Origin of the sequence: Collinsella sp. HCP3S3_D1, from assembly GCF_052064015.1 — a bacterium.
In the GTDB taxonomy this organism is placed as follows: Bacteria; Actinomycetota; Coriobacteriia; order Coriobacteriales; family Coriobacteriaceae; genus Collinsella.
The window spans coordinates 1-50093 of the sequence record NZ_JBQHWK010000018.1 but is presented as its reverse complement, the minus strand read 5'-3'; the positions used below and the strand labels follow the sequence as shown (position 1 = coordinate 50093).

General features: G+C 60.6%; 43 protein-coding genes, 2 tRNA genes and 1 riboswitch. Of the genes, 6 read left to right on the top strand and 39 right to left on the bottom strand.

Annotation, left to right across the window (positions count from 1 at the left end; translation table 11 throughout):
- Positions 1–196: 196 nt before the first annotated feature.
- Entirely contained in the window at positions 197–781 is a 585-nt protein-coding gene (locus ACTNDJ_RS07135; RefSeq protein WP_441083495.1) for a manganese efflux pump MntP, read from the top strand.
- Positions 782–861: 80 nt separating this feature from the next.
- Here the strand turns inward: ACTNDJ_RS07135 and ACTNDJ_RS07130 are convergent, their stop codons facing one another.
- The 16 genes from ACTNDJ_RS07130 to ACTNDJ_RS07055 form a co-directional block, all read right to left on the bottom strand.
- Entirely contained in the window at positions 862–2319 is a 1458-nt protein-coding gene (locus ACTNDJ_RS07130) for an aminoacyl-histidine dipeptidase (protein WP_441063627.1), read from the bottom strand.
- Positions 2320–2642: 323 nt separating this feature from the next.
- On the bottom strand, positions 2643–5285 hold the full coding sequence (locus tag ACTNDJ_RS07125) for an ATP-dependent Clp protease ATP-binding subunit (RefSeq protein ID WP_441063629.1): 2643 nt from the start codon (positions 5283–5285) through the stop codon (positions 2643–2645).
- Positions 5286–5456: 171 nt separating this feature from the next.
- A complete protein-coding gene (locus tag ACTNDJ_RS07120; RefSeq protein ID WP_441063630.1) occupies positions 5457–5849 on the bottom strand; it encodes a hypothetical protein in 393 nt (130 codons plus the stop codon).
- Between the two features lie 312 nt (positions 5850–6161).
- Positions 6162–7730 carry a threonine/serine ThrE exporter family protein gene (locus ACTNDJ_RS07115; protein ID WP_441063631.1) on the bottom strand — a complete coding sequence of 523 codons (1569 nt, stop codon included), beginning with the start codon at positions 7728–7730 and terminating at the stop codon, positions 6162–6164.
- A 341-nt stretch (positions 7731–8071) separates the two neighbouring features.
- Complete coding sequence (gene lysS, locus ACTNDJ_RS07110) at positions 8072–10036, bottom strand: lysine--tRNA ligase (RefSeq protein ID WP_154514782.1); 1965 nt, start codon at positions 10034–10036, stop codon at positions 8072–8074.
- A 79-nt stretch (positions 10037–10115) separates the two neighbouring features.
- Positions 10116–10586 carry a transcription elongation factor GreA gene (gene greA, locus ACTNDJ_RS07105; RefSeq protein WP_006234960.1) on the bottom strand — a complete coding sequence of 157 codons (471 nt, stop codon included), beginning with the start codon at positions 10584–10586 and terminating at the stop codon, positions 10116–10118.
- A 106-nt stretch (positions 10587–10692) separates the two neighbouring features.
- Positions 10693–10968 carry a twin-arginine translocase TatA/TatE family subunit gene (tatA, locus tag ACTNDJ_RS07100; protein WP_195838497.1) on the bottom strand — a complete coding sequence of 92 codons (276 nt, stop codon included), beginning with the start codon at positions 10966–10968 and terminating at the stop codon, positions 10693–10695.
- A gap of 112 nt (positions 10969–11080) precedes the next feature.
- Positions 11081–11157: transfer RNA gene (locus tag ACTNDJ_RS07095), tRNA-Pro, on the bottom strand.
- A gap of 49 nt (positions 11158–11206) precedes the next feature.
- Complete coding sequence (gene ispE, locus ACTNDJ_RS07090) at positions 11207–12103, bottom strand: 4-(cytidine 5'-diphospho)-2-C-methyl-D-erythritol kinase (RefSeq protein ID WP_441083494.1); 897 nt, start codon at positions 12101–12103, stop codon at positions 11207–11209.
- Between the two features lie 2 nt (positions 12104–12105).
- The gene (locus ACTNDJ_RS07085) at positions 12106–12402 is read right to left on the bottom strand and encodes a Veg family protein (RefSeq protein ID WP_118206416.1); all 297 of its coding nucleotides are present in this window, start codon (positions 12400–12402) and stop codon (positions 12106–12108) included.
- A gap of 114 nt (positions 12403–12516) precedes the next feature.
- Positions 12517–12963 (bottom strand): D-aminoacyl-tRNA deacylase, encoded by a 447-nt coding sequence (gene dtd, locus ACTNDJ_RS07080; protein ID WP_117797049.1) that lies wholly within the window; start codon positions 12961–12963, stop codon positions 12517–12519.
- A gap of 3 nt (positions 12964–12966) precedes the next feature.
- A complete protein-coding gene (gene rdgB, locus ACTNDJ_RS07075; protein ID WP_118206636.1) occupies positions 12967–13608 on the bottom strand; it encodes an RdgB/HAM1 family non-canonical purine NTP pyrophosphatase in 642 nt (213 codons plus the stop codon).
- A gap of 142 nt (positions 13609–13750) precedes the next feature.
- Positions 13751–14476 carry a ribonuclease PH gene (gene rph / locus ACTNDJ_RS07070; RefSeq protein WP_441039003.1) on the bottom strand — a complete coding sequence of 242 codons (726 nt, stop codon included), beginning with the start codon at positions 14474–14476 and terminating at the stop codon, positions 13751–13753.
- Between the two features lie 52 nt (positions 14477–14528).
- Positions 14529–15413 carry a glutamate racemase gene (murI, locus tag ACTNDJ_RS07065; RefSeq protein ID WP_441063635.1) on the bottom strand — a complete coding sequence of 295 codons (885 nt, stop codon included), beginning with the start codon at positions 15411–15413 and terminating at the stop codon, positions 14529–14531.
- A gap of 53 nt (positions 15414–15466) precedes the next feature.
- A complete protein-coding gene (locus ACTNDJ_RS07060; RefSeq protein ID WP_427793596.1) occupies positions 15467–16378 on the bottom strand; it encodes an HAD family hydrolase in 912 nt (303 codons plus the stop codon).
- 130 nt (positions 16379–16508) lie between these two features.
- Positions 16509–18026: a Mur ligase family protein gene (locus ACTNDJ_RS07055; protein ID WP_441063636.1), complete on the bottom strand. Its 1518-nt coding sequence runs from the start codon at positions 18024–18026 to the stop codon at positions 16509–16511.
- A 202-nt stretch (positions 18027–18228) separates the two neighbouring features.
- Here ACTNDJ_RS07055 and ACTNDJ_RS07050 point away from each other — a divergent pair, with 202 nt between their 5' ends.
- The 3 genes from ACTNDJ_RS07050 (at position 18229) to ACTNDJ_RS07040 (ending at position 20649) form a co-directional block, all read left to right on the top strand.
- Positions 18229–18444: a hypothetical protein gene (locus ACTNDJ_RS07050; protein WP_441063638.1), complete on the top strand. Its 216-nt coding sequence runs from the start codon at positions 18229–18231 to the stop codon at positions 18442–18444.
- A gap of 203 nt (positions 18445–18647) precedes the next feature.
- The gene (gene asnB, locus ACTNDJ_RS07045; RefSeq protein WP_441042422.1) at positions 18648–20516 is read left to right on the top strand and encodes an asparagine synthase (glutamine-hydrolyzing); all 1869 of its coding nucleotides are present in this window, start codon (positions 18648–18650) and stop codon (positions 20514–20516) included.
- Between the two features lie 57 nt (positions 20517–20573).
- Positions 20574–20649 (top strand) — tRNA-Val (locus ACTNDJ_RS07040).
- Between the two features lie 348 nt (positions 20650–20997).
- Here ACTNDJ_RS07040 and ACTNDJ_RS07035 read toward each other — a convergent pair.
- The 12 genes from ACTNDJ_RS07035 to ACTNDJ_RS06980 all read right to left on the bottom strand — a co-directional run bounded on the left by ACTNDJ_RS07035 (position 20998) and on the right by ACTNDJ_RS06980 (position 35544).
- Positions 20998–22281, bottom strand: a complete 1284-nt coding sequence (locus tag ACTNDJ_RS07035; protein ID WP_441063639.1) for an aminotransferase class III-fold pyridoxal phosphate-dependent enzyme — start codon at positions 22279–22281, stop codon at positions 20998–21000.
- A 68-nt stretch (positions 22282–22349) separates the two neighbouring features.
- Positions 22350–23330 carry an acetylglutamate kinase gene (gene argB, locus ACTNDJ_RS07030; protein ID WP_441054886.1) on the bottom strand — a complete coding sequence of 327 codons (981 nt, stop codon included), beginning with the start codon at positions 23328–23330 and terminating at the stop codon, positions 22350–22352.
- Positions 23331–23411: 81 nt separating this feature from the next.
- Positions 23412–24680: a bifunctional glutamate N-acetyltransferase/amino-acid acetyltransferase ArgJ gene (argJ, locus tag ACTNDJ_RS07025; protein ID WP_441083493.1), complete on the bottom strand. Its 1269-nt coding sequence runs from the start codon at positions 24678–24680 to the stop codon at positions 23412–23414.
- A 134-nt stretch (positions 24681–24814) separates the two neighbouring features.
- The gene (gene argC / locus ACTNDJ_RS07020) at positions 24815–25885 is read right to left on the bottom strand and encodes an N-acetyl-gamma-glutamyl-phosphate reductase (protein ID WP_427795080.1); all 1071 of its coding nucleotides are present in this window, start codon (positions 25883–25885) and stop codon (positions 24815–24817) included.
- A 263-nt stretch (positions 25886–26148) separates the two neighbouring features.
- Positions 26149–26559, bottom strand: coding sequence for a pyridoxamine 5'-phosphate oxidase family protein (locus ACTNDJ_RS07015; RefSeq protein ID WP_427718303.1), 411 nt, complete (start codon positions 26557–26559; stop codon positions 26149–26151).
- A gap of 54 nt (positions 26560–26613) precedes the next feature.
- Positions 26614–27060, bottom strand: a complete 447-nt coding sequence (locus tag ACTNDJ_RS07010; protein WP_427726998.1) for a pyridoxamine 5'-phosphate oxidase family protein — start codon at positions 27058–27060, stop codon at positions 26614–26616.
- 30 nt (positions 27061–27090) lie between these two features.
- Positions 27091–27891, bottom strand: a complete 801-nt coding sequence (locus tag ACTNDJ_RS07005; RefSeq protein ID WP_441083492.1) for an energy-coupling factor transporter transmembrane component T family protein — start codon at positions 27889–27891, stop codon at positions 27091–27093.
- Positions 27891–29795, bottom strand: coding sequence for an energy-coupling factor transporter ATPase (locus ACTNDJ_RS07000; RefSeq protein ID WP_441083491.1), 1905 nt, complete (start codon positions 29793–29795; stop codon positions 27891–27893). The genes ACTNDJ_RS07005 and ACTNDJ_RS07000 overlap by 1 nt, the downstream gene beginning before the upstream one ends.
- Positions 29792–30382, bottom strand: coding sequence for an ECF transporter S component (locus tag ACTNDJ_RS06995; protein ID WP_441083490.1), 591 nt, complete (start codon positions 30380–30382; stop codon positions 29792–29794). The genes ACTNDJ_RS07000 and ACTNDJ_RS06995 overlap by 4 nt, the downstream gene beginning before the upstream one ends.
- A 5-nt stretch (positions 30383–30387) precedes the next feature.
- A riboswitch (FMN riboswitch) is annotated at positions 30388–30580 on the bottom strand.
- Between the two features lie 371 nt (positions 30581–30951).
- On the bottom strand, positions 30952–32589 hold the full coding sequence (gene groL / locus ACTNDJ_RS06990; RefSeq protein ID WP_154514811.1) for a chaperonin GroEL: 1638 nt from the start codon (positions 32587–32589) through the stop codon (positions 30952–30954).
- 96 nt (positions 32590–32685) lie between these two features.
- Positions 32686–32979 carry a co-chaperone GroES gene (groES, locus tag ACTNDJ_RS06985; RefSeq protein WP_154514813.1) on the bottom strand — a complete coding sequence of 98 codons (294 nt, stop codon included), beginning with the start codon at positions 32977–32979 and terminating at the stop codon, positions 32686–32688.
- A gap of 921 nt (positions 32980–33900) precedes the next feature.
- Positions 33901–35544: an amidohydrolase gene (locus tag ACTNDJ_RS06980; protein ID WP_441083489.1), complete on the bottom strand. Its 1644-nt coding sequence runs from the start codon at positions 35542–35544 to the stop codon at positions 33901–33903.
- Between the two features lie 304 nt (positions 35545–35848).
- Here ACTNDJ_RS06980 and ACTNDJ_RS06975 point away from each other — a divergent pair, with 304 nt between their 5' ends.
- A complete protein-coding gene (locus ACTNDJ_RS06975) occupies positions 35849–37312 on the top strand; it encodes a M20 family metallopeptidase (RefSeq protein WP_427747675.1) in 1464 nt (487 codons plus the stop codon).
- A gap of 140 nt (positions 37313–37452) precedes the next feature.
- Here the strand turns inward: ACTNDJ_RS06975 and ACTNDJ_RS06970 are convergent, their stop codons facing one another.
- The 11 genes from ACTNDJ_RS06970 to ACTNDJ_RS06920 form a co-directional block, all read right to left on the bottom strand.
- Entirely contained in the window at positions 37453–38685 is a 1233-nt protein-coding gene (locus ACTNDJ_RS06970; protein ID WP_441083488.1) for a zinc-ribbon domain-containing protein, read from the bottom strand.
- Positions 38686–38835: 150 nt separating this feature from the next.
- Positions 38836–39858, bottom strand: a complete 1023-nt coding sequence (locus ACTNDJ_RS06965; RefSeq protein WP_427718279.1) for a YitT family protein — start codon at positions 39856–39858, stop codon at positions 38836–38838.
- A 207-nt stretch (positions 39859–40065) separates the two neighbouring features.
- The gene (locus ACTNDJ_RS06960) at positions 40066–40587 is read right to left on the bottom strand and encodes an Asp23/Gls24 family envelope stress response protein (RefSeq protein ID WP_154514821.1); all 522 of its coding nucleotides are present in this window, start codon (positions 40585–40587) and stop codon (positions 40066–40068) included.
- A 44-nt stretch (positions 40588–40631) separates the two neighbouring features.
- Entirely contained in the window at positions 40632–41009 is a 378-nt protein-coding gene (locus tag ACTNDJ_RS06955) for a DUF2273 domain-containing protein (RefSeq protein ID WP_441063648.1), read from the bottom strand.
- The gene (locus ACTNDJ_RS06950) at positions 41002–41547 is read right to left on the bottom strand and encodes a hypothetical protein (RefSeq protein WP_195838499.1); all 546 of its coding nucleotides are present in this window, start codon (positions 41545–41547) and stop codon (positions 41002–41004) included. The genes ACTNDJ_RS06955 and ACTNDJ_RS06950 overlap by 8 nt, the downstream gene beginning before the upstream one ends.
- A gap of 165 nt (positions 41548–41712) precedes the next feature.
- The gene (locus ACTNDJ_RS06945; RefSeq protein ID WP_441063650.1) at positions 41713–42519 is read right to left on the bottom strand and encodes a YebC/PmpR family DNA-binding transcriptional regulator; all 807 of its coding nucleotides are present in this window, start codon (positions 42517–42519) and stop codon (positions 41713–41715) included.
- Positions 42520–42686: 167 nt separating this feature from the next.
- Positions 42687–44870, bottom strand: coding sequence for a DUF6020 family protein (locus tag ACTNDJ_RS06940; protein ID WP_441083487.1), 2184 nt, complete (start codon positions 44868–44870; stop codon positions 42687–42689).
- A gap of 146 nt (positions 44871–45016) precedes the next feature.
- Positions 45017–45838 (bottom strand): prolipoprotein diacylglyceryl transferase, encoded by an 822-nt coding sequence (lgt, locus tag ACTNDJ_RS06935; protein WP_441083486.1) that lies wholly within the window; start codon positions 45836–45838, stop codon positions 45017–45019.
- Positions 45839–45947: 109 nt separating this feature from the next.
- The gene (locus tag ACTNDJ_RS06930; protein ID WP_370450539.1) at positions 45948–46226 is read right to left on the bottom strand and encodes a NifU family protein; all 279 of its coding nucleotides are present in this window, start codon (positions 46224–46226) and stop codon (positions 45948–45950) included.
- Between the two features lie 188 nt (positions 46227–46414).
- Entirely contained in the window at positions 46415–46939 is a 525-nt protein-coding gene (locus tag ACTNDJ_RS06925) for a deoxycytidylate deaminase (RefSeq protein ID WP_154514829.1), read from the bottom strand.
- Positions 46940–47027: 88 nt separating this feature from the next.
- Positions 47028–47879, bottom strand: a complete 852-nt coding sequence (locus tag ACTNDJ_RS06920; RefSeq protein ID WP_154514831.1) for a type III pantothenate kinase — start codon at positions 47877–47879, stop codon at positions 47028–47030.
- 306 nt (positions 47880–48185) lie between these two features.
- Here ACTNDJ_RS06920 and ACTNDJ_RS06915 point away from each other — a divergent pair, with 306 nt between their 5' ends.
- On the top strand, positions 48186–49889 hold the full coding sequence (locus tag ACTNDJ_RS06915) for an OPT/YSL family transporter (RefSeq protein ID WP_441083485.1): 1704 nt from the start codon (positions 48186–48188) through the stop codon (positions 49887–49889).
- Positions 49890–50093: the final 204 nt, after the last annotated feature.

The following is a 50093-nucleotide window of genomic DNA, read 5'->3' as shown; positions in this document are numbered from 1 at the left end:
AACTGAAGGGACTGACCCCGGAGGAGTTCCGGAGACAGTCCCTTGCGGCGTAGTTCTTATTTAAGCCGTCCAAGTTTTGGGGTGCAGTTCAATTTGGGACGGGGCTCTTTTGGCTGCTCATGTGGTAGCATCGGGTCTCATATAAATGAGGGAGTGGTCGTGTAATCGGGTTCGCCCGCAGAGAGGGGGCCAGACTATGGGACTCGCAGAGCTCGTGTTGCTCGCCGTTGGCCTTTCGATGGACGCCTTTGCCGTTTCCATCTGCAAGGGTCTCGGCATGAAAAAGATCAACCTTAAAGTCGCCGTTGTGCTCGGCCTGTTCTTTGGCGGCTTTCAGGCCGGCATGCCCGCAATCGGTTGGGCACTCGGCAGCCAGTTCATGGGCATCATCGGTCCCATCGACCATTGGATCGCCTTTATCCTTTTGGCCTTTATCGGCGGCAAGATGCTGTGGGAAACCTTTACCGAAGACGAGGATGAGGACGAAGGCGACGGCAAGGATGCCGAAAAGATCGACCTGGGCGAGTACCTAATCCTTGCCATCGCCACCTCGATTGACGCGCTCGCCGTGGGCATCTCGTTTGCCGCGCTCTCGGTCGATATCGTGCCCTCTGTATCACTTATCGGCGTCACAACGTTTATCTTCTCCGTCGCCGGCGTAGCGATCGGACACACCTTTGGCGCGCGCTACGAAAAACCCGCCACCATCGTGGGTGGCGTCGTACTCGTCCTCATCGGGCTTAAGATCCTGCTTGAGCACCTTGGGATCCTCGCACTGTGACGAATAACGGCCGCCCGGCATTACGCCAGGCGGCCGTTTTCATAGCCAGCCGTTTTAGAGCGGCTTAACCAAGGCGACCTTTACGCGGCAAGGCGCTTGAGGACGTCGATGAGCAGCTCGTAGAAGCGCTCGGCAGAAGCGAGCTCCATGCTCTCGTCCGGGGTGTGGACATCGGAGAGCGTCGGGCCCACGGCGATGGCGTCCAGGCCGTGCAGGGCCTCGGCAAACAGGCCGCACTCAAGGCCGGCGTGAATGGACTCGATGCGCAGCTCGGAGCCAAAGAGCTCGCGATAGCTCTCGACAAAGACGTCGCGGACCGGTGAATGCTCGGCATAGCTCCAGCCGGGATACTCGAACTCAAACTTGGCGTCGAAGCCCAGGACATCGGCCAGCGTCTGCAGGCGGTCCTTGAACTCGTTCTGCAGCGAGGTGATCGAGGAACGCGGGGACAGCATGATCTTGACCTCGTCGTCAGAAGTGGCAACCACACCGATGTTGGAGGAAACCTCGACGGAGCCGTCGGTAGCAACGTTGCGGCGGATCACGCCATTGGGGGCAAGACGCAGGGCGCGGATGAGGGCAAGCGCGGACTTCTCGTCCATGGCCTCGACCTCGGCGTCGTCGGCAATCTCGATAGTGCAGGTAAAGCCGGGGTCGAAGACCTCGAGCTCGGCAGTGACGTCGGCGATAATGCCCTTTGCGATCTGGGCCGCGGCCTCGGCGGCAGCGTGGTCGGCGTAGACCAGAACAGCCTTGCACTCACGGTTGATGGCGTTGTCCTTGGTGCCGCCGTTAAAGCTAACGATGGCGGGCTCGCCGGCAACCATCAGGCGGTCGATGATGCGGGCCATGATGAGGTTGCCGTTGCCGCGCTCCAGGTGGATATCGCTGCCGGAGTGACCGCCTAGCAGGCCGGAGATGTCGAACGTGAGGGTACTACCGGTCTTGTGCTCGCGCGCGATCGGGCAGGTGTAGGTAACGACGACGCCGCCGGCGCAGCTGACGGTGGCAACGCCCTCTTCCTCGGAGTCAAGGTTGATCATGGTGCGGGCGCTAATCTGGGACTTGTCGAGCGTCTCGGCGCCGACCAGGCCAGTCTCCTCATCGGTGGTGAATACGCACTCCAGGGCGGGGTGAACAATCGAATCGTCATCGAGAACAGTGAGCATCAGAGCAACGGCGATACCGTTGTCGGCGCCCAGCGTGGTGCCGTTAGCGGTGAGAACGCCGTCCTTGACGAGCAGGTCGATACCATCGGTCGTAAAGTCGTGCTCAACGGAGCCCAATTTGTCGCACACCATATCGATGTGGCCCTGAAGCATTACGGTCGGGGCATTCTCGGCACCGGCAGATGCGGGCTTGCGAATGATGACGTTGTAGACCTCGTCCTGGTACACATCGAGGCCGCGCTCCTTGGCAAACGCAACCAGGAAATCGCTGATGCCCTTCTCGTTGCCAGACCCACGGGGGATCGCGCTGACCTCCTCAAAGAAATGGAACAGCTGGGCGGGCTCATAGCCGGTGATCTTGTAGTCCATGGTGCCTCCTTGGCGCAACTGGTTAGACAATAAGACATGCGCCTTGTATATTCCCAGACTTCGTTTGCATAAACCAGTCGAAAACGCCGAGCGCTCTCGCATCATCGGCTAACGGCGGAGAAACGCCACTTTATTAAGATAAAGCAGGTAGACGGACCGCGCCGAAGGGACGTTGGACCCTTCAACCAACTTCAACGCTTGATCAACGCTTATGCATACACCGTTGGTATGTTTAATGAGATTTACTTTGAACGAGGGCCTTTCCAACAGAAAAAAGGGCGCTCCTTTGGAACGCCCTCGTGGACACAAGGTTTTGTCACGCCCTACAGCGCGCCGGAACCGGCTTGCATCATGCCGCCGGGGCCCGAGCTTACGCCACTGCTCACAGGCGCGGCGTTTCCGGTGTGCGGCGCTTCCGGAGCGGTATCGCCCCCAAGCGCACCTGCCGGACGCGGCGCTGGAATCTCGCCCGTACCGTGGCTAAAGACGAACTTGCCGTCGGCCACGTCGCATAGGACGGTATCGCCGCTGCCCCACTCGCCGGCCAGCAGCTCCTCGGACAGCGGATCCTCGATGAGCTTTTGGATGGCGCGGCGCAGCGGACGTGCGCCGTTGGTGAGGTCGGTACCCTCGGCTACGATCTTGTCGTAGGCCGCATCGGTGAGTTTGATGTTCATGCCGTTGGCAATCAGGCGCTGACGCAAGTCGTCCACCAGCAGGTGAGCGATCTTGGTCAGGTTCTCGCCCGAAAGCTTCTGAAACACCACGATGTCATCGATACGGTTGAGCAGCTCGGGGCGGAACAGGCGCTTGAGTTCGCCCATCGCACGGCCCTTAATCTCGCTCGAGGTAAGACCCTGCTCACCGGTGGTGCCAAAGCCAACGCTCGCATCCTGCGCAATCTCGCGGGCGCCCACGTTGGACGTCATGATGATCACGGTGTTGCGGAAATCGACCGTCTTGCCCTGGCTATCGGTCAGGCGACCCTCCTCAAGCACCTGCAGCAAGATGTTGAAGATATCGGGGTGCGCCTTCTCGATCTCGTCGAACAGCACGACCGAGTACGGGTGACGGCGAACGGCCTTGGTGAGCTGACCGCCCTCGTCGTGGCCCACGTAGCCCGGGGGGCTACCGATAAGCTTGGAGACCTCGAACTCGCTGCCAAACTCCGACATGTCGAAGCTGATGAGCGCGTCCTTGCTGCCAAAGAGGTACTCGGCGAGCGTCTTGGCGAGCTCGGTCTTGCCTGTGCCGGTAGGACCCAAGAAGATGAAGCTGCCGCCGGGACGACGCGGGTCCTTGAGCGGCGAGCGGCTGCGGCGCACTGCCTTGGCCACGGCCTCGACAGCTTCATCCTGGCCGATAATGCGGGTCTTGAGCACGCTTTCGGTCTGCAACAGACGACGGCTTTCGCTCTCGGTGAGCGAAGACACCGGCACGCCCGAGGTCACGGACACGATGTCGGCAACCTGGGCGACATCGATGGTGAGCGGGCTGGCGTCGAGCTCGGCCGTCCAAGCTGCCTTGGCCTCGGCGAGCTCAATCTCGGCAGCCTTCTGCTGCTCGGTAATCTCGGCGGCCTTGTTCATGTCGTCGCCCTCGGTGGCCTCCTGCGCGGCAGCCTTGAGCTCCTCCACGCGATGCTCGGCCTCGCGCACCGGCTCAGGCGCACGGTTGGCGGCAATGCGGGCGCGGGCGCCGGCCTCGTCGATGAGGTCGATGGCCTTATCGGGCAGGAAGCGATCCTGGATGTAGCGGTTGGAGAGGTTCGCGGCAGCCTCGATGGCACCCTGCGTATAGCGCACGTGGTGGTGCTCCTCGTAGCGCGGCTTGAGCGCGGTCAGGATCTTGACCGTGTCCTCGACGCTTGGCTCCTCAACATCGATGGTCTGGAAGCGGCGCTCGAAGGCCGGGTCCTTGGTGAGGTACTTGCGGAACTCCTCGGCCGTGGTGGCACCGATGATCTGGAAAGCGCCGCGCGCGAGCACGGGCTTGAGCATGGAGCTTGCATCGATGGATCCCTCGGCAGAACCGGCACCGATGATGGTGTGCATCTCGTCGATAAACAGGATGACGTCGTCGGCTTCGGTTGCCTCCTGGATCACGTTCTTGAGACGCTCCTCAAACTCACCGCGATACTTGGCGCCCGCGACAAGACCCGGCAGGTCGAGCGTCCAGATGTTCTGGTTCATAAGGTTCTCGGGCACGTTGCCGGCAGCGATCTGCTGCGCCAGGCCCTCGACGATGGCCGTCTTGCCCACGCCGGGGTCACCCAAGATAAGCGGGTTGTTCTTGGTGCGGCGCGAAAGGATCTCCATCATGCGCTGGACTTCCTTTTCGCGACCGATCACCGGGTCGAGCTCGCCGTCGCGCGCCTTCTGCGTAAGGTTGGTGGCGAACTGCTTGAGCGTGTCGGTGCCGTCCCCCTTTTGCTGTGAGGCGTCCGAGCCGCTAAAGAACGGCAGGCCTGCACCGGGACGCCCGGCACCGGCACCGGCGAGCGGGCGCTTCTTGTCTTGATCCTTGGCGGTAAGCTTCTCGATGGCTTTTTTAATGGAAGCGGACGAAACACCCAGGCGCATGAGAATGTCCATGGCCATGCCGTTGCCCTCTTCGACGATACCGATGAGCAGGTGCTCGGTCGACACATAGGTCTGGTTGTTCTCGCGCGCCACGCGGAAGGAACGCTCCATCACGCTGATGACGAGCGGCGTAAAAGCGAGCTTAGCTGCCTCGGTCTCCTCGCTGGGCTCGGGAACGGTGGTCTGGACCTCCTTGAGCGTGTCCATGATGTCATCGTAGGAGATATCGAGTGAGCGCAGTGCCTCGGCGGCAATGCCTTCGTCCTCCTTGGCGAGCGCGAGCAGCAGATGCTCGGTACCCACCTTATTTGAGTGAAGATCGAGCGCCTCCTGCTTGGCCATGGACATGACCTTGCGCGCGCGATCGGTAAAACGGTCCAACATGCTAGTTCCTCTTAGACGAGCTAGTTTTTCAAACGCAAAGCGCCACTCGTGGCGGCGCTTTGGTCTCTTTACCCATATGGAGTATATGTTAACCGCTGTGGCCTTTTCCGCGTGCAGCCATACGACAACGTCTACAAAAAAGGAATCGCCGGGTGCGGCGGGCGCTCTAGGTTAGAGGCTCTTGCCTAGAGGCGGGCTCGGCGTCCATGCTCTCGGCATCGTCATCGTCGACATCGGCAGCGGGAGCGCCCGGCATACGTACGAGCTCCATATGCTGCTCTTCAAAGACGGTTCCCATGGGGAAGGCGCGTCGGAAGACAAAGCGAGCAACCCCGGCGTGACCAGGAATTTAAAAGCGAAACCCTTGGCAAGGGGGCTGGCAACAAACCAGTCGCAGCACATGGCAAAAATGTAGGCAACGGGGAAGCCGAGCCACGCGGCGGCAATGACCTCGCCGTTGATGGCCCTATGCTGCAAGGCAACGTTGTAGATGCTCATCCAGAGCACCATGCAAAAGCACATGATAAAGGTAAACAGCAGGCTCTCTCGTTTATTGATAGGCATAAAGGGCATGGTCCTTTCTGTGTTGCGCCGCGGCGCCGCCAACAAAAACGGGCGGGCGAGATGGAGTTACTGGGACTTCATCTCGCCCGCCCGTGGTACGTGCGTCTGCGACTACTTATGTGGTGGAACTACCCTAACACGAACAGCAAACGCTTCGTAAGCGTTGAGTTTATGAAGATGCAGGGCACCGATAATCCCCCGACCCCATAAGTTGCAGTGGAATACGGACTGTTTTGACCCTTTAAGCAGCAATTCAGTCCCTATTTCACCGCAACTCATTTGGTGCAAAGTAACCTGTCCCCCTTGTACCAATTAGCTGGTGTAGCGCCAGCGAGGGTCGGTGAGCGTACGCGCCACACCCAGCCCAACGGGCAGAAACGCTACGATGAGCACTGCGCGCACAAACCAGCCGAGCATATTGACTGTGTCGAAGGTGCACATGTAATACATAGAGCGATAGAGATACAGACCGGGCACCATAATGACAATCGAAGGCACCGTGAGGGCGATGCGCGGGTAGGTGAGCTTGACTTCGGCCAAGCTTGCCAGCAGACCCGATACCAGCGCGCCGATAAACGCTGCTGCCTCGAGAGGCATTCCCGTGCTGAGGCCCAGGAAGGGAATCATCGTCGGCGCATCGACAAGGGTCAGACGCAGGGTATTGGACACGGCGCCGATCAACCCAGCTGCCGCGGCCATCTTTACCGGGCTGTTGAACATCACCGAGAAGCCGAATACGCCAACGAAGCTCATCACCACGCGCAGGAGCGTAAGGGCAAGCGGCGAAAGGCCCAATGGGGCAAAGTCGTCCGGCGCCAGTCCCACACACTCGGCAACCATCCAACCTACGAGGGTCGCCATCACAATAATCGACACAGCATACGAAAGACGCTCGATACCGCTTCGCATGTCGAGCTTAGCGATGTCGAGACCTGCCGTAATAAGCGGAAAGCCAGGAATCACAAAGAGCATGGCGCCGATATAGCCTTCTTGGTGCGACATTGCACCCGGAACAACCTGGGCGAGGCCGAGCAATGCCAGCAAATATGAGATACAGGCCAGTGCGACACCGAGCGTCAAAGCGCTGAACTGACCAAGGCCTTGCTTGAGAATATGGGAGCGGGCAAAGTTGCCGACGCCCGCGCCCACGAACGCGCATGCCATCTCAATGGGACCGCCACCAAGTAAAAAGACAAAGGCGCCACAGGCGCAGGCTGCCGCAAGGCCCTGTTGCCAGGGCGCGTAATCAGGTTTTGAACTCTCAACGGTCTTGAGCATCTCGTGATACTCGTGCACCGTGAAGCGACGACCATAGGTCTCGATTTCCTTGAGGAAACTCTCCATCATCCAAATGCGATGGGTGTTGACGCCGGTTGTCGGCAGACTGACGACCTCGTTAAAGCAGTGGCCATCTTCGATGCAAGTACACTCAAACGACAGGAGACTTAAGTCAACATGGATGGTGACACCGAGTACGGCGGCGACTCGATTCATGGTATCGCGTACGCGCCAGGCACCCGTTCCACTCGCGAGCATAAGCATACCGGTGCGGCAGACGATGGATGATTTATCGGTGAGCGGCGCATCGACGGCAAGTTCATCGCCTGCCGTCACGATCTGGTGCCAGTCAGTTTTCATATAGAGCGCGCCGGCACGAACGCCGTGGTGCATGGGGGCTCTCGAAAGCAGCGAGTTAAGGCGCGAAGACTGTGGGGACTCCGTTGATTCGTCCTCAACCTCATCAGTCTCTTCATCGACCAGATCAAAGGAATCAAGCGGCGCTGGCTCGCGACGGTCGATCAGCTCCTCGTCCTCATCATCAAAGTAATTGAACTGATCGAGCATGTCCTCTTCGATTGCGCGCTCGCTCGCATCGTCCATCCCGGTGCTCCCTTCCTATCGACTAACCCCCATCCTAGACAGCGACGGCTAAAGGAAACATAAAAGAGACGGCTGTCATGCGAGCCATGCGTGCAATAGCCATTGGGTAGTCATTGGGGACGTTCTTGAATGACTAGTCGTTTATGAACGTCCCCAATGACCACTCCGACAACGTCGATGTATTGGCAACGCCAGCGAGCGACGTCCAGGGCGAACAAGTTGGCATGAAAAAGGCAAGGCATAGACCTTCTGGTCATGCCTTGCCTTTTGAATGACAAATTGTCGCCCTGGGCGGCGCGCAGCGTCGGCTGGTCCGCCGTTCGGTAGAACGGCGGAACCAATTAGTACATCTTTGCGCCGGCGGGAATGGAGGCGTCGAGCTGGATCAGGTTGAGGCGCTCCTCGCCCTCCTCCTCGTGGATGGCACTGATGAGCATGCCGCAGCTGGGGATGCCCATCATCTTGCGCGGTGGCAGGTTGGTGATGGCAAGCAGGGTCTTGCCGACCAGGTCCTCGGGCTCATAGTATTCGTGGATGCCGGAGAGGATGGTGCGGTCGGCACCGGTACCGTCGTCGAGCGTAAAGTTCAGCAGCTTCTTGGACTTCTTGACGGCCTCGCATGCCTTGACCTTCACAGCGCGGAAATCGCTCTTGGAGAAGGTATCGAAATCGACGAACTCCTCAAACAGCGGCTCAACGGCGATCTTGGAGTAATCGAGCGTGGGCTTGAGCGACTTAACGAACGGGCTCGCGGCGTTGCCGGCCTCGGCAGCCTTGGCGGCAGCGGCACCGGACTGGAAACCCTTCTCGGGCTTCATGTGCGGGAACAGCAGGACATCGCGGATGGAAGCCTGGTTGGTGAGCAGCATGACCACGCGGTCGATACCGATGCCAATGCCGCCCGCGGGAGGCATACCGTACTCGAGGGCGCGCACGTAGTCCTCGTCATACTCCATGGCCTCATCGTCGCCGCCGGCCTTCTCGGCCATCTGGGCGGCAAAGCGCTCAGCCTGGTCGACCGGGTCGTTGAGCTCGGAGAATGCGTTGGCGTACTCGTGGCCGGCGATGACCAGCTCAAAGCGGTGGGTCAGACGCGGATCGTCCTCAAAACGCTTGGCGAGCGGGCTGACCTCAATGGGGTAATCGCACACGAAGGTCGGGTTGACGATGGTGTCCTCGCCCAGCTCATCGTAAATCTCGGCGATGATCTTGCCGGCAGTCCACTCGGGCTTGATCTCCAGGCCCTTCTCGCGCGCGGCGGCAGCAAGCTCCTCGACAGGCGTGTCGATGGTGACCTTCTTGCCGAGCACGTCAGAGACAATATCAGTCATGGGGCGGCTTGCCCACTCACCGGAAAGATCGATGGTCTGACCCTGGTACTCGATGACCTCGGGGTTGCCGATGGCCTTGTTGGCAGCCTTGATGACGCCCTGGGCGAGCGCCTTCATACCCTCGAGATCGGAGAAGGCACGGTAGGCCTCCATCGTGGTGAACTCGGGGTTGTGGGTGAGGTCCATGCCCTCGTTACGGAAGATACGACCGATCTCGAAGACGCGCTCAAAGCCACCGACGATGCAGCGCTTGAGGTGCAGCTCGGTAGCAATGCGCAGGTAGCACTCCTGATCGAGAGCGTTAAAGTGCGTGATGAACGGCTTAGCCGTAGCGCCACCCTGAATGGTCTGCAGGATGGGGGTCTCGACCTCCATGTAGCCGTCGGACTCCATAAAGCGACGGAAGGTGGAGAGGATCTGCGAGCGCTTGCGGAAGGTCTCGCGGACATCGTCGTTGGCGATCAGGTCGACATAGCGCTGACGATAGCGGGTCTCCTTGTCGGAGAGACCGTGGAACTTCTCGGGCAGCGGGCGAACGGCCTTGGAGAGCAGGGTCGCGCTCTTAGGGGCGACGGAGAGCTGGCCGCGCTGAGTACGCACAACCACACCGGTCACACCCAGGATATCGCCAAGGTCGAGGGCCTTGAGCGTATTCCAGGCTGCCTCATCCATGTCGTTGATGCGGCAGAACAGCTGAATCTCGGCCGTTGCGTCGCGCACGACGATGAACATGATCTTGCCCTGACCACGCTTGGCGACCACGCGGCCGCCGATCTTCACGACGTCCTCGGTGTCTTCGCCATCGGCAAGATCGGCATACTTAGCCTCGATGTCGGCAACGTAGTCCTCGATCTCGGAGTGCTCGGGATAGGGGTTCTGGCCCGCCTCGAACAGGGCGGCGCGCTTGGCCAGGCGCGTGGCGCGCTCGTCGTTGAGCGTCGATGCCTGCTCGGCGGCGTTCTGGTTCTCTGCCATAAGTTAGCTCCTCAAACTAAAACGCTCCCCAGGATTCGGTCCCAGGGAGCGAAAACATACCTTTACGCGGGACCGTGGTCTAGCGTGCGATCTTGGCGATGGTGTAGACGCGTGTCTTGCCGGAAGGCGTAACGACCTCGACGGAGTCGCCCTCGCCGTGGCCGATGATGGCGTGGCCGACCGGGGACTCGTTGGAGATCTTGTGCTCGAGCGAGTTGGTCTCGGTGGTACCGACGAGCGTGACTTCCATGACCTCACCGTTGGGATCAATCAGCGAAACGGTGGAACCGATGGAGACGGTCAGATCGCCCGTGGTGGCAGCAACCTGAGCGTTGGCGAGAATAGCCTGAATCTCGGCAATGCGGGCAGCATTCTGAGCCTGCTTGTCCTTGGCGGCATCGTACTCGGAGTTCTCCGAAAGGTCGCCAAACGCGCGGGCTTCCTTGATGTCCTCGACGATCTCCTTGGCGTAATCGCCCTCACGCCAAGCGAGCTCCTCGACGAGCTTCTGGCGGCCCTCAGCGGTCAGTACGATCTGGCTTGCGTCCATACGGATATCTCCCCAACTATGATGTAACAATCAACTGTCAACATAACGAAAAAGACCGGCTAGCCTGCGGGCAAGCCGGTCAGGTGCTCACCCCAAAGGGATGGGACTACTCTGCGTCCGCGTCGCCGTCCTCTGCCTTCTTTTTCTTGGCGGCGGCGAGCTGGGCCTCGAGCTCTGCGATCTTCTTGTCCTCCTCGGACTCCTCGACCACAACGTCCTCGGCCTGCTTGGTCTCGTCCTTATCGTCGCCCTCCATACCCTCGCGGATATTCTTGACGGTAGAGCCGAGGGACTTGCCGAGCTTCGGCAGGTTCTTGGGCCCGAAGATAATCAGGACAACGACGAGAATAATGATGAGCTCAGGAGCCCTCAGTCCAAACATGTAGACCTCCACAAAACAGCGAGACAAGCTCGAATGAGTATACCGCGGGTATCGCGGTATCACAACAATAGCTAAAAAAAGGGACCGCAAGAAGCGGTCCCTCCTCATGCTCTGGTCGGGTTGACTGGATTTGAACCAGCGACCCCTGCGTCCCGAACGCAGTGCTCTACCAAACTGAGCCACAACCCGTTAGCTCGACTATAGTAACAAAGATTTTCGCTGCGTGCTAGAGAAATTTTTATTTCTTTGGCGCGTCGATTTGAACCGTGTTGGGAATAAGCTCAGTCGCGCAGGACCACCAGCCATTTTGCTGGGCGGCGTCGACAAGCCTTTCGGCCGTGGCGGCGGTGTCGCAAATGGCAAACGAGCAGGCACCCGACCCGCACACGTCCACGGCAACGGTTCCCTCCTGTTCGCTCAGCCAGTCGAGAACCGCCTGGATCTGCGGCTCCATCAAAGCAGAAATGACGCCCAAGTTGTTATGGATGAGCGAATACGCCATCTTTGCATCACTCACGCTAAGAGCCGATGCAATGGCACCGGGCGCAGTCGCGGGCACCGGGGCCTCGTCAAAACGTCGATAGGCCTCAATTGTAGAAACGCTCGCCTCCCGCGGCTTGACCAGCACAACGGGCGTCACAGGAAGCGCGGGGTACTCAGTTGCCAGAACGTCTCCCCCACCCACGTAGAATGCGGGGCTCGTATGCAAAAAGAACGGCACGTCGGCGCCGATGCCACGCGCAATCTCATCCAGCGCAGGATCAGTGCGGTCGATGCCCCACAGCTCAGCCAGGGCAACGATAACCGCCGCGGCATCCGTCGAGGGGCCGCCCAGGCCGGCGCACAGCGGGATGCGCTTCTCAATCGTCACGCACACATTTGCCTCGCGCCCGAAATGATCGGCCATGGCGACGGCGGTGCGGTAGGCAGTATTCTTTTGCATGGGAAAATCTGATGCCGGAACCGTCTGGACGGTCAACGCCTGCGCCGGCGTGACCGTCACGGTATCGGCTAGGCCGACAGCTGCCATCAGGGAATCGACTTTGTGGTAGCCGCGGGTATCGCGCTCGGTATGAACCCCCAGGTAGAGGTTAATCTTTGCCGGCGCAGTAAGGATGAGGGACCGATCGGTCACCGTTAATGCTCCTCGAGCTGGTTGCCGAGCGGAGTAAAGATGTGCTCGCCGCTCTCGGGGTCGAACAGTTCAACCTGACCGGTAAGGACGTCGATGTACTGGTAGGACTGACGCGACTTGCGGCCGCGGCGCTCGTCAACCTCGACGATAAAGACAGCCGGGTGGACGCTCTTGATGGTACCCATGCGCTCGACAACGCGGGTACGGCCCATGTTGGCCTTCACCTTGACGCGATCGCCCACCATATCGGTCAGCTTCTCGTGGATGTCGTCGACGTAATTGACTTCCATCTCTTCCATGAACAGGGCCTCCAGAAGGTGCAATTCAAAAAGGGGATAATACCCCTAAGATAGACAAAACTCTAATACTATAGCACCCTGTTACAACCCCACGCAAGTAGCTAATTAGGCTACTTACAGATTGTCGGTATCGAGGACAATGGTGAACGGGCCGTCGTTGACCAGGTCGACTTTCATGTCGGCGCCAAAGATGCCGTGCGCCACGTGGTCGACGTCCTGGGCGACGAGCGTCAGAAAGTACTCATAAAGCTCGTTGGCGACATCGGGCGCGCCAGCATCCGTAAACGACGGACGACGGCCGTGGCGGCAATCGGCAAACAGCGTAAACTGCGACACCACGAGCACCTCGCCGTCGACATCGGCAAGCGCCAAGTTAGTCTTGCCGTTCTCGTCCTCGTTGATACGCAGCCCGCGGAGCTTGCCCCATAGTTTATCGGCCTCGGCACGCGTATCGCCATGGCCCACGCCCAGCAATACCAGATAGCCGCGCCCAATGCGGCCCACGCACTCGCCGTCGACCGTCACACCGGCGTTGAGCACGCGCTGCACCACCGCACGCACGGCCTACTCCTCGCCCGTGAGTTTGGCGGACAGGTGCTCGAGTGCATGGAAACGATGGCTGATGGCGTTCTTCTCGTCCGCTGTGAGCTCGGCCATAGTCTTGCCCGGCGTATCGACCGGCAGGAACAGCGGGTCGTAGCCAAAGCCGTGGTCGCCGCGGCCCTCGTGTGCGATAACGCCCTCGCAGGCGCCCTCGCCATAGGTGACCAGGCCGTCTTGGTCGATGAGCGCAACGACACTCATAAAGCGTGCGGTGCGATCCTCGTCTGCCACGCCTTCCAGATTAACGAGAAGTTTGGCATTGTTGGCGGCATCATCGCCGTGTACGCCCGCATAACGCGCGCTATACACACCCGGCTCGCCGTCCAGCGCATCGACGACCAAGCCGGAATCGTCGGCGATGGCCATAAGGCCCGTCTCCTCGACCGCAGCCTGCGCCTTGATGATGGCGTTCTCCAAAAACGTCGTGCCGTTTTCCTCGGGGTCCTCAAAATCGCCCAGCTGGCCGAGCGCCACAAAGCGCACCTCGGGCATGACCTTGCCCAAAATGGCCTCGATCTCGGTGAGCTTATGGGCGTTACCCGTGGCCACAACAATGGTCGCCGCCGGGTCGAGGGTGTCGATGTCAATCTTCTCAAGTGCCATAGCTGGCCTCCTTGTCTCTTATAGCAATGCCGTGTAGAGGACGACGAGGGCCTCGGCCTCTCCCCTCTCAATCAACGGCAGTCTTATACTTCGGCGTTTTCGCAGATTAAACCTGCCAAAATCAACATCCCCTTTTGGCAGGTTAGGCGAGGGCTTGACGCTGAAGCTCGATGAGCTCGGCGATGCCCTTGTCGCCCAGATCGAGCAGGGCGTTGAGACGCTTGCGGTCGAAGGGCGCCTGCTCGCCGGTACCCTGGAGCTCGATCATCTCGCCGGAGTCGGTGGCGACGAGGTTCATGTCGACCTCGGCGTGGCTGTCCTCGGAATAATCCAAGTCGAGCAGGGTGTTGCCGTCGACGACGCCCATGGAAATAGCGGCAACCTGACCGGTAAGCGGAATGCGCTCGAGCTTGCCCGCCTCGACCCACATGGCAAGGGCGTCGTGCAGCGCCACCCAGGCGCCGGTGATGCTCGCCGTACGCGTGCCGCCATCGGCCTGGATCACATCGCAGTCAACGGTAACGGTGTACTCGCCGAGCGCCTTCATGTTGACAACGGTGCGCAGGCTGCGGCCGATCAAGCGCTCGATCTCCATGGAACGGCCCTTGCGGTTGGCATGTTCGCGCTTGCAGCGCTTGCCGGTCGACGCCGGCAGCATCGCATATTCCGCCGTTACCCAACCGGCCTTGGCGCCCTTGCGCCAGCCCGGAACGCCCTCCTCGATGGTGGCGGCGCACAGCACGCGCGTGTCGCCAAACTCTGCCAGGCACGAGCCGTAGGCGTGCTTCATGACGCCGCGAGTGAGCTTAACGGGACGCAGCTCGTTTGCGGCGCGGCCGTTGGCGCGGTTGACCTGCATATATTCCATGGAACTATCCTTTCGGCAAAAGAGTGGCGAAGACTCCGGCGACATTGCGTGCCTAACCGAGTTCGTCGATATCGACATGCTCGATGCTTTTGAGCGGCTGGCCAAAGATAAAGCTGCCCGCCACCGCAAACTCGGCAATGTTGTCGGACGTGGTGGCAAAGCGATGCTGCGGCTCGGCGGTGTTGCCCGCCAGCTGCTCACGGCGCGTGAGGATATCGGTCAGCTCGCGGGTGGTCTCCTCGGCGGAGCTCACCACGCGCACCCCGGGCCCCAACGCATGACGGATGGGGCCCACCAGCAACGGAAAGTGCGTACAGCCGAGCACCACGGTATCGATGCCACGATCGTGCAGTGGCTCGACTGTGGCGTTGACCAGCGCGCGAACGGCTGGCGTATCAAAAATATCCTCGTTCTCGAGCCACTGCTCCTGCAGATGCGCACCCGAGGCGAGCTCGTGCTCGACAACCTCGACAAAGCTCGAGGCAGGGCAGCCATACACGTCCACGCCGGCATCCAAGTCCTGGATGGCGCGCGTGTAGGCGCCCGAGCGGATGGTGAGGTTGGTGGCGAGCACGCCCACACGGCGCGTGCGGGTGCTGTTGATGGCGGCACGCGCGCCCGGCGCAATTACGCCAATCACGGGGGCATCGAGCACCTGCTGAGCCAGACGAAGCGCCGCTGCCGTCGCCGTATTACAGGCGATGACCATGATCTTGACGTCGTGTCTCGAAAGCCATCGCCCCGCCTGTAGCGCAAACGAGCGCACCTCGTCCTCGGTGCGGGTGCCGTAAGGGCAGCGCTTGGTATCGCCAAAGTAGTAGACGGACTCGTGCGGAAGCGCCGTCGCAATCGCGCGCGCAACCGTCAAGCCGCCCAGGCCCGAGTCGAACACGCCGATGGGGCGCGTATCACCGGCCAGATTCTCGATATCGGACATTACCTCACCAGATTCTCTCTCGAAAAGATATGGCCAAGCGTAACGGCACCGCGCTATGAACGGGCCGCGACGAGCAGCTCCGCCGTCGCCGCCCAGCCGTCAACGATCCTGCCACGTGTGACAAAGGCGTTATCGCAGGACGCAAGAAACTCGGACGCGCCGGCGCTGGTCAGACCGTTCTCGACCAGGCAGAACGTGCCCACGTGGTCGGCCATGTAGAAATCAGACTCGGAATCGCCGAGTGCCAGCGTCTCGTCGCGCTCGATGCCCAGATGCTCGCAGAAACGCGCGACCGCCACGCCCTTGTCGAGACCCGACGGATTGATGTTAAAGGCACGACCGTCCTCGACGCGATCGAGCTCGAGGGTCGTCGGCTTGGACAGATGAGTCAAGTGGCCGTTGCAGGCCCAGACCAGACCGCAGCCGGCCTCGTCGAGGATGGCCTGCGCCTCGTCATCGGGAATATCGCCGCGCATGCCGACGGTAACCTCGCGGTACTTATAGCCAGTCGACATGTCGTTGTGGTACTCGATCTTGTGCGGCCAGCGAGCGAGAATCTTCTCGCACACGCCGGTCTGCTCAATCACCTGGTGCGGCGTAAGGCCGCAGGCGGGGTCGTAAGGCATGTCGCCGGTCAGATACTCCCAGTCGTTGGCCTTGAGGTCGTACATGACCAGGCCACCCATCTCGCCAATGTAGGAGTTGAGGCCGAGCACGCGGGCATCTTCGTGGATCATGGTGCGGTTGCGACCCGAGGTGGGAATTACCTGGATGCCAGCGCGGGCAAGCGCCACGACGGCCTCGACGAGCTTGGTCGAGGGATTGCCGTCGTTGTCGCGCAGCACGCACGAGCCGGGCGCGAGCATCGTGGCGTCCAGATCGGTAAAGACGTACTTGACCTTGGCAAGGCGCTCGCGCATCTCGCCCGAAAGCTCGGCAACGGTCGGCAGGGTGTTGTGGGACATGGTCACTCCATTTATTACGTAGAAAAGACTTAATCTTGGTACCGCGTTTTCCCTAAGGTGAACACGCTTGAGAGGCACCGCATCATCGGGCGTCGATGATTCGCAAACGCCATCCTAAAGGCAGCGGCGCTTAGGCGTCGTACGCCGCAAGGATGCGCTTGAGAACCGAGCCATCACGCTCGCAGGGCTCGGGTCCGTTCTTGCGCAGCATGCACTCCTCCTCGCCCTTGCCGGTCACGATAACCACAGCGGGGCGGTCGGTCTCGCGCACGGCCGTCTCGATAGCGGCGGCGCGGTCGCACACGATCTGCCAGTTATCGTTTCCCTGCGCCTGGACATTGCGCGCAATCTCGGCGCAGATGTCCTCGACGTCCTCGGGGCCCGGGTCATCCTCGGTAATCACGATGCGATCGGCGTATTTGCCGGCAGCGATACCCATCGTAGTACGGCGATCGACACCCTTGCCTCCCGTTGCACCAAAGACAACCGCCAGCTCGCGCTCGGGATAGTTCTCGCGCAGGTCGCGCAAAAGCGTCTCGAGGCTCATGCCGTTGTGCGCATAGTCAACGACGCCCAAAATCTTGCCCGATGCAGACGGATAGAGCTCCATGCGACCGGGAACAAAGACGCCCTCAAAGCCATGGACGATGCCCTCTTCGGAAATGCCGAGGGCCTCGGCGCAGGCAATAGCGGCAAGCGCATTGGACACGTTGAACTTGACGGGCGTGGGGATCACGATGTCACGCGTAAAGCGCGGCGTGCGGACCGTGGCGATCACGCCGCAATCGCCGTTGCGAATGGCCAACGCACGCACGTCGGCGCGTCCATCGGTCAGCGAGAACGTCACCGTGCGCTCGCAGCGGGACGCCGCCTCGAGCACGCGGTCGACGTGGTCCATATCGAGGTTGACCACGGCAAAGCGGCTCTGCGAAAAAATCTTGAGCTTGCTGGCAAAGTAATCCTCGAGCGTGGGGTGCTCGATCGGCGAGATATGGTCCTCACCGATATTGGTAAAGGCGCCCACTTCAAAGTCAATCTTGCCCGTACGCTCGTATTTGAGGCCCTGGCTCGACGCCTCCATGACCAGCCACGGAGCGCCCGCCTCGGCGGCATGTGCGATACGCGACTGCAAAAGGAAGGACTCGGGGGTCGTTAGCTTAGAAGGACCGGCCTCGATACCGTCATCGAACTCGATACCCGTGTTGAGGGCTGGTCGATGACGGCCCGTGAGCTTAGCCTCGTTGGCGAGAATGCCACGCAGATAAAAGCTGCAGGTCGACTTGCCCTTGGTGCCCGTAAAAGCGCAGACCTTCACCTTGCCCGAGGGATGACCGTAATAGGCGTCCGCCACCACAGCGAGCGTACGGCGGATATCGTTGACGATCACAGCGGGAATATCGACGTCGTAATCAACCTCGGACACGTACGCCACGGCGCCTTCGGCAATCGCCGAGACCAGATACTCGGGCTTGAACGCACGGCCCTTGCAGACAAACAATGTGCCCGGACGTACCTGGCGCGAGTCGTCGGTCGCAAACTCGATGCGCTGGTCGCAAAGAGTATCCGGCTTGGAAACAACAAGGGCCTCGGCCTCGAGCAGCTCCACATAGCGCATCAAAGCCAGCTTCTCCTTCGTCGTACCCGACATATAACGACCTTTCTCGCTAAACCTAACCTTAAAAGAGCAAAAACCGTCCCAGATGAATCCGGTCGCGCCCCTGTATTATCAACCATCCTAATATGCCACCTGACCTTGCGAGTGTCTCAGCACCCTAAAAACTTGCAAGGACCAGCGCACGGTTAATTCGAAATAACAAAACCCCCGCCCTACAAATGCGCGCGATGCGGGGATGACCAGTGAGTTTGTCATGCTCTACAAGGACACGTCGCTGCTTTCGAGCGTCGGCGTCATGGAACTCATGCTGTTCTCCAAAAACCTCACGGCCACCACGGGCAACATCACACCCTACATTTGCGCCGCACTCTACTATCTGGTTGTGACGATTCCGCTCATCCACGTCGTCGCCAAGGTAGAGCACCGCCTTGCCAAGCGCGGCAAGCGCTAGCCCCTCTCGCGCTCTCGCACACAGTAATCGTCGCAGTCACGGCCCGCCGCTTCACCCAACGTGCGGGCCGTGGTTTTTCGGTCCCCTCGGCGCTTATGCCCCATCACGAAGCAAAAGATTGGCATGATAGTAAGGATTGATTGATATCGACTGCTGCAAACCTTGCGGCAGCGCACCTAAGCCGTCAGCAGAAAGGATCTTGCATGTGCGGTTTTGTCGGTTTTACCGGTACAGATGAACAGAGTGAGCTGGTTCTCACGGCCATGATGAATCGCATCATCCATCGCGGGCCGGATATGGGTGGCCAGCACATCGTCGATAACGTCGCCCTCGGCTTCCGCCGTCTTTCGATTCTCGACCTTTCCGAGGCTGGCGCTCAGCCCATGTCGAGCGATGACGGCAAGGTCACCATCGTCTTCAACGGCGAGATCTACAACTTCCAGGAGCTTCGCGCCGAGCTCGAGGCTGCCGGCTACGTCTTCCACTGCAACGCCGACACCGAGGTCCTGGTGCACGGCTACGAGGAGTGGGGCGAGGACCTGGTCAACCGCCTGCGCGGCATGTATGCGTTCGTGATTCACGACCAGAACAGGAACAAGCTCTTCGGCGCCCGTGACATCTTTGGCATCAAGCCGTTCTATTACTACCGGGCCTCCGACGGCTCGCTGCTGTTTGGCTCCGAGATCAAGAGCTTCCTGGACCACCCCAAGTTTGAGAAGGCCGTCAACCGCGACGCGCTGCGTCCCTACCTCACGCTGCAGTTCCCTGCCACGGAGGAGACGTTCTTTAAGGGCGTGTTCAAGCTTGCCCCCGCGCATTGCTTTACGTACGACCTTACGACCAACACTATGGACATCAAGCGCTACTGGAGCTGCGACTTTACCGATGACAACTCCAAGAGCTTCGAGGAGTACGTGGACGAGTGCGACAAGGTCGTGCACGAGAGCGTTGCCGCGCACCGCATCGCCGATGTTAAAGTTGGCTCATTCCTCTCCGGCGGCGTCGACTCCAGCTACATTGCCGCCTGCCTCATGCCCGACACCACGTATTCCGTCGGCTTTGACTACAAGAACTTCAACGAGACCAACTACGCCGCCGAGCTTTCCGACAAGCTTGGCATTAAGAACGTGCGCAAGATGATCACCGCCGACGAGTTCTTCGACGCGCTACCCGATATCCAGTACCACATGGACGAGCCGCAATCGAACCTCTCCAGCGTACCGCTGTACTATCTGGCACAGATGGCCGCCGAGGAAGTTACCGTCGTCCTTTCGGGCGAGGGCGCCGACGAGCTGTTTGCCGGCTACGAGTGGTACGAGGACACCCCCGAGATGCGATCCTTCAAGAAGCGCGTGCCGCTCGGCGTGCGCCGTGCCCTGGGCTCGCTCGTTCAGCATCTCCCCTACTTTAAGGGTCACAACTTCCTGACCAAGTGCGCCGAGGTCCCCGAGCGCTGGTACGTGGGCCAGGCAAAGGTGTTCGACCCGTCCGAGGTTGACGAGGTTCTCAAGCCAGCTTACGACACCGGCAAGAACGCCTCCGAAATGTGCGCAGAGTACTACAAGCAGGTCCCCGACTGCTGCGAGCTCTCTAAGAAGCAATATCTGGATATGAACATGTGGCTTCCGGGCGACATTCTGCTCAAGGCAGACAAGATGTGCATGGCGCACTCCCTGGAGCTCCGCGTTCCGTTCCTGGACAAAAAGGTCATGGAGTTCGCCGAGCATATTCCCGCCAACTACCGTGTCAACGAAGAGGGCTGCAAGCTTGTCCTGCGCCACGCCGCCAATCGCACGCTGCCCGATGAGTGGGCAACACGCAAGAAGGTTGGCTTCCCGGTGCCAGTTAAGTTCTGGCTGCGCGAGCAGAAGTACTACGACTACGTCAAGGAGTACTTCACCGCACCGTGGGCTGCCGATTTCTTTGACACCGATGCGCTCATGAAGCTGCTCGACGATCACTTTGAGGGCCGCGCGCTCAACCAGCGCAAGATCTATACCACGCTGACGTTCCTCATTTGGTACAAGCGCTTCTTTATCGACGAGAACAAGGGCACCGAAGTCGCCGCTTAGATTTCGTTATGAATTAGCGGTGAACCCCGCAGGGTTTCCGCTATACTCAATTCCCGCGGGCGATTGGCGCAACGGTTAGCGCAGGTGCTTTACACGCACAAGGCTGGGGGTTCGAATCCCTCATCGCCCACCACTGAATTGGAAACGGTCCTCGCAAGGGGACCGTTTTTGTTTGCGCCCGGTGCATGGGATTCGAACCCGCAAGGGTGCGGAGCTGAGGAAACGCGAAGCGTTTTCCAGCGCAGCACGCGAGGAGCGGAGCGACGAAGCGGGGCGCGGGCGGCGCCAGCCGCACGCGGACATCCCTCATCGCCCACCACTTGATTGAAAAGGCTCCCAGCGATGGGGGCCTTTCTTTTATGCACACGGCCTATCCCAGCCATGGCAAATCGATAGCAAAACGGGCTCCAGTTCGCCCAATCGTGCGCCAAACGGCACGTGACGGTCTGGAACCCGCTTCAAATTGCTATGCCTGATGACGCTAAGCAAAAACACCCGCCAGGATCTCGATTAAGCTGTCCACGTCGGCTTCCTCGCACACGAGCGGCGGCAAGAAGCGCAGTGTATGTGCACCCGTAGCGTTAATCACCGCACCAGCCACCAATGCGCGAGCCACAACGTCGTGCGCATCACCCGCAGCATCGTCCAAATCGCAGCCGAGCATTAGGCCGCGACCGCGCACCTCGGTAACATGCGGCAGCTTGGCGAGCCTTGCCTCCATATAGGTACCCACCTTGGCGGCATGGTATGCGTAGTCACCGCGCACAAGCGCGGAGAGCGTCGCGGCACACGCCGCGATGGCCAAGCAGCTGCCGCCGAAGGTCGAACCATGGTCGCCGGGCTTAAAGATGTCAGCGATTTCTTTCTTTGCCACCACGGCACCCATGGGCACGCCGTCGGCGATGCCCTTGGCAAGACTCATGATATCGGGCTCCACACCATAAGTCTGGAACGCGAACGGCTTGCCGGAGCGGAAAATACCACACTGGACCTCGTCGGCGATAAGCACGGCACCCACCTCGTGTGCCAAGTCGCGTGCCGCAGCCATAAACTCCTCGGTCATGGGATGCACACCGCTTTCGCCCTGGATCGGCTCGAGCATCACAGCGCAAATCTCGCTTCCCAGCTGCTTAAAGATTGCGTGCAGTTCATCTACATCGTTGGGTGTGCATGCCACAAAGCCACCCGGCAGCGGGCGGAAACTGTCCTGCAGCCAATCCTGCATGGTCGCCGCAATGGTCTCGAGCGTACGACCATGAAATCCGCCGCGCATACACACGATGGTGTTGCCACCGTTGCCAGCACGTTTGGCATACAGACGCGCGAGCTTCATAGAGCCCTCGTTGGCCTCGGCACCGGAATTGGCAAAGAACGTCTCCCACACCTGCTCGCCCGCAGTCGGAGCGCCAAGCGCCGCCGCCGTGGTCTCGTCGCCAGCGGCAATCGCGTCGGCAAGCACGCGCGCACCGTCCGCATCGTCGTTGGCGAGCTTGGACAGCAACGCCGCGACCTGGCCGCGCTGCTCAATGTAGAAGTAGTTGGAGACATGCAGGAGCTTCTTGGCCTGGGCCTCGAGCGCCGAGAGCACCGCCGGATTGCCGTGGCCTAGGCTGCATACGCCAATACCTGCAAGAAAATCGAGATATTCGCGACCATCGTCGCCGGTGAGCTTCATGCCGTGGCCCTCGACAAACTCGACCGGCGAGCGGCCAAAGGTTTGCATAACGTAGTGGGATTCGAGCGATTGTTGAGCTGCAAGTGACATGAGATGCCTTTCGTTAAGCGCCAGGTGGCGCGGACTGTGGGTGTAACGGTGTGACGATTTCTAACCAGCTAGACCGTCTGGAGCTTCTCGACCTCGTCGAGGTTCTCGGTCAGGCGCGCCGCAAAGGTCGAAAGCGGGTGCGGGTGCGTATCAAATTCGTAGGCCGTCTCGGTAGAGTGGATCACGGTGCCGACGCCGGCATCGGTCAGCAGCTCCAGGAGCAGCGAATGCGGCGTGGTACCGTTAATGATGTGAGCGCGAAATACGCCGCCGACAAGCGCATCGACGGCCGCGCGCAGTTTGGGAATCATGCCCTTATCGACCTCGCCACCGTAGAGCATCTCATTAACCTCGTCGAGCGTTAGGTTGGAGATGAGCGAGTCTTTATCGCTAAAGTCCTTGTACAGGCCGTCGACGTCGGTCAAAAAGATCGCCTTGTGCGCGTGGAGCGCCGCCGCAACGGCACCGGCGGCGGTGTCGGCGTTGATATTGAAGAAGCCACCGTCCTCCCCCGCCGCGACGGTAGCGATGACGGGAATATACTCGCTATCGAGCAAGTTCTCGATGTAGTCGGTGTTGACATGCGTCACTTTGCCCACGCGTCCGAGCTCGGGGTCGAGCGGCTCGGCGATGAGCGTGCCGGCGTCGCTGCCCGATACGCCCACGGCCAAGTTACCGTGGTGGTTGATTGCCGCCACCAGCTCTTGGTTAACCTTGCCGCCCAGCACCTCGCGCACGATATCCATGGTCGCCGGCGTGGTCACGCGCTGGCCGTTCTTAAACTCGACGGGCATATCGTAATGGCTCAGCGCCTCGTTGATGGCTTTACCGCCGCCATGCACGATGACGGGGCGCATGCCGATAATCTTGAGCAAAACGATGTCGCTCATCACGTCGCGACGCAGTTGCTCGTCTACCATGGCGGCCCCGCCATACTTGATAACGACCGTCTTGCCGGTCAGGTTTTTAATCCACGGCAGCGCTTCGAACAGCAGCTGCGCAGTTGCTTCGTTGGATTCGCCCGAACGACAATCGCGTGCGAATTTCATAATCTACCTCGTCTTTCGTATCGTTATCGCGCTGTGCTCCGCTGCCCGCAATCGCGGCGAGATGCGCAGCGTGCCTGGAGTCTAGGAGCGGTAGTCACCATTGATTGAGATGTACTCGTGCGTGAGGTCACAGGTCCACACGGTCGTTGCCGCGTCGCCTGCGCCCAGGTCGGCCGAAATCACGATCTCGGGCGCCTCAAAACGTCGCAGGGCCTCGTCCTCGTCAAAAGGAACAGTCAGGCCATCGCGGCAGACGGGCATGCCCATCATGTCGATGGAAACGTCTTCCTGATTAAACTTTACGCCGCACTTGCCGAGCGCCATGGCAACGCGACCCCAATTGCAGTCGTGGCCAGCGATGCAGGTCTTGACGAGCGGCGAGTTGGCGACGGCACGGGCGGCGATATCGGCTTCCTCGTCGTTGGCGGCGCCGGTGACGTTAACCGTCACGAGCTTTGACGCACCCTCGCCATCGGCCGCGATGTTACGCGCCAGGCTCTCGCACACCTCGTGCACGGCAAAGGCCAGCTCGTCAAAGGCGTCAGTGCCCTCGACGATGGCCTCGGCATCCGCGGCGGCAGCGCCAGAAGCCAGCATGATACAGGTGTCGTTGGTCGAGGTATCGGAATCGACCGTCACTTTATTAAAGGTCTGTGTAACGGTCGAGAGCAGTAGGGTGTGGAGCGCCGCCGACTCGACGGGGGCATCGGTAGTAATGACCGCGATCATGGTGGCCATATTGGGCATGATCATGCCCGATCCCTTGCACATGCCGCCCACCGTATAAACGTTGCCCACATGGCCCACAGCCTCACTGCGGTAGCGAACGGCATACTCCTTGGAATGCGTATCGGTCGTCATGATGGCACGGGCTGCATCGGCGCCGCCATGGGCAGAGAGTGCCTCGTAGGCGGACGGAATTGCCGTCTCAAACGTGTCGATCGGCAGAATCTGTCCGATCACGCCCGTGGAGGCAACTAAAATCTGTTGGGGTTCACAGCCAATGACCTGCGAGGCGATATTGCACGTCTCGCGCGCACAGGCAAGGCCGGTCTCGCCCGTGGCGGCGTTCGCGTTGCCGGAGTTGATTGAAACACCGGCGATGATGCCATAGCCCTTGTCCGTACCGCCCAGGTTGGCACGGCTCACCTGCACGGGCGCCGCACAAAAGCGGTTAGTCGTAAACACGCCGGCCCCGGGACAGGGTTTATCGGGCACAACGAGCGCGTAATCCAGGCGCTCGGGATTCTTGCGGAATCCGGCATGGATGCCCGCCGCCTTAAAGCCGGCTGCCGCCGTTACGCCGCCCTCTACGGCACGAATCTTGATATCGAACTGCTCAGCATTCATCGTCTTTACGACTCCTTATGTCAAACAAAAAATGGGCATCGGTTGGTGCGCCATGCCAGCCACAATCATGAGACCAGCTTAAAAGTGGCGCCAAACTCGATACCCGACTACCAAATCGTTAATAATCGAATGTGCTACACCGGGCACGCCACTGTGGGCAAGCCTCGTCGCTCGTCAAAACCAAAGACGATGTTGGCGCACTGGACCGCCTGGCCCGCAGCGCCCTTGCACAAATTGTCGATGGCGCCCGTCGCCACCAGCACGCCCGCACGCTTGTTGAGCGCAAGGCCGATCTGGGCGGCATTGGTACCGACAACCGAAGCCGTCTTGGGTTGCTGGCCGGCATCGAGCACGCGCACAAAGGTACGACCGGCGTAGAACTTCTTGTAATGGTCGACGGCATCCTCAAGAGTCAGCGCTTCGAGAGCCTGCGTTGCGAGCGGCAGCGTCACCGTAGAGAGCAGGCCGCGCTTGAGCGGTGCCAGGTGCGGAGTAAAGACGACGCGATCGGTAAGGCCCAGAATTTGCTCGATTTCTGGCGTATGGCGATGTTTTCCTACGCCATAGGCCTCCAGATTCTCGTCCGCGCTGCAAAAATGGGTGCGGGTGTTGCACGACTTACCAGCACCCGTCACGCCACTGATGGCGTCGACGACTACGGGGCCGCTCTGGGCCACCCAGCCCGCACGCACGGCAGGCGCGGCAGCAAGACTCGTTGCGGTGGGATAGCAACCGGCGCAGGCGACCAGTACGGGCTTTCCGTCGGCGTGGTCGGATGCAGCGGTCTCTAAGTCCTGGCAGAACAACTCGGGCAGACCGAAGGCACGTGTTTTAAGCAACTCGGGGCTCGTGTGCTCGGCGGCATACCATGTCTCAAAGACGGACGCGTCGCTCAGACGGTAATCGGCCGAAAGATCAAAGCAAGAGACACCCGACGCAAGCAGAGCAGGCACCTGTGCCATGGCAGCCGTGTGCGGCACGGCGAGAAAAACCGCATCGCAGCTCTTGAGTTCAGGGGCGTCATGCGTGGTGAAAACCAGATCGCTCACGCCAGCAAAGCTCGGATACACCGCGGACAGCAGCTGGCCGGCATCGGCGTTGGACGTAATGGCAACAAGTTCAAACTCGGGATGGCCGAGCACGAGGCGAATAAGCTCGGCACCGGCATATCCAGCCGCGCCGACGATTCCAACCTTTAAAGACATATCGGACTCCTTGTCTGCGGTCTTATGCGTCATTGCGCATTCCGCAGCCGTCGTTATGAGGTAGATTGAAACTTTAGCACCCGAGAATGCATATTTACGCAAATAATTTGTGTCTTCATGCATTGAAACATACCCGACACATTCGCTTGAAAGAATTGACAAAAAATAAGCGAGCTCTGCATTAGCCGCAGCGCATCATGCTGCTGGCCAATGCGGAGCCCACCTTATACGGAATACCAAACTTAAGGGTCGCCCAGAGCAGCCTAGAGCTCGACCGGAACCCATTCGTCGTGATTGCAGATAAAAGCCTCGGGGTCCTCGACGCTAAAGAAGACGAGCGTGGGGTCGTTAGGCCCCTCATAGTGCTCGCTCAAGCGCTCAAGATGCTTCCACCCGGCCTCGCGCATTTCATCCGAAGCCCGGTCGTCCAGACCCGCACGCCCGCGCAGGATCAACCAACCATGGCCCGGCCACCAACTCGTGGCCTCAAAGCGCTGGTTTTGCAGCAGCTCTTGCCACACATCTTTGGTGCGCGCCGTTACAAACCACAGCTTGCCGTCCTGAATCTGCGCAAACGAGAACGGACGCACATGCGGCTGCCCGTCCACGCTCGTCGCTAGGTACCACGCCGGCACCGACGTCAGATACTCCAGCACCGTATTCAATCCGTCCACGTTTCCTCCTGTCATCTGACCAGTCTTTTTGGAATGGGCAGCTAATTTGGGAAATTAAAGCTCGAGGAGCTCTTCGCTGCCGTCGATATCGCAGAACCGCGCGGCGATGTTGCGGACCGAGAAGAACGCAAGGCGGCCATCGTTGGCACTATCGTGTTGCTCGCCAATGCCCACCATATGCTTAAAGCCCGTCTGGCGCACCTTGTCACTCACGAATGCATCGTCCTCGAGTGCGGCCTCGCCAGTTAACACGATCCAGCACTCCCCCGGCTTCCAGCCCGATACCTCAAACTTGGGATTCTTGCTCAACTCCGCCCACACGTCCTTGTCGCGCGACGTGCAAAACCACAGCTTGTCGTTATCGACCATGGCAAACGAAAACGGCCTCACGCGGGGCTGATGCCCGTCGTTTGCATCGGTCGTGGCAAGATACCACGCCGGAATGCGCCTGAGATACGAGCAGACGCGCTCGAGCTGAGCCATGCGATCGATGTCGGTCATAGAGACCCCTTTCTTGCGCTCGAATCGAGCTTAGACGAGTTGGAGATTGATAACGACAACGCATGCCACCAGCAGCGCCATCGCCACCGCGGCCAGTGCATCCCCGCGGCCAAACGTAAGCGCGTGCAGACGCGTGCGTCCCCGCTCGCCGTGATAGCAGCGCGCATCCATGGCGGCCGAAAGCGTCTCGGCATGACGGAACACGCCAGCAAACAGCGGAATCGCCACACTGCCGAGCATGCGCACGCCACCGAGCGGACCGCCCGTCACGCGCGCGCCACGGCTTGCCTGTGCATCGGCCGTCTGTTTCATCTCGGTGGCAAATTGTGGCATAAACCGCAGTGCGATACCCATAATCATGCCGAGCTCGTGCGCCGGAAGCCCCACGCGCGCGAATGGTGCGAGCAGGCGCTCAAAACCCGCGGTGAGGTCGAGCGTCGGCGTGGTGAGCGTAATGACGCTCATGCCGGCCATCATCATCGTCAGACGACACGCCATAAACGTCGCAGAACGCAGCGAGCCCTCGCTCACCTGCAAAAAGCCAAACTGCCACAGGATGCGGCCACTCTGATCGGAAAACAGGTTGAGCACCGCGACCACCACGACAATCGCCAGCAGTGGTGCCATCGACGATAGGACCCGACGCAACGGAACCCGGGCCGCGACATAGACCAGCACGACAAAAATTGCGATCGGAACCAGCCCGCGGAAGCTGCCGACGGTGAGCGCAGTGATCAGAAATGCGAAACCTAGGAGCAACTTAGTGCGCGGATCCAGACGATGCAGCGCGCTTTCCCCCGGATAGTAGCTGCCAAATGAGAATGCCTCCATTAGCAGCCCTCCTCTTGCGTGGCCATCTTGGAACCAGCCTGACGCGACGCCCTCAAAGGTCCGTCCGCGCAGCCTAGCAGCATGCCGGCCAACTCGTCGGCCAGCGACTCAACCGTATAAAGCTTGTCGCAGCGGAGCGGCACACCGGCTTGCACGAGCGACAATGCCATGCGCTGCGCAGCGGGAACACCCAAACCGATCGATTTGAGCTCGTTCGCGTGCGCAAAAACCTGTGCGGGCGTTCCATCGGCAAACACCGCGCCCTCGTTCATCACAACGATACGGTCACAACAATTTGCCAGGTCATCCATGCTGTGCGAAACCATGACAACGGTCAGGCCCTCACGATGGAGCCGATCGATGAGCTCCAGGAAATCCCTGCGCGCAGCCGGATCGAGCCCCGCCATGGGCTCGTCGAGCACCAGGACCTCGGGCTCCATGGCGAGCACGCCGGCAAACGCCACGCGGCGCTGCTGACCGCCCGAAAGCTCAAAGGGGCTCTTGTCGCCTATCGCGGCAAGGTCGAGGCCCACGCGCGCAAGCGATGTTGCGACACGGCGAACAACCTCGTCTTGCGGCAGGCCAAGGTTGCGCGGGCCAAACGCCACGTCCTGCGCCACGGTCTCGGCAAATAGCTGGCGCTCGGGATACTGAAACACCACGCCGACCTTGGCCTTAACCGCGGCGGCGCCTTTCTTGCTTGATAGGTCGAGCCCCAGTGCGCAAACGCTCCCCTCCTGTGGACGAATCAGCCCGTTGAGATGCTGAACCAGCGTTGATTTACCCGAGCCGGTATGACCCGCCAGGCCCAGAAACTCGCCGCGACGCACCGTCAGCGAAACATCACGTAGCGCCCAGGGGCTGTTTGGATCGTTGCCCCAAAGAGTCTGTTTGCCCGATGCGCCCACAGTGGTCGAGCGCTTGCACCATCGGCGGCGCTCGCGGGCGCTCAGCGACCAACTATGCGAGAGGTGCGAAATCTCGATGACGGGCTCCGACGCGACCATCCCGCCGGCCGCAGAGGATACATGGTCAAGCACACGAGAATCGGATGCGGAGGGCCGCCCAGCGACGTCCGCCCCGCTCCGCTCAGCATAAACCTGTGCAATCTCGGCGACCATATCCGCCTCACGCACCTGCGCGCAAACGGATACGCCCTTCGCGCGGAGTGCCCTACCTAGACAGCACGACGCCGGCATATCCAGGTTGAGCTGGGCAAGTTCGTCCGCCCGCGTCAAGATTTCCTCGGGCGCACCGAGCATGGCAACGCGCCCCGCCCGAAACACCGCGACACGATCGGCCTCGGCGGCCTCTTCCATAACGTGCGTAATCATCACGATGGTCATGCCGCGTTCATGCAGCGCGTGACAGGCCTTCATAAGGCCCTTGCGCCCGCGCGGGTCGAGCATCGAGGAAGCCTCGTCCAAAATGAGCACGCGCGGTTCCATGGCGAGCACACCGGCAAGCGCCACGCGCTGCTTTTGGCCGCCCGAAAGTGCATGGGTCTCGTGGCGCTCAAAGCCCACCAGGCCCACACCCTTCAGCGCCTCGCGTACGCGCTGCGCAATTTGCGCCGATGGCACGCCAAGGTTTTCGGGACCAAACGCAACGTCATCTTCGACAAGCATTGCCACCAGCTGATCATCGGGATTCTGGAACACCATGCCCGCGGTCGAACGAATGTCGTAGACCAACTCGGGATCGGATGCATCCATGCCGTTGATACGCACCGTTCCTGCATCGGGTTGCAGCAGCGCATTCAGATGCTTGGCAAACGTCGACTTGCCCGACCCATTGCCGCCGAGGATGCAGAAAAACTCGCCATCCTCGATGTTCAGATCGATACCGTCGAGCGCCGGCGTGACACCGTCATAGCTAAAGGAAACGCCTCGACAATCAATCATGCGCGGCCTTTGACCTGGTTCTTTTTAGGCGTGATGAGGTTGGAGACCGCCTTGTACACTGCAAGCGTGAGCACCGAGTTGAGCACGGTCTTGATAAGGTTGAACGGCAGCACGGCAGGAACCATGAGCGGAGCGATCGCATCGACCGAGCCATACCAGAACCATACGCCAATGGTAAGGTTTGCGACCATAGACAGCGCCGTAGCGGCAATGACGCCGAACACCAGGCCAATCACGGCACCCTTATAGGTATGCATCTTCTGGTAGACGATAGTCGCGGGCAGAATGTAGCCCAGCGTGGCAACCAGGTTCATAAGCGCGCCGACCCAGTCACCCGTGGTGAGCGCGTGAATAACGATAGCCATAGCGGCAACAACAGTACCGGCGCCGGGACCATACGCAAACCCGCACACCATCGCCGGCACCAGCGACGGGTCGTAGGTCAAAAACGGCGCCGAAGGAAGGATGGGCAGCTGCACGTACATAAACAGGGCGCCCAAGGCGCACATCAGCGCCATGGTAACGAGCTGTTTGGTGCTCCACCTATTCGTGTTCTCAAAATGGATATGCTGCGACTGTTCAGACATAAGATCACCTGCCTCTTTCATCCGGACTCTAACCGTTGGTACTGGGATCTCACCAGTTCAGCCGGCATGCGAACCAACGCACGTACGGGTCGCGGACTCATCGGCTCGGACGCAGGTATCTCGCCTGCGCCACGGCACCCCTCTGGCACCGTCCGATTTACCGCCAGTGGGGAATTACACCCCGCCCTGAAACAGCAATTCCAAGTCTAGCACGGGCAGGCTTTCGCGCAAGTATACCAAAGGTAATTTGTGGTGGGGATCAGTTGCCGCAACAACCACGTTCCCCACCCTCCCCAAAGTAACGCGCTTTTCGCGGCAAAGCCGCGAAACAGCGAAAGGGACACGTACCCCCATCAACCATGTCCTTCTCCGCGAGCCGACCTCAAGGCCGTAAACGTAGGGAATCCGGGGGCGTGACGGGGCTTCTCTCCGGAACATTCCGCAGGACGCAAAGAGGCTCCGCAGCGCGAAGCGCGATGCGGAGCCTCTTTGCATGTCCGAGGACGTTCCGGAGAGAAACCCCGTCACGCCCCCGGGATTCCCGGTGGGAGTTCTAGACCTTGTCGGCCTTAGTACATACCGCCGCCCTGCTGACCAGCGGTAGCAGCAGCGATAGCATCCTCAAGCTGAGTGTTCTTGGGCACATCGGAAACCGTGGCCTCGGTGATGAGGATCAGGCTGGCGACAGAAGCAGCGTTCTGCAGGGTGACGCGGCTGACCTTGACGGGGTCGAGGACGCCCATCTCGATCATGTCGCCCCACTCGCCGCTGGCAGAGTTGAGACCCTGGCCAGCGGGCAGCTCGGCGACCTTGTCGACCACGACAGCGCCCTCAAAGCCAGCGTTCTTGGCAATGGTTGCGACCGGAGCGGTCAGAGCCTTCTTGACGATGTCGACGCCGATCTTCTCCTCGGGGTCGTCGATCTCGACTGCATCGAGCGCAGGCACAGCGTCCATGAAGGCGACGCCGCCGCCAGCGACAATGCCCTCCTCGACAGCAGCGCGGGTTGCCTGCAGGGCGTCCTCGACGCGGTGCTTGATCTCCTTGAGCTCGGACTCGGTGGCAGCGCCGACCTTGATGACGGCAACGCCACCGGAGAGCTTGGCCAGGCGCTCCTGGAGCTTCTCGCGGTCGAAGTCAGAGGTGGTGTTCTCCATCTCGCCCTTGATCTGAGCAATACGGGCGTCGATGGCCTCCTTGGAGCCAGCGCCGCCGACGATGACGGTGTTATCCTTGGAGATGGTGACGGACTTAGCGGTACCGAGCATATCGGCGGTGATGTCAGCGACCTTCACGCCCAGCTCGTCCAGAGCAGCCTGACCACCGGTGAGGACGGCGATGTCCTCAAGAATGCGCTTGCGGCGATCGCCGTAGCCCGGAGCCTTGACGGCGCAGACGTTGAGGGCGCCGCGGATCTTGTTGAGGACGAGGGTGGGCAGAGCCTCGCCGTCGATATCCTCAGCGATGATGAGCAGGCCACGGCCAGCGCGCTGGACAGCCTCGAGAACAGGCATGATGTCCTGGACGCTGGAGATCTTCTGGTCGGTGATGAGGATGTACGGATCCTTCATCACGGCCTCCATGCGGTCGTTGTCCGTGACGAAGTAAGCGGAGACGTAGCCCTTATCGAACTGCATGCCCTCGACGGTGTCGATGGTGATGTCGAACGTCTGGGAATCCTCGACGGTGATGACGCCGTCCTTGCCCACGACTTCCATGGCCTCGGCGATCTTCTCGCCGACCTCGGGGTCACCGGCGGAGATGGTACCGACGGAAGCAATCTGCTCCTTGGTCTCGACCGGCTTGGCCTGCTTCTTCATCTCGGCGACGGCGGCGTTGACGGCCTTGTCGATGCCGCGACGGATGGCCAGCGGGTTGGCGCCAGCGGCGACGTTGCGAAGACCGTCGTTAACGATGGCCTGAGCGAGCAGGGTTGCGGTGGTGGTGCCGTCACCCACGGTGTCGTTGGTCTTGGTGGCGACCTCCTTCACCAGCTGGGCACCCATGTTCTCGATGTTGTCCTCGAGCTCGATCTCCTTGGCGACGGAAACACCGTCGTTGGTGATGGTCGGGGCACCGAACGTGCGCTGCAGGGCGACATAGCGACCCTTGGGGCCCATGGTGACGGTAACGGCATCGGCCAGAGTGTTGACGCCCTTGGCGAGCTTAGCGCGGGCATCGGTATTGAACGTAATGTTCTTTGCCATGGTAGGTAATCCTCCAAAAGAAATGTGACTCACGTCGCCGCTTCCGAGTCCTATGCGGCGACCGCGTTCAAAGACGAATCAGAGAGCCTGATGAGACTAGGCCTCGACGACGGCGTAAATGTCGTCGGCGCGCATCAGCAGATACTTCTCGCCGTCGACCTTGACCTCGTTGCCACCGAACTTGCCGTAGATGACAACGTCGCCTTCCTTGACGTCCATGGGGATGCGCTCACCCTTGTCGTTGACCTTGCCAGCGCCAACGGCAATGACGGTGCCGCGCTGCGGCTTCTCCTGAGCGTTGCTGGCGATATACAGACCAGAAGCGGTCTTCTGCTCGGCCTCGTCGGGCTTGACCAGAACACGATCTGCAAGCGGCTTCAAAGACGACATGCTTGTCTCCTCCTTTTTGGGCCGCGTGGTTATGCCACGCGAATTAACCCTATTTGTTTGCGTACGCGTTGAATGGTACCCACGAATGGCGGGTTATACAACACAGAGTCAAAAAATCTTATTTTTTGGCACTTAGATTTTCTGAATGCCGGGGGGATAACTTGTGCGCAGCTCCCGTGTGGCGCCGGAGGGGCGGGGCATAAGGTTTCCTGCTCGGGCAGTCCTGCTCGCACGAAGGCCACATTACGTGGCCTTCGGCTCGTGCGGAACTCGCGATAAACCTTATGCCCCGCCCCTCCGGAGCCACACGGGAGCCAGGTTAACTAGTTCGGGCGCGGCATTCAGAAACGCCAGTGCAGCAAAATGGCGATGCGGATAGGAACATGGGCATGGCTTTCGCTGCACGCACGGGTCCCCTGGGGAGCACCGTGCATTTTTGGGAGTATTCAGCAGACCAGGATGGCTGTATACGCGCCAGACACATCTTATTGGTCCCAAGGACGCCTTCGACCGGCGATTTGGGTCGGCAGGCAGACCCCATCAGGGCATAAAGGCATGCCTCGTGCCTGCCCGGACGCCAAAATGACGTCAATCCCCATGACATTACCCGACCGCAACGGCGCCGGCAGAGCTCGCAGTGCTGAATACTCCGTTTTTTGCACGGCCCAGGCGGGGGTACATCAGGGCCAGAAAGAACATCCCAACCTTTTTATGCAATCTGTAATGGGAAGTATGCAAAACACCATGAGGCAGCATTGCAAATGTCCAATTTGAACGCGCGGGGCAGCAGCGCCTCCACCCCACGCACAAATCCGGCAGAGCAGGGACGCTCATAACGAGTCCCCACCGATATGCAGACGTGGCTCGAGCGCCATCCCAAAATAAGTCGCCCGGGCCGCGTTTAACGACACGGCATGAGCATCAGCGCTCGTAGATTACGTTACCTGCCAGGTAGGTGGCCTGAACGTTGGTGGCTTGCAGCTCTTGGGGGTCAACGGTGAGCGGGTTTTGGTCCAGGACTACCAGGTCAGCATACTTGCCGGGCTCCAAGCTGCCGAGGTTTTGCTCGTCGCCTGCTGCATAGGCGCTGCCCAAGGTGTAGTTGCGCAAAGCCGTTGCCGCGTCGATGCGCTCGCTCGGTAACCAGCCGCCCTCGGGCCAGTGGCTTTTGGGGTCCTGGCGCGTGATAGCCGTGTAGAGCACGTCCATGCTGGTAACGGGCGTGATGGGGCTGTCGGTACCGAAGGCTTGGCGAATGCCGCGCTGTTTATAGGTTGCGAACGGCCACATGATGCGGCTGCGCTCCAAGCCCAAATCGCGCTCCGGTCCACCCGGGTCGAGCGTAATGTGGCAGGGCTGGCTCGAGGCGATTACGTTGAGCTTGCGCAGGCGGTCGATGTCCTCGGGCAGGAGGTTCTCCAGGTGCTCGAGCGTGTTGTGGCCGTGCTGGGGCAGGCCGTACAGACCGGCGGCTTCCTCGAAGATATCCAGCGCGGCATGAATCGCACCGTCGCCGATAACGTGGATGCGCACGGCGCGGCCGCGCTCCGCAGCCGCCAGAACCAGCTTGCGCATGCGCTCGGCGGAAACCGTCAGACGGCCTTGGTCGCCCGGGAAGCGCGGATTGGTATAGGGCTCGGTGAGATATGCCGTATGTTCGCTCGACACGCCGTCAAAGAACTGCTTAAAGCCCGGCGCCGAAAGCAGTGCGTTGTTCGCGTAACGTGCCTGCAGCTCTTCTAGACGCGACTGGTCATCCAGCAGCGTGGGGAACAGATGGGCACGAATGCCCAGCTTGCCGGCTGTCTGCAGTTTGTCGTAGACGTCGTCGCGGATAAAATCGCAGCCCGGCATGGGCATGAGCGACATGTCGCAGATCGAGGTGATGCCCTGCTCGGCCATGCGCCTCATTTGATCGGCGTAAGCGCTTGCGATGCGATCTTCGCCCAGCCACTCAAGGCAGCGCGGCAACAGCTGCATGGCAGCCGCCTCGTGAGCAATGCCCGTGAGCTCACCGTTTGCGTCCTTGTCGTAGCTGCCGCCCGCTGGCGGCTCGCTGTCGCGCGTGACGCCGAGCGCCTCGAGAGCGCGACTGTTGAGCCACAGCGTGTGGCCGTCGCCCGAGTACATAACGCAGGGACGATCGGGAAATACCGCATCGAGCGACGCCTTGGTAGGATGCTCGGGCGGGTCCCAAAGGTAGTCGCGCCAGCCCTGCGTCACAACCCAAGCGTCGTCGGGCAGATCCTGGGAAAACTCGAGCGCGTGCCGCACCAGCGCCACCTCGGACGTGCCCCCATCCATGAGCATATACGGCGAGGAACCGACCGAGGTATGAAAGAAGTGCAGATGAGCGTCATGGAAACCGGGGCAGACAAACTGCTCGCCGTAGTCGATAACCGGCGTGGCGGCAGGCGCGGCGGCGATCACGTCATCGGGCTTGCCGACTGCGACGATACGGTCGCCTGCGATGGCAATCGCCAGCTCACGGGCGGTATCGATGCCATCTTGCGAGGTAAAAACGTTCTTAGAGCGGATAATCCGATCGATATGTTGCATGGGCATCCCCATCTCTGGCAGGAAATTCAACACCCCCGAGTGTACTCCACCGCCACAGCTGCAAAACGTCAAGCGGTAAACGGCACCTTTCCCAACCCCAACGGCCCCGCCCGCCCCTTGGGGACGGGGTAGAAATGGTAGGTTTCAAGCTTGACAGCCGCATCCAAGGCTGCGTGCACAAGCAATTTGGACCTGTCAAGGTTACGGAGGTATCCATTTCTACCATTTCTGCCCCGTCCCCAAGTGGCAGGTGGCATACTGGAAAGAGCCTGTACGATTTTGCGATAAACCAGCAAGGAGCAAATCGACCATGACGAAGACCAAGGCACAGCAGATTATGGCAGCGACCGAGGCCCGCGCGGCTGATGACGTCACCGCAGCCATCCAAGATATCGCCGCCGAGTTTGAGCCCTACATCATCAAGCAGCGCCGGCACTTCCATAAGCACCCGGAGCTGAGCCTCGCCGAAGAGCGCACGACTTCCGACATCGCCAACCAGCTCGACGCCATGAATATCCCCTACGAGCGCCCGCTTAAGACGGGCCTGGTGGCGACCCTTCGCGGCACCGCACCCGACGCCTACCGCGAGGACGGCACGCCGCGCCGCCGCATCCTGCTGCGCGCGGATATCGACGCCCTACCCGTCACCGAGCAGACCGGCGAGGAGTTCGCCAGCGTCAACGAGGGCTGCATGCACGCCTGCGGCCACGACTGCCACATTGCCATGATGCTCGGCACGCTACAGATCCTGCGCCATATGACCGACGACATCCACGGCGAGGTCCGCATCGTCTTCCAACCCAGTGAGGAAAACGGCCAAGGCGCCAAACTCATGATCGGCACGGGTGTGCTCGACGGCGTCGATGGCGCCTACGCCGCACACATCTGGAGTGAGGTCGACGCCGGCACCGTAAGCTGCGAGCCCGGTCCGCGCATGGCCAATACCGACTGGTTCCGCATTGATGTCCGCGGCACCTCGTGCCACGGCGCCATGCCCCAGCGCGGCCACGACGCCGTCATGGTGGCGGCCGAGATCGTCAACGCCCTGCAGACCATCGTTTCGCGCGAGATCAGCCCCTACGAGCCGGCCGTCATTACCGTCGGCGAGCTGCACGGCGGCACCGCGCGCAACGTTATCGCCGGTACCGCCTACCTCGCCGGCACGGTGCGCACCTATGGCGATTCGACGCACGAGGAAATGCCCGAGCTCATGCGTCGCATCGTAGAGCACACTGCGGCGGCCCTGGGCGCCGAGGCTGAACTTACCGACTACACCATCGCCAACTACAAGGTCGAAAACGACGTCGCCTCGAGTGAGCGTTGTCGTCAGGCCGTGGTCAAGTGTCTGGGTGCAGCCGGCGAAGGCCATTATCGCGGCACGCTTTCGGGCGAGGATTTTTCGGAGTACCTGCGCCGTGTACCGGGTGTGCTTGCCTTTGTGGGCACGCGCAATCCCCAGATCGGCGCCACGTACGCCCAGCACTCCTGCTTCTATAAGATCGACGAGAGCGTGCTCGCCAAGGGCTCCATGGTAGCCGCTCAGTATGCCATCGACTTTTTGGCCGAGCCCACGCAAGAGGAGCTCGACGGCCCCGCTATCGCCGCGGTTGCCGAGACCAATCCCGATCTGGCAGCCAAGCTACGCTCTGCCAAGGCAACGGCCGCCGAGGCCCGCGACGCCATGCACGACGCCCGCACCGCCCGCCATGCCGCCATCAAGGGCATTCACGATGCCCGTGCCGCCGCTCGCCACGAGGAGAAGCACAACGAGTAGTCGAATCGCGACCATCTCGCAGCCGTAGCCACATCGCGATGTCAAAGCGGGGGCGGACGTTTCGACACGTCCGCCCCCGCTCATTCGTCAAGCACTATTTCTACCATTTCCACCCCGTCCCCAAATGGCAGGTGACAGGGCTACTCGTCTTGCGGGTCCTCGTCGGAGCTTGGCGCGGGCTCCGTCGTGGGCTCGGACTCCGTCGTGGGCTCGGACTCCGGCGCAGATCCCGGGGCAGACTCAGGCTCGGGCTCAGGCGCGACATCCGGAGCGCTGTAACCCGAAGGAGCGGACTTCTTCTCGAAGGGCAATACAAACGTCAGGACGTCGTCCTTATCCTCGTCGGCCCACTCGCTTGCATAACGTGCGACCCAATAGCCAACGGCACGGTGCTTGAGCATCTTGCCAAAGACCGTTAGAAATACGGTGACGAAAGCGATCAGCACCAGGAACAGCACGAGTGAGATGCCACCGCCGGTAACAATTGCCTCAATACCCGTAGGACGATAGTAGTAGCTATACATACCGACAGAGGCAATAGCGCCAAAGACCGCCGTCAAGATCCATGTGACAACGTTGGCAACCAGGCCCGTCAAAAACTCGGGAAGGAATGAAGCGCAAAACAGCTTGGTCTTATTGTTCTTAAAGGCCGCCCAGACCTTGTCGAGCGAAAACGCGCTCTCGACGCGACCGGTCACCGCAAAGTGCATCACGGCAATATCGGCGAACATCTTAAAAAAGACTCCCAAGACCGCCGTGGCAATCATAGCCAGGACAAGCAGGCCAAGCGAGCCAAACAGCGCAGTCTCGAGCGCATAAGAGCCGTAATGCGAATACGAGCCCGCCGCGCCAATTACCACGCTCTCCACCAGCGAAAGCACTACGCCAATAACGGGAATGGCAGCGATAATCTCGAGCACGACCGAAATAACACTCGAAAAGACCCCGAGGCCAAACGATGTGGAACGCATCAACGGACGATCCATGCCGTCATCGATCTTAAGCGACAGGTCGCGACCCCACTCGATGCCAAAGCCCGAACCGCACACACTCGCCACGCAGGCGGCCAAAAAGCCGATGGCAGCTGCAATACCGCCGATAACGGGAATGAACAGCACGAGCACCGACACGACACAGATAAGCGCCGGCAAAAAAGCAATCTGGCACACGCGCTGCAGCACGCCCGGAGTCTTGGTCATGTCTTGGAACGCCTGAGCCACACAGCCCTTGGGCACGTTCATGGAAGGCTGGGGGACAAATTGCTGAGGCTGACCCTGAGGAGCGGAGGCTGCAGCACCGGCATTAGGGGCACCGCACACGCCGCAGAACTTGTCGTTATCGCCCATAGGGGCACCACACTGCGAACAGAACATCGAAATCATCCCTTCGTATCTAGAGCGAATTACCTGGATCGCAAACGACGTCTTTGGCAACATTATCGCCCAATGTGGGGACAAATACCCCAAGATGACCGATTTGAAACGTAGGCGGCTTTATTCAATGGTTCGAAGGGTATATCCGCGCTAGTTCGTGCCGCGGAAGCCCTTGCCCACGATCTCGGAGCTGTCAACGATCGTGATAAACGCATCTGGATCGATATCGCGGGTATAACGGCGCAGTTGCACTGCTTCGCGACGGCTCAGCACGCTCATGATCACTGTGACGCAATTGCCCGAGAAGGCACCGTAGCCGCGGCTGATCGTTGCCGTGCGGTTGAGATGCTTGACGATAAACTCCTCGACTTTGCGCGGTTCGGCGCAAATAATCGTACAGACCTTGCGCAAGTGAATGCTCTCGATGGCCTTGTCGACCACAAGCGTCTTGGCAAACAGGCCGAGCACGCAGTACAGGCCAACGCGCGGACCGTACAAAAAGGCCGCGATGGTCACGATGCCGATATCGACCAGTAGCAAGGCGCGACCAATCTCGAGCGTCGTACGACGCTTGAGGATCATGGCAAGGATATCGGTGCCGCCCGTCGAGGCGCCAATGTCAAAAACAATGGCACTGCCCAGCGCCGGCAAAATCACGGCAAAGCACAGGTCGAGCCACATATCTCCCGTCATCGAAACATCCGTCGGAATGAAGAGCTCAAACAGCGAGACGTAGGCCGAAAGCGCAAACGAGGCAAATACGCTCCAAAGGATTGCCTTGCGCTCCAAAAAGATAAAGCCCAAGACGACGAGAACCGCATTGATGATCCACATAAAGACGCCGACGGGCAGAGTCGGGAACAGCGTGGAAAGAATGACCGACACGCCCGAGGTTCCGCCGAAGGCAAAATGATTAGGGGTTTTAAACGCAACGATGGCAAAGGCCGTAAGGATCAGGCCCAGATTGAGCTCGGCGAAAAAGCGCGGGAAGCCCGGCTCCTGGCTGCGCTTTTGGCCGGCACGCTCGCCGCGCTCGATATCGGCGCGATCGACCACGCGCTCCATCGGCACCACGGGAGGACGATGCACCTCCTCGGCGGCACGCGATGCCGCCTCTGCCGCGGCGGCCTCAATCGCCCATGCCTTGCTTTCTGTTTCGTGCTCGTCAGCCATTACGGCAACCCCTCGTTAACAATTTGGAAACAATGCGCCCATTAGGGTAACGCGGAGCGCGAAGATTGCAACCCCTAGTTAGACGAGCGGTATGACTACATCGAGGGCATATAGAAAACGGTCGACCGCACTTTTGCTTGCGCGGTCGACCGTTTAGCGTTTTCGCAGGTAAAACCTATCGAAACAAACCTGTCCCTATTTGGTAGGTTACTCGTGCTGGCTGGTGCGGTGCTCGTACTCCTCGGGGGTGATGACATCCTCGATGCGCAGGTTGACGCCTGCCACCTCAAGGCCGGTCATCGCGGCCAGACGCTCGGTCACGCGCGCCTTAACGTCGTCGAAAATCGCGGGTGCGTAGGCACCGTACTCGATAATGACGGAAATGTTGACGACCACGCGGTTGTCATCGGTGACCTCGACCGTCACGCCCTTGGTCAGGTTCTCGGCACCAAACTGCTCCTGAACAAAGTGCATAAGGTTGCCCTTCATGCCCAGGACGTGCGGCACCTCGCGGGTGGCCATGGCGACGATCTTCTCGATCACACCGTTGGAATAGGTCAGCGAATCCTCGGACTCGTCCGCTTCCTCGTCATCCTCGTCCGCATCGTCGGCGGGCTCGGCCTCGACGAGCGCCCCGTCCTCGAGCGTTACGTCCTCAGCCTCGGCGGCGACGGTCTCGTCTGCCTCGAGCTCGGTATCGGCCACATCGACCTTCGTGTTAAAAGCCATGGTTCCTCCTTATGCCCACCGCACACGCGGCGGTCGAATACATACTAGCGGCCGCTAAACAGACGGCCGAAGAAGTTGACGATCCCGTTCTCGCCGTCACGGATCTGGCCAATCACGGCGCCGATCAGCACAAAGAATGCGATGACGAGTGTGTCCCACAGGCCGAGCGTGAGCACCAGCACGGCGAGCACAAAACCAGCGACGGCTCCGAGCGTGGTGTTGGGATGACGGACGGCATAGCTCCAGATGGCCGCCCCCGTACCCTTGATGAGACCCATGGCCTCGTCAAAGTCGCTGGCGGCGCTGTCGTGGTGCTCGCCGGCCTCGGGCTTGGTGTCGGCGGACTCGCCTGCCGGCGTAGCGTTCTGGTCGATCGTCAGGCGCGGGGTGCGGACGGTCTTGTCTTGATTGGTATCACTCACCGGAAACCTCCACGGTCTGGACGGTAGTCTTGGACGGCAAAAAACGGACGCGCGCGGTCGTGCCCGGCGTGCCGAGCATGGTGTCGCAGGCCTCCTCGATACGTTGCTGCATCGCGGTTGCAAGGGAGGCCACGTCCCGGTCATCGAGCGCGATGGCGTCGACCTTAAAACGGACGAGCGATTCGTCGGAACCCTGCACGCGCGCCTCGACATGCTCGACCATCACACGGTCGTCGCGCTCTGCCGCAGCGCGAGCGCACGAGGAAAGCGCTGCGAGGGTGACCTCGATGTTGCGCTCCCCCGCCGGATGTACGCAGGACGGCTCGCGACGCGCGAACATCAGGCGGAAAAACCCGATGAGCACGCCAAGTGCCACGATGGCGGCGCACACCGTAACGACGACGCGAGGCATGGTGTCACGCAACAGCAGCATAAAGCGATACGTATACGGTCCCCAGAACTGGCAGACAAGCGTGCCCAGCGCCACGATGGCGGCGGCAAGGTACACGATTGCTAGGGCTCGTTTGAGTACGCGCACGCGCGCTCCCTTCAGGTTTCGGTCCACAGAATGCAAAACGATTCGCATCATTATAAAAGAGCCGGGTCCGGTGCCATACGCACGCGGATCCGGCTCATCTATTCCACGAGGCTTGTATGCTCGCTTCATTATGCCCAGATATGCACAGCTTAACCCGTGCAGGCGCTACTCCTCCTCGAGGGCAGCGATGACCTCGTCGGTCATGTCCATGGTGCTGTAAACATCCTGAACGTCGTCGAGCTCCTCGAGACGGTCGATGAGGCGCTGGACCTTCTTGGCGTCGGCACCGGAGACCTCGGTCGGGGTGTTCGGAACCATAGTGGTCTCGGAGCCCTTGACCTGGATGCCCTGCTCCTCGAGCGCCTTGGAAACAGCCATGACGTCGTTGGCGGCGGTCCAAACGATCCACTCCTCGCCGGCGTCCTCGTAGTCGTCGCCACCGGCCTCGGCGATAGCCATCATGAACTCTTCCTCGTCACCGGCAGCACCGTTGGCGATCATGGTCTCCTTCTTGGCGTTCTCGTCCAGGATCTCCTTGGCGACGACGATCTGGCCCTTGCGCTCAAACTGGAAGGCGACGGAGCCGGAGGTGCCCAGGTTGCCGCCAGCGTGGGAGAAGGCGGAACGGACATCGGCGGCGGTACGGTTGCGGTTATCGGTCAGGCAGTCGACGTAGACGGCAACGCCGGCGGGACCATAGCCCTCGTACACGATGTTCTCGTAGACGGCGGCATCGGCACCCGAACCGAAGGCCTTGTCGATAGCGGACTTGATCTTGTCCTTGGGCATGGACTGAGCCTTAGCCTTGGCAACGGCAGCGGCGAGGCTGGCGTTGTTCTCGGGCAGCGGGTCGCCGCCGAGACGGGCGGCAACGGTGATGTTGCGGCTCAGCTTGGAGAAGAGGGCGGAACGCTTGGCGTCCTGCGCGCCCTTACGATGCTTGGTTGTGGCCCACTTAGAGTGTCCGGACATACGTGTCTCCTATCGGTTTCGACCTAAAGCCCAGCGCAGATGCTCGGGCAATATAAACAAACGTCGTTATGATATACCTAGTGGCCTGCGAGATAAACCCCAAAATGAAGGCGTCGTGATGATGCAGCCCCCCTTGGTGCAAAGTAACCTGTCCCCTTTGCACCAAGTTAGGACCAGAGGAGGTCGCTGCGGGTGATGGTGGCGCCGATGGCAAAGGGCATGCAGGCGATGACTGGATACAGGTAGCGCATGTAGGTCGAGCCGTTGCAGGGACCGATCAGGCACACGGCGAGCACGCCCAGCAGCGGCACCCAAATGGCCAGCCCGCGCCACGAATGACGACGTAGCAGATAGACCACCACAGCGATCATGATCCACACATAGGTGGCCGAGCTCATGGTGAGCGAGATAAACGGGATGCGTTGTACTGCCACGCGATACAGGTTGATCAGGTGGTCGCACCAGCGCACAACCTTGCTATCGACCGGATGGAAGTCGAAGTACTTGAGGTTATCGGGCTTCGCCATGATCTCGGCACTGCGCGCCGTGCTGTAGACCCACGCATCGCGGGCACTCGGATAAAAGTAGCCGTAGTAGTTATTGATGAGCGCCGAGATATAGCACTCGGGATCCTTTTTGAACATCTGGGCCCACACCTCAAAATAGGCCTTGATGTCCTCCTGTGAGGCGTACTCGTTAAAACAGTTTTTTACGGCATCCGACTTGTCGGGGTTGTAGCGGCGGCCCAGATTCTCGTACTTGAGCACCCGATCGATCGCAGCGCGTTCCTTATCGGTCACCAGACCGTCGCAGGGAGCTTCCTCAATCGTGCCGTCGTCTTTGACCTTGGGGTTAACGCCCGAATTAAGGCCGTCGTGCTTTTGGACGAAGCGCGCCGTCTGTTGAAACGGAATCGAGAGGATCTCGCGCTTGGAGCCCGGCGTGATATCGTGCGCGGGCATAAAGACCTTGGTAAAGTACATGTTGGAGGCAAGGCAGAGCACGAGCACCGCGAGAACGCCGGCCCAGCGGAAGCGCGGCGTGGCGCATGAGGGTGCGACGCCAGACTGTTTGACCACGCGACGGGCCACATGCGCGTCCCAGGCGCAAAACGCCGCCGCGATCACGCAGGCCGCCAACGGAAAGACCAGGCCGCCATTGCGCAAAAACGTGGAACCCATGGCGCCCAGCACGAGCAACAGCCAGTCGTGGCGCGCAAAGAGCACAGGCGTGCGCTCGCCCGCACGCTCGGCATTGACATCACGACGGGGCAGGCCACATGCCACGAGCTTGACGGTCTGAACGAGCAGTACCAGAAACGCATCGGCAAACAGTACGTCTTTGGTCAGCAGCGCCGCGTAGTTGGAGAACATCGGCATAAACGCAAAGAACAGCAAGATGACGCCGCGGACCGGCAGGCTCACGCCCAGCTTGCGCAGCGACGATATGGAATAGGCCACGCAGGCGGCCGTGATGACAAATTGGGCGCAGGTGTAGATGGCTAGACCCGCATTGGCGCTATTGAATAGCGAAAACCCCAGTTGCACACACGAGCCGATGATGGCCGTGTGCACCACCGGATGATGGCCGTTGAGCAGCACGTTGGGGTTAAGCAGGCGCAGGTAGTCGCTCGTGCCATTGGGGTAGTTGAACCATTGGCGAATCTGCGCGCCCGTATCTCCCATAAAGAGGCCGGGCAGCGAGGCGATAAGCGTGGGCGCCCAGACAATCATGAGTACAAGAAACGGCCCAACAAAAGGATGGACCGAGAGCACGGCGTGGGCAACACGCCACACGCGGCCAAAATGCGCCTCCGAAAACGGAATGCGGCGAGAACTCAACCAATCCAAAAACTCAAAAGCCAGATAGAAGGACACAATCGCCAGAAGCATCCAGCCCGCGCCGCCAATCCAGGCGCAGATAACGCGCGCCTTGTCGCCCAGCACAATCTCGGCCGAATCGGTGAGGTCGTAACTGCGGCCGAACACCATGCAGACGGCAAAGAACAGCGACGGCAGCACGACCGAGGGGCGCCAAGCGTCACCGCGGCCAAAGAACACATAGCGAAACGGCAGCGTGAGCAGGCAGGCCAGCGCGAGCAGCATCACAGCGTCGGTATGGCCGGCAAATGAGAGGAGTACCTCGTAGCACACGTAAAGCATGCCCGAGGCCTTTGGATCGATCGCCAGGACCGCGTTGCTCGACACCGGGGCGGGATCGATGGAAAACGCCGTGGTCGCCAGCAGGGCGAGCAAAAATGCGACGAGCGTCTGCTTGGCGGGATAGCGCTTAAACCAAACGATGCGGGCGGCGTCGCGCGCAGCCGTTGTGGAGAGATCGGAATCCTTCACAGTCCGAAAAGCCTTTCTAGAAACCTGCCAAAAAGGGACAGGTTTATTTTGGCAGGTTTTATCTGGGGAAACGTTACGGTTCTGTCATCGTTGCCTGGCAAAACCGCCACAAAGGTGCCTGTCCCCTTTGTGGTGGTATATGGTGGTTAGGCGTCGAGATAGATGCGCTGGGGACGGTTGCGACGGAGGGCAAAAATGATGAGCGCCAGGCCCGCAATCACGAGCGGCAAACTCAGCAGCTGACCCATGGTGATGACGCCGCCCAGCAGATAGCCCAGCTGGGCATCGGGCACGCGCACGAACTCAACGAGAAAGCGGACGATGCCGTACCCCATCACGAACACGCCCATAAACGCACCCTGGGGCAGCAGCGGTTTTTTGCGGCTGAGCACCTGCAGAATGCAAAAGAGCACAATGCCCTCGAGAAATGCCTCGTAGAGCTGGGATGGATGGCGCGGCATATCGCCCGCTGTCCCGCCAAAGATCACGCCCCAGGGCAGATCGGTCGGCTTGCCCCACAGCTCGCCGTTGACAAAGTTGGCGCAGCGCCCCAGGCACAGGGCCAGCGGAGCACCGATAACGGCAAGGTCGGCGATGGTCCAGGCGTCGAGCTTGTACATGCGGCACACGAGCACGCCGCCGATGATGCCGCCCACCAGGCCGCCATGGAAACTCATGCCGCCTTCGTTGGTGGCAAAGATCTCGAGCGGATGCGCCCAGTAGTAGCCGTCACCGTAAAAGATGACGTAGAACAGACGGGCGCCAATGATGAGGCCAAAGACCACACCAACCACGACACTCATCAGGTCGTCGACCGTAATGTCAAAACCCCAACGACGCTGCGTGCGGTACATGACGACCGCCGTGAGCAGAGCTCCGACCACATAGGCCAAGCCGTACCAGTAGATGGTGATGGGCCCCGCCGAAATGGCGACAGGATCAAGCATATGGTAGAGGTCGTTGAGCATATCGGTCCCCCTGCTCCCTACATACAAATGCGGCCGCGGGCCTTTCGCTCGCAGCCGCACATTTGGGCATGACGTCTATGCGGAGCACATCGCCCGCAGCTTTCGCTTCTCAGAACGGCGCATACTCGTCGTACAGATCCTCGGCCTCGCCGGAGGCATTGACCTGCTCGACACGCGTAACGCCGGGCACGTGCTCCTTGAGGATACGCTCGACGCCCATGGAAAGCGTCAGAGCGCTCATGGGGCAACCGGCGCAGGCGCCCTGGAGCTCCAGCTTGACGACGCCCTCGTCATCAACGCCCATATACTCCATGTCGCCGCCGTCGGCCTGCAGGTTGGGGCGAATCTCTTCAAGAACCTTCTTAAGCAGCTCTTCGTTAACAGCCACAGGGGCTCCTTTCTCACAATAACGCGGGCGCGCCCGCGGACAGAGCTATGTTACTACAGCCATGTACCCGCTCGCGAGCCGTCCATGCGCGCGGACACGACTTTCACGAGCAGTTAATTTGACAGTCAATTTGGAACGGGGCTTAATTAGCCGCTTTTGTCAACGCCCGGCGCTCGTACACGCTGCCGCTACTGCTGCGTTTGTTCCCCGGTACCAATGTGGACATCGACGATAACCTGGCGGAAGCTAATGCCACAGGAGTCGAGAATGCGGCGACTGATGCGGCCGTCGTCGGTGTCGGCGTACTTATTGTCCAGATAGACAACCTCGCCCACACCTACCTGCGCCAGGATTTTGGCACAGTCGTGGCACGGGAACAGCGTGACGTAGACCGTGGAACCCTCAAGGTCCTTGAGCGAGCCGCGGTAGTTGAGCACGGCGTTGGCCTCGGCATGAACTACGTAGTTATGTTTGTCCTGCAGCGGGTCATCGCTCGTGCCCCACGGGAAAAAGTCGTCGTTGAGCGCCGAGGGCGTACCGTTGTAGCCCACCGAAAGAATGCGGTGGTTGGTGCTGGCGATGCACGCGCCCACCTGCGTATTGGGATCCTTGCTGCGGCGCTGCGCGGCGATGGCCACGCTCATAAAGAACTCGTCCCAGCTAATAACGTCGCGGCGCTTGCCCGACGCGGTTTGATGAAGATCGTCCGACATGGCAGACACCTCCGAAATCGAAATAGTTTGGCCCATTGTAGCAGGTGAAAGGCGGGGCTGTTTCCTCCCGGCGCCGACGTCCTTGGCTTTATGCGCGGCGAGGCTTTTGGTTGATGCGGTACAGCTCGGCGAGACCCCGCAGCGTCAGCGCGTCGTCTACCGTCAGGCTGTGGCCGACCAACGCCGCGAGCGCCTCGGCATCGTCGCCGGTGATGACAATGGGCACGCTGCCCTCGCCTGCCGCCTTGGTCGAGCGCATCTCGGCAAGCACCATGTCGAGCATGCCGTCGATACGGGCCACCTCGCCCAAGACCACGCCCGAGCGCATGGCCTCGCGCGTGTTGCGACCGATCACATGCGTGGGTGCCGAGGGCTCGACTTGCGGCAGGCGCGCCGCAGCGGCCGAGAGCGAGCGAGCGCCGAGCGCCAGCCCCGGCGCGATAACACCGCCGACAAAGGTTCCGCGCGCATCGATGACCTCGATATTGGTCGTAGTGCCCAGGTCGATCACGATGCACGGAGAGCCGTAGACGGCACGGGCCGCCACGGCGTCGGCGATGCGATCGGGACCGATCTCGGCCGGGTCGTCGTAGTGCACGGGCATGCCGGTCTTAAGTCCTGGCCCCACGGTGAGCACGCGCCCCGTGCAGGTACGGGAAAGTGCCGCCTTCCACGGGCGCTCGAGCGCCGGCACCACGCAGCTCAGCACTGCTGCCGCGGGAACGAGCACACCAGGCATGCCCGCATCGGCTGCCAGTGCGCCCATGACCCGCGCGAGCCTCATGCGCGCCTCATCGGCCGTAATGCTCGGCGGCGTCGTGATCTCGCACGTCGCAAGCGGGCATTCCTGCGCCGCGGCCGAATCCTCGGCAAACAGACCAAAGCGAATGAACGTGTTGCCCACGTCGACCGTCAATATATATGCGCACCCATTAAGCATCGTCGGCGCTCCTTTCGTCTGCCCAGCAGTATATCGCCTACCCGAACCAGCCATCCCAGGTAGTCATTTTGGGACGGGGCTATTTTAGCTACCCCAATATGTCGGTTGATATTTGCCCCAATCCCAGATAATTCGTCGACTGTCAAAGGGTAGCTAAAATAGCCCCGTCCCAAAATGACTACCTTGCCGCTATACTGATGCGCGGTCGTGCGCGAGCTCACGCGGCGGCCCTTGGTAACCCGACTTCCCGCGCCGTATCCGTAGCGGCGCTTGCGGGGGAAGCGGATATACGCAAAGGAGTTCTATATGGGCAATCCCTCGAACCGCACTTCTATGCGCGGTCAACTCACGCTGCGCGGCGTCGTCATCGGCGTCCTTGGCTGCGTGATTATCACGGCAAGCTCGGCCTACACGGCCCTCAAGATGGGCGCCCTCCCCTGGCCGATCATTTTCGCTGCCGTCATCTCGCTGTTCTTCCTTAAGCTCATGGGCAATGCCAGCCTCAACGAGGCCAACGTTACCCACACCATCATGTCCGCGGGTGCCATGGTCGCCGGCGGCCTGGCGTTTACCATCCCGGGCGCCTGGATGCTGGGCTATGCCGACCAGATCAGCTGGCTCGACATGTTTATCGTGGCGCTCGCCGGCACCATCTTGGGCCTTCTAGCAACGGCGCTCATCCACCGTCACTTTATCGTGGACGCCGCGCTGGAGTTTCCCACCGGCAACGCCGCAGCCCAGACCCTGCGTGCTACCGAGGCTGGCGGCAAGACCGGCAAGCAGCTCTTTGGCTCCATGGCCATCGCAGGCATCTATAGCGTGCTGCGCGACGCCCTGGGCGTGGTGCCCAGCATGCTGTGCACGCTCAATATCCCCGGCGTGACCTTTGCCATCTACAACTCGCCCATGTTGCTGTCCATCGGCTTTTTGGTGGGCTTTGCCCCCGTCGCCTTCTGGTTTGCCGGCGCGCTGCTGGGCAACTTTGGCATTATCGTCGGCGGCACCGCTGCCGGCCTGTTCGATATTGTGACCGCGCAGGGTATCGTCAAGTCCTTAGGTATGGGCCTTATGATGGGCTTTGGCGTCGCCGTCGTCCTTAAAGACATCCTGCCGCAGGTCGCCGGTATCATCCGCGGTCTTGCCGCCGACAGCTCCACCGACACCGACGAGCAGTCGCTCATCTCGGGCTCGCTTAAGCTCGACGCCGGCATCATCGGCCTGGGCACCGCCGCCATCGCCGCGATCATCGTCGTCGCGCTCGACCTTGGCCCCGTCCCAGCCGTCATCGTCACGCTGTTCACCTTTGTCACCACCATCATGAGCGCGCAGAGCTGCGGCCAGACGGGTATCGACCCCATGGAGATCTTTGGCCTCATCGTCATGCTCATCGTAGCGGCCTTCGCGCGGCTTGCGCAGGTCAAGCTGTTCTTTATCGCTGGCATCGTGGCCGTGGCGTGCGGCCTTGCGGGCGACGTCATGAACGACTTTAAGGCCGGCGCCGTGCTGGGCACCAACCCGCGCGCACAGTGGATCGGCCAGGCCATCGGCGGCATCGTGGGCGCACTGGTCGCTGCCGCCGTCATGGTCGCGCTCGTCACCGCCTATGGTCCGGACGCCTTTGGTCCCGACAAGAGCTTTGTGGCCGCGCAGGCAAGCGTAGTCGCCACCACGGTCTCGGGCATCCCGAGCGTGCCGTGGTTCGCAGGCGGTTTTATCGCCGGCATCGTCATGTATTGGCTCGGCATTCCGGCCATGATGATCGGTCTGGGCGTGTACCTGCCGTTCTATATGTCGCTCACGGCCTTCTTGGGCTCCTGCGTCAAGCTCGCCTACGACAAGTGGGCCGCACGCCGCGATGCCGTTGCCGAGCTTTCGGACGAGGAGAAGGCTTCCAAGGATGCTGCCTTCCAGGAGCAGGGCCTGGTCGTCGCCAGCGGCCTGTTGGGAGGCGAGTCCATCGTCGGCGTTATCCTGGCGTTTGTCTCCGTCGGCCTGAGTCTGCTGGGATAAGCTGAGCAGCCGCTCGACAGCAACCATATTGCCTACGGCTTGCCCGGTCGGTAGTTTTCGCGGCTGCCGACCGGGCTTTTTGATATCGAAACAAAGAAAGGCCGGCGCGCTGGGGTTGTCCCCGCGCCGGCCGTTTAGGGTTAGCAATAGAAGCGGGCCGGGGATGAACCGAAGTTGGGTGGAGAAACTACGCACGCAACGCGA

Coding starts and splice junctions, on each gene's coding strand:
- ACTNDJ_RS06960 (WP_154514821.1), bottom strand. CDS start 40,587: ATGGCTTTTAACACGAAGGTCGATGTGGCCGATACCGAGCTCGAGGCA.
- ACTNDJ_RS07005 (WP_441083492.1), bottom strand. CDS start 27,891: ATGGAGGCATTCTCATTTGGCAGCTACTATCCGGGGGAAAGCGCGCTG.
- ACTNDJ_RS07050 (WP_441063638.1), top strand. CDS start 18,229: ATGACCAGTGAGTTTGTCATGCTCTACAAGGACACGTCGCTGCTTTCG.
- ACTNDJ_RS07060 (WP_427793596.1), bottom strand. CDS start 16,378: ATGTCCCACAACACCCTGCCGACCGTTGCCGAGCTTTCGGGCGAGATG.
- ACTNDJ_RS06945 (WP_441063650.1), bottom strand. CDS start 42,519: ATGTCCGGACACTCTAAGTGGGCCACAACCAAGCATCGTAAGGGCGCG.
- greA (WP_006234960.1), bottom strand. CDS start 10,586: ATGGACGCAAGCCAGATCGTACTGACCGCTGAGGGCCGCCAGAAGCTC.
- ACTNDJ_RS06915 (WP_441083485.1), top strand. CDS start 48,186: ATGGGCAATCCCTCGAACCGCACTTCTATGCGCGGTCAACTCACGCTG.
- argJ (WP_441083493.1), bottom strand. CDS start 24,680: ATGAATGCTGAGCAGTTCGATATCAAGATTCGTGCCGTAGAGGGCGGC.
- ACTNDJ_RS06980 (WP_441083489.1), bottom strand. CDS start 35,544: ATGCCCATGCAACATATCGATCGGATTATCCGCTCTAAGAACGTTTTT.
- asnB (WP_441042422.1), top strand. CDS start 18,648: ATGTGCGGTTTTGTCGGTTTTACCGGTACAGATGAACAGAGTGAGCTG.
- ACTNDJ_RS07120 (WP_441063630.1), bottom strand. CDS start 5,849: ATGCCTATCAATAAACGAGAGAGCCTGCTGTTTACCTTTATCATGTGC.
- ACTNDJ_RS07115 (WP_441063631.1), bottom strand. CDS start 7,730: ATGGACGATGCGAGCGAGCGCGCAATCGAAGAGGACATGCTCGATCAG.
- ACTNDJ_RS07085 (WP_118206416.1), bottom strand. CDS start 12,402: ATGGAAGAGATGGAAGTCAATTACGTCGACGACATCCACGAGAAGCTG.
- ACTNDJ_RS07125 (WP_441063629.1), bottom strand. CDS start 5,285: ATGTTGGACCGTTTTACCGATCGCGCGCGCAAGGTCATGTCCATGGCC.
- groES (WP_154514813.1), bottom strand. CDS start 32,979: ATGTCGTCTTTGAAGCCGCTTGCAGATCGTGTTCTGGTCAAGCCCGAC.
- tatA (WP_195838497.1), bottom strand. CDS start 10,968: ATGTTTGGACTGAGGGCTCCTGAGCTCATCATTATTCTCGTCGTTGTC.
- ACTNDJ_RS06975 (WP_427747675.1), top strand. CDS start 35,849: ATGACGAAGACCAAGGCACAGCAGATTATGGCAGCGACCGAGGCCCGC.
- ACTNDJ_RS07000 (WP_441083491.1), bottom strand. CDS start 29,795: ATGATTGATTGTCGAGGCGTTTCCTTTAGCTATGACGGTGTCACGCCG.
- ACTNDJ_RS07035 (WP_441063639.1), bottom strand. CDS start 22,281: ATGTCACTTGCAGCTCAACAATCGCTCGAATCCCACTACGTTATGCAA.
- lgt (WP_441083486.1), bottom strand. CDS start 45,838: ATGCTCAACGACCTCTACCATATGCTTGATCCTGTCGCCATTTCGGCG.
- rph (WP_441039003.1), bottom strand. CDS start 14,476: ATGGAATATATGCAGGTCAACCGCGCCAACGGCCGCGCCGCAAACGAG.
- murI (WP_441063635.1), bottom strand. CDS start 15,413: ATGTCCGATATCGAGAATCTGGCCGGTGATACGCGCCCCATCGGCGTG.
- ACTNDJ_RS06925 (WP_154514829.1), bottom strand. CDS start 46,939: ATGTCGGACGATCTTCATCAAACCGCGTCGGGCAAGCGCCGCGACGTT.
- argC (WP_427795080.1), bottom strand. CDS start 25,885: ATGTCTTTAAAGGTTGGAATCGTCGGCGCGGCTGGATATGCCGGTGCC.
- ACTNDJ_RS06920 (WP_154514831.1), bottom strand. CDS start 47,879: ATGCTTAATGGGTGCGCATATATATTGACGGTCGACGTGGGCAACACG.
- ACTNDJ_RS06965 (WP_427718279.1), bottom strand. CDS start 39,858: ATGGCTGACGAGCACGAAACAGAAAGCAAGGCATGGGCGATTGAGGCC.
- groL (WP_154514811.1), bottom strand. CDS start 32,589: ATGGCAAAGAACATTACGTTCAATACCGATGCCCGCGCTAAGCTCGCC.
- ACTNDJ_RS07135 (WP_441083495.1), top strand. CDS start 197: ATGGGACTCGCAGAGCTCGTGTTGCTCGCCGTTGGCCTTTCGATGGAC.
- rdgB (WP_118206636.1), bottom strand. CDS start 13,608: ATGGCACTTGAGAAGATTGACATCGACACCCTCGACCCGGCGGCGACC.
- lysS (WP_154514782.1), bottom strand. CDS start 10,036: ATGGCAGAGAACCAGAACGCCGCCGAGCAGGCATCGACGCTCAACGAC.
- ACTNDJ_RS07130 (WP_441063627.1), bottom strand. CDS start 2,319: ATGGACTACAAGATCACCGGCTATGAGCCCGCCCAGCTGTTCCATTTC.
- ACTNDJ_RS06995 (WP_441083490.1), bottom strand. CDS start 30,382: ATGTCTGAACAGTCGCAGCATATCCATTTTGAGAACACGAATAGGTGG.
- ACTNDJ_RS07055 (WP_441063636.1), bottom strand. CDS start 18,026: ATGTCGGGTACGACGAAGGAGAAGCTGGCTTTGATGCGCTATGTGGAG.
- ACTNDJ_RS06970 (WP_441083488.1), bottom strand. CDS start 38,685: ATGTTCTGTTCGCAGTGTGGTGCCCCTATGGGCGATAACGACAAGTTC.
- argB (WP_441054886.1), bottom strand. CDS start 23,330: ATGAAATTCGCACGCGATTGTCGTTCGGGCGAATCCAACGAAGCAACT.
- ACTNDJ_RS07010 (WP_427726998.1), bottom strand. CDS start 27,060: ATGACCGACATCGATCGCATGGCTCAGCTCGAGCGCGTCTGCTCGTAT.